At 72.7% G+C, this 56,916-nt stretch carries 49 protein-coding genes and 2 tRNA genes (2 of these 51 cut by a window edge); 17 read left to right on the top strand and 34 right to left on the bottom strand.

Annotated elements, in window-relative coordinates; all coding sequences use genetic code 11:
• Window positions 1–39, top strand: a tRNA-His gene (locus AB0K34_RS03325) (it extends 37 nt beyond the left edge of the window).
• Between the two features lie 64 nt (window positions 40–103).
• Here the strand turns inward: AB0K34_RS03325 and AB0K34_RS03320 are convergent.
• On the bottom strand, window positions 104–451 hold the full coding sequence (locus AB0K34_RS03320; protein ID WP_138637880.1) for a hypothetical protein: 348 nt from the start codon (window positions 449–451) through the stop codon (window positions 104–106).
• The gene (locus tag AB0K34_RS03315; RefSeq protein ID WP_138637879.1) at window positions 448–792 is read right to left on the bottom strand and encodes a PadR family transcriptional regulator; all 345 of its coding nucleotides are present in this window, start codon (window positions 790–792) and stop codon (window positions 448–450) included. The genes AB0K34_RS03320 and AB0K34_RS03315 overlap by 4 nt, the downstream gene beginning before the upstream one ends.
• Window positions 793–921: 129 nt before the next feature.
• Between AB0K34_RS03315 and AB0K34_RS03310 the strand changes: the two genes are divergently transcribed.
• The gene (locus AB0K34_RS03310) at window positions 922–1,488 is read left to right on the top strand and encodes a response regulator transcription factor (RefSeq protein ID WP_138637878.1); all 567 of its coding nucleotides are present in this window, start codon (window positions 922–924) and stop codon (window positions 1,486–1,488) included.
• An 82-nt stretch (window positions 1,489–1,570) separates the two neighbouring features.
• Window positions 1,571–1,643: transfer RNA gene (locus AB0K34_RS03305), tRNA-Lys, on the top strand.
• A 74-nt stretch (window positions 1,644–1,717) separates the two neighbouring features.
• Here AB0K34_RS03305 and AB0K34_RS03300 read toward each other — a convergent pair.
• Together AB0K34_RS03300 and AB0K34_RS03295 are read right to left on the bottom strand one after the other, a co-directional pair.
• Window positions 1,718–2,434 (bottom strand): sigma factor, encoded by a 717-nt coding sequence (locus tag AB0K34_RS03300; protein WP_364544984.1) that lies wholly within the window; start codon window positions 2,432–2,434, stop codon window positions 1,718–1,720.
• A gap of 148 nt (window positions 2,435–2,582) precedes the next feature.
• Window positions 2,583–5,384: a LuxR family transcriptional regulator gene (locus AB0K34_RS03295; protein WP_301174460.1), complete on the bottom strand. Its 2,802-nt coding sequence runs from the start codon at window positions 5,382–5,384 to the stop codon at window positions 2,583–2,585.
• Window positions 5,385–5,989: 605 nt separating this feature from the next.
• Between AB0K34_RS03295 and AB0K34_RS03290 the strand changes: the two genes are divergently transcribed.
• Complete coding sequence (locus AB0K34_RS03290) at window positions 5,990–7,720, top strand: FAD-binding protein (protein ID WP_138637875.1); 1,731 nt, start codon at window positions 5,990–5,992, stop codon at window positions 7,718–7,720.
• 59 nt (window positions 7,721–7,779) lie between these two features.
• On the opposite strand, the gene AB0K34_RS03285 is transcribed toward AB0K34_RS03290, so the two are convergent.
• The 16 genes from AB0K34_RS03285 to AB0K34_RS03210 form a co-directional block, all read right to left on the bottom strand.
• Entirely contained in the window at window positions 7,780–8,580 is an 801-nt protein-coding gene (locus AB0K34_RS03285) for an SDR family NAD(P)-dependent oxidoreductase (RefSeq protein WP_138637874.1), read from the bottom strand.
• Window positions 8,581–8,607: 27 nt separating this feature from the next.
• Complete coding sequence (locus AB0K34_RS03280) at window positions 8,608–10,500, bottom strand: FAD-dependent oxidoreductase (RefSeq protein ID WP_138637873.1); 1,893 nt, start codon at window positions 10,498–10,500, stop codon at window positions 8,608–8,610.
• Between the two features lie 18 nt (window positions 10,501–10,518).
• Window positions 10,519–11,352: a VOC family protein gene (locus AB0K34_RS03275; protein ID WP_138637872.1), complete on the bottom strand. Its 834-nt coding sequence runs from the start codon at window positions 11,350–11,352 to the stop codon at window positions 10,519–10,521.
• A 12-nt stretch (window positions 11,353–11,364) separates the two neighbouring features.
• Window positions 11,365–12,972, bottom strand: a complete 1,608-nt coding sequence (locus AB0K34_RS03270; RefSeq protein ID WP_138637871.1) for a permease — start codon at window positions 12,970–12,972, stop codon at window positions 11,365–11,367.
• A gap of 122 nt (window positions 12,973–13,094) precedes the next feature.
• Window positions 13,095–13,832 carry an aspartate/glutamate racemase family protein gene (locus AB0K34_RS03265; RefSeq protein WP_138640528.1) on the bottom strand — a complete coding sequence of 246 codons (738 nt, stop codon included), beginning with the start codon at window positions 13,830–13,832 and terminating at the stop codon, window positions 13,095–13,097.
• Window positions 13,833–13,834: 2 nt separating this feature from the next.
• The gene (locus AB0K34_RS03260; protein WP_138640527.1) at window positions 13,835–14,653 is read right to left on the bottom strand and encodes a GntR family transcriptional regulator; all 819 of its coding nucleotides are present in this window, start codon (window positions 14,651–14,653) and stop codon (window positions 13,835–13,837) included.
• Window positions 14,650–14,964: a hypothetical protein gene (locus AB0K34_RS03255; RefSeq protein ID WP_205719579.1), complete on the bottom strand. Its 315-nt coding sequence runs from the start codon at window positions 14,962–14,964 to the stop codon at window positions 14,650–14,652. Before AB0K34_RS03255 ends, AB0K34_RS03260 begins: the two co-directional genes overlap by 4 nt.
• A 64-nt stretch (window positions 14,965–15,028) precedes the next feature.
• Window positions 15,029–15,877: a nitrilase-related carbon-nitrogen hydrolase gene (locus AB0K34_RS03250; RefSeq protein ID WP_138640526.1), complete on the bottom strand. Its 849-nt coding sequence runs from the start codon at window positions 15,875–15,877 to the stop codon at window positions 15,029–15,031.
• A complete protein-coding gene (locus tag AB0K34_RS03245) occupies window positions 15,870–17,006 on the bottom strand; it encodes a protocatechuate 3,4-dioxygenase (RefSeq protein WP_138640525.1) in 1,137 nt (378 codons plus the stop codon). The genes AB0K34_RS03250 and AB0K34_RS03245 overlap by 8 nt, the downstream gene beginning before the upstream one ends.
• Window position 17,007: 1 nt before the next feature.
• Window positions 17,008–18,027 (bottom strand): hypothetical protein, encoded by a 1,020-nt coding sequence (locus AB0K34_RS03240; RefSeq protein WP_138640524.1) that lies wholly within the window; start codon window positions 18,025–18,027, stop codon window positions 17,008–17,010.
• 48 nt (window positions 18,028–18,075) lie between these two features.
• Complete coding sequence (locus AB0K34_RS03235) at window positions 18,076–18,831, bottom strand: SDR family oxidoreductase (RefSeq protein WP_138640523.1); 756 nt, start codon at window positions 18,829–18,831, stop codon at window positions 18,076–18,078.
• 3 nt (window positions 18,832–18,834) lie between these two features.
• Window positions 18,835–19,023: a ferredoxin gene (locus AB0K34_RS03230; protein WP_138640522.1), complete on the bottom strand. Its 189-nt coding sequence runs from the start codon at window positions 19,021–19,023 to the stop codon at window positions 18,835–18,837.
• Window position 19,024: 1 nt separating this feature from the next.
• Entirely contained in the window at window positions 19,025–20,224 is a 1,200-nt protein-coding gene (locus tag AB0K34_RS03225; protein ID WP_138640521.1) for an NADH-ubiquinone oxidoreductase-F iron-sulfur binding region domain-containing protein, read from the bottom strand.
• Entirely contained in the window at window positions 20,218–20,838 is a 621-nt protein-coding gene (locus AB0K34_RS03220; protein ID WP_138640520.1) for an isochorismatase family protein, read from the bottom strand. Before AB0K34_RS03220 ends, AB0K34_RS03225 begins: the two co-directional genes overlap by 7 nt.
• Window positions 20,835–22,193 carry a Rieske 2Fe-2S domain-containing protein gene (locus tag AB0K34_RS03215; RefSeq protein WP_138640519.1) on the bottom strand — a complete coding sequence of 453 codons (1,359 nt, stop codon included), beginning with the start codon at window positions 22,191–22,193 and terminating at the stop codon, window positions 20,835–20,837. The genes AB0K34_RS03220 and AB0K34_RS03215 overlap by 4 nt, the downstream gene beginning before the upstream one ends.
• A gap of 10 nt (window positions 22,194–22,203) precedes the next feature.
• Window positions 22,204–22,731, bottom strand: coding sequence for an aromatic-ring-hydroxylating dioxygenase subunit beta (locus AB0K34_RS03210; RefSeq protein ID WP_205719578.1), 528 nt, complete (start codon window positions 22,729–22,731; stop codon window positions 22,204–22,206).
• A 159-nt stretch (window positions 22,732–22,890) separates the two neighbouring features.
• Between AB0K34_RS03210 and AB0K34_RS03205 the strand changes: the two genes are divergently transcribed.
• Window positions 22,891–23,346 carry a MarR family transcriptional regulator gene (locus AB0K34_RS03205; protein ID WP_301175722.1) on the top strand — a complete coding sequence of 152 codons (456 nt, stop codon included), beginning with the start codon at window positions 22,891–22,893 and terminating at the stop codon, window positions 23,344–23,346.
• Between the two features lie 10 nt (window positions 23,347–23,356).
• Here AB0K34_RS03205 and AB0K34_RS03200 read toward each other — a convergent pair whose 3' ends face one another.
• The gene (locus AB0K34_RS03200; RefSeq protein WP_356948753.1) at window positions 23,357–24,220 is read right to left on the bottom strand and encodes an LLM class flavin-dependent oxidoreductase; all 864 of its coding nucleotides are present in this window, start codon (window positions 24,218–24,220) and stop codon (window positions 23,357–23,359) included.
• Window positions 24,221–24,482: 262 nt separating this feature from the next.
• Here AB0K34_RS03200 and AB0K34_RS03195 point away from each other — a divergent pair, with 262 nt between their 5' ends.
• From AB0K34_RS03195 to AB0K34_RS03185, 3 genes are all read left to right on the top strand, one after another.
• Window positions 24,483–25,979, top strand: coding sequence for an SAM-dependent methyltransferase (locus AB0K34_RS03195; protein ID WP_301175721.1), 1,497 nt, complete (start codon window positions 24,483–24,485; stop codon window positions 25,977–25,979).
• Between the two features lie 212 nt (window positions 25,980–26,191).
• Complete coding sequence (locus tag AB0K34_RS03190; protein WP_138635773.1) at window positions 26,192–27,253, top strand: LLM class flavin-dependent oxidoreductase; 1,062 nt, start codon at window positions 26,192–26,194, stop codon at window positions 27,251–27,253.
• Window positions 27,250–27,864 carry an NAD(P)H-dependent oxidoreductase gene (locus AB0K34_RS03185; protein WP_138635772.1) on the top strand — a complete coding sequence of 205 codons (615 nt, stop codon included), beginning with the start codon at window positions 27,250–27,252 and terminating at the stop codon, window positions 27,862–27,864. Before AB0K34_RS03190 ends, AB0K34_RS03185 begins: the two co-directional genes overlap by 4 nt.
• A 13-nt stretch (window positions 27,865–27,877) precedes the next feature.
• Here the strand turns inward: AB0K34_RS03185 and AB0K34_RS03180 are convergent, their stop codons facing one another.
• The 8 genes from AB0K34_RS03180 to AB0K34_RS03145 all read right to left on the bottom strand — a co-directional run bounded on the left by AB0K34_RS03180 (window position 27,878) and on the right by AB0K34_RS03145 (window position 36,136).
• Window positions 27,878–29,089, bottom strand: a complete 1,212-nt coding sequence (locus AB0K34_RS03180; protein ID WP_138635771.1) for a sulfurtransferase TusA family protein — start codon at window positions 29,087–29,089, stop codon at window positions 27,878–27,880.
• Window positions 29,086–29,928, bottom strand: a complete 843-nt coding sequence (locus AB0K34_RS03175) for a PhnD/SsuA/transferrin family substrate-binding protein (protein ID WP_138635770.1) — start codon at window positions 29,926–29,928, stop codon at window positions 29,086–29,088. Before AB0K34_RS03175 ends, AB0K34_RS03180 begins: the two co-directional genes overlap by 4 nt.
• A 27-nt stretch (window positions 29,929–29,955) precedes the next feature.
• Window positions 29,956–31,080, bottom strand: a complete 1,125-nt coding sequence (locus AB0K34_RS03170; protein ID WP_138635769.1) for an acyl-CoA dehydrogenase family protein — start codon at window positions 31,078–31,080, stop codon at window positions 29,956–29,958.
• Between the two features lie 161 nt (window positions 31,081–31,241).
• On the bottom strand, window positions 31,242–32,219 hold the full coding sequence (senB, locus tag AB0K34_RS03165; RefSeq protein ID WP_138635768.1) for a selenoneine biosynthesis selenosugar synthase SenB: 978 nt from the start codon (window positions 32,217–32,219) through the stop codon (window positions 31,242–31,244).
• Window positions 32,216–33,508 carry a selenoneine synthase SenA gene (senA, locus tag AB0K34_RS03160; protein WP_171068927.1) on the bottom strand — a complete coding sequence of 431 codons (1,293 nt, stop codon included), beginning with the start codon at window positions 33,506–33,508 and terminating at the stop codon, window positions 32,216–32,218. Before senA ends, senB begins: the two co-directional genes overlap by 4 nt.
• Before the next feature lie 229 nt (window positions 33,509–33,737).
• Window positions 33,738–34,586 carry a M23 family metallopeptidase gene (locus AB0K34_RS03155; RefSeq protein ID WP_138635767.1) on the bottom strand — a complete coding sequence of 283 codons (849 nt, stop codon included), beginning with the start codon at window positions 34,584–34,586 and terminating at the stop codon, window positions 33,738–33,740.
• A gap of 20 nt (window positions 34,587–34,606) precedes the next feature.
• A complete protein-coding gene (locus AB0K34_RS03150; RefSeq protein ID WP_138635766.1) occupies window positions 34,607–35,113 on the bottom strand; it encodes a helix-turn-helix domain-containing protein in 507 nt (168 codons plus the stop codon).
• Between the two features lie 18 nt (window positions 35,114–35,131).
• Entirely contained in the window at window positions 35,132–36,136 is a 1,005-nt protein-coding gene (locus tag AB0K34_RS03145) for a patatin-like phospholipase family protein (protein WP_138635765.1), read from the bottom strand.
• A gap of 327 nt (window positions 36,137–36,463) precedes the next feature.
• Between AB0K34_RS03145 and AB0K34_RS03140 the strand changes: the two genes are divergently transcribed.
• The 5 genes from AB0K34_RS03140 to AB0K34_RS03120 all read left to right on the top strand — a co-directional run bounded on the left by AB0K34_RS03140 (window position 36,464) and on the right by AB0K34_RS03120 (window position 45,128).
• Window positions 36,464–39,661, top strand: coding sequence for a glycosyl hydrolase 115 family protein (locus tag AB0K34_RS03140; RefSeq protein ID WP_138635764.1), 3,198 nt, complete (start codon window positions 36,464–36,466; stop codon window positions 39,659–39,661).
• Window positions 39,658–41,028, top strand: a complete 1,371-nt coding sequence (locus AB0K34_RS03135) for an endo-1,4-beta-xylanase (RefSeq protein ID WP_138635763.1) — start codon at window positions 39,658–39,660, stop codon at window positions 41,026–41,028. Before AB0K34_RS03140 ends, AB0K34_RS03135 begins: the two co-directional genes overlap by 4 nt.
• Before the next feature lie 159 nt (window positions 41,029–41,187).
• The gene (locus tag AB0K34_RS03130) at window positions 41,188–42,972 is read left to right on the top strand and encodes a glycoside hydrolase family 15 protein (protein ID WP_138635762.1); all 1,785 of its coding nucleotides are present in this window, start codon (window positions 41,188–41,190) and stop codon (window positions 42,970–42,972) included.
• Between the two features lie 28 nt (window positions 42,973–43,000).
• Window positions 43,001–44,053: a glucose 1-dehydrogenase gene (locus AB0K34_RS03125; RefSeq protein WP_138635761.1), complete on the top strand. Its 1,053-nt coding sequence runs from the start codon at window positions 43,001–43,003 to the stop codon at window positions 44,051–44,053.
• 118 nt (window positions 44,054–44,171) lie between these two features.
• Window positions 44,172–45,128, top strand: coding sequence for a DUF5954 family protein (locus AB0K34_RS03120; RefSeq protein WP_138635760.1), 957 nt, complete (start codon window positions 44,172–44,174; stop codon window positions 45,126–45,128).
• 24 nt (window positions 45,129–45,152) lie between these two features.
• On the opposite strand, the gene AB0K34_RS03115 is transcribed toward AB0K34_RS03120, so the two are convergent.
• Window positions 45,153–45,518, bottom strand: a complete 366-nt coding sequence (locus tag AB0K34_RS03115) for a hypothetical protein (protein WP_301175719.1) — start codon at window positions 45,516–45,518, stop codon at window positions 45,153–45,155.
• Window positions 45,519–45,708: 190 nt separating this feature from the next.
• On the opposite strand from AB0K34_RS03115, the gene AB0K34_RS03110 reads away from it, so the two are divergent.
• A complete protein-coding gene (locus AB0K34_RS03110) occupies window positions 45,709–47,835 on the top strand; it encodes a tetratricopeptide repeat protein (protein WP_138635758.1) in 2,127 nt (708 codons plus the stop codon).
• Here the strand turns inward: AB0K34_RS03110 and AB0K34_RS03105 are convergent.
• From AB0K34_RS03105 to AB0K34_RS03095, 3 genes are read right to left on the bottom strand one after another with little or no spacing between them, the layout of a single operon-like run.
• On the bottom strand, window positions 47,780–48,274 hold the full coding sequence (locus tag AB0K34_RS03105) for a hypothetical protein (protein WP_171068926.1): 495 nt from the start codon (window positions 48,272–48,274) through the stop codon (window positions 47,780–47,782). The genes AB0K34_RS03110 and AB0K34_RS03105 overlap by 56 nt on opposite strands.
• On the bottom strand, window positions 48,274–49,509 hold the full coding sequence (locus AB0K34_RS03100) for a hypothetical protein (protein WP_138635756.1): 1,236 nt from the start codon (window positions 49,507–49,509) through the stop codon (window positions 48,274–48,276). Before AB0K34_RS03100 ends, AB0K34_RS03105 begins: the two co-directional genes overlap by 1 nt.
• Window positions 49,506–50,648, bottom strand: coding sequence for a hypothetical protein (locus AB0K34_RS03095; RefSeq protein ID WP_364544961.1), 1,143 nt, complete (start codon window positions 50,646–50,648; stop codon window positions 49,506–49,508). Before AB0K34_RS03095 ends, AB0K34_RS03100 begins: the two co-directional genes overlap by 4 nt.
• Window positions 50,649–50,879: 231 nt before the next feature.
• Between AB0K34_RS03095 and AB0K34_RS03090 the strand changes: the two genes are divergently transcribed.
• Both AB0K34_RS03090 and AB0K34_RS03085 read left to right on the top strand, forming a co-directional pair.
• Window positions 50,880–54,017 carry a tetratricopeptide repeat protein gene (locus AB0K34_RS03090; RefSeq protein ID WP_364544958.1) on the top strand — a complete coding sequence of 1,046 codons (3,138 nt, stop codon included), beginning with the start codon at window positions 50,880–50,882 and terminating at the stop codon, window positions 54,015–54,017.
• 1,083 nt (window positions 54,018–55,100) lie between these two features.
• Window positions 55,101–55,634 carry a hypothetical protein gene (locus tag AB0K34_RS03085; protein WP_364544956.1) on the top strand — a complete coding sequence of 178 codons (534 nt, stop codon included), beginning with the start codon at window positions 55,101–55,103 and terminating at the stop codon, window positions 55,632–55,634.
• Window positions 55,635–55,841: 207 nt separating this feature from the next.
• On the opposite strand, the gene AB0K34_RS03080 is transcribed toward AB0K34_RS03085, so the two are convergent.
• Window positions 55,842–56,306, bottom strand: a complete 465-nt coding sequence (locus tag AB0K34_RS03080; protein ID WP_364544953.1) for an ATP-binding protein — start codon at window positions 56,304–56,306, stop codon at window positions 55,842–55,844.
• A gap of 138 nt (window positions 56,307–56,444) precedes the next feature.
• On the opposite strand from AB0K34_RS03080, the gene AB0K34_RS03075 reads away from it, so the two are divergent.
• Window positions 56,445–56,916 carry the 5' portion of a helix-turn-helix transcriptional regulator gene (locus AB0K34_RS03075; protein WP_364544950.1) on the top strand. It continues 341 nt past the right edge of the window, so 472 of the gene's 813 nt are visible here — the first part of the coding sequence; the start codon lies at window positions 56,445–56,447; its stop codon lies beyond the right edge, outside the window.

Below are 56,916 nucleotides of genomic sequence, written 5' to 3'. Positions count from 1 at the left end.
TCCAAGATGTCGGGGGTTCAAGTCCCCTCACTCACCCCAGGCAAGAGAGAAGCCCTGGTCATCGCGAAGATGACCGGGGCTTCTCCGCGTCCGGCCCCCGGGATCAGCGGCGGCCGTGCCGGGCGGGGAGGGGCTCAGGGCGCCAGACCGCCCGGCCGCGAGGACCACGGCGCCGATCGCGAGCACGCCGTACGGGGCCAGCGAGACCCAGTTGTGGTACGCCGGGCCGAGAAAGGAGGCCGTCCGCCCACCACGGGACGGTGGTGGCCGCGCGGACCCGGGCGGCGAAGCCCGCCATGAGGAGCCCGGCCGTCTCCCGGGGCGAGGGGACCCGGCGCACGGTGCCGGTCAGCAGCGTGCCGACGATCTCGTCGCCGTATTGGGTTCGGTGTGCGCGCGGGAACGCCCGCAGGAACAGCCGGTACCAGTGCTCCGCGAACCTGCCGCTCACGCGCCGGCCTCCCCTGTCGCCAGGGTCGTGCGGCCCGTGACCACCCGCGCGGCCTGCTCCAAGCGCAGCGCCTCCCTGGTGACAGCCTGGTGCCCGTCCTCGGTCAGCCGGTAGTAGCGGCGCGGACGGCCCTGGACGGTCTCCTCGCGGTCCGCGGCGATCAGCCCGTCGCCGGCCAGCCGGTCCAGTGCGCCGTAGAGGGTGCCGACGGCCAGCCGGACCCGCCCGTCCGACTGCTCCTGGGCCTTCTTGATGATCCCGTAGCCGTGCAGCGGCCCGTCCAGCAGCGCGGCCAGCACGAAGTACGTGGGCTCGCTCATCACCTTGGTTCGCTTGACCATACGGCGGACGATATATCACCTGCCGAAGTATTAGAAGGCGGTAACCGCAGGCCGCGGTCCATCGACTCTTGTAGAACGTCCCGTTATGCTCCGTCCCTATACATGTCAACGACACGCCAAGGGCAACGGATGAGTGTCGATGAGACGGCCCCCTTGCGCGTCCTCGTGGTGGACGCCGACCCACGGGCCCGCACGGACGTGATCTCCCTTCTGGACGCCAGCGACGAACTCCAGGTCGTGGCCGACGCCCCCGATCCCCAGACCGCCCTCACCCTGGCGCGGCGCCTGCGCCCGGACATCGTCCTCCTGGACGCGGCCTCCGCCGCCCACGCGCACCCCCTCAGCGGCGCGTCCCGCGTGTTCCTGCTCTCCGACGACCCGGCCGCCATCGAGGCCGCCCTCCGCGCCGGCGCCTGCGGCCACCTCGCGCCCGGCTCCTTCACCGTCCACGACCTGATCCGCGGCGTCCGCGACGCCTCCCGCACCACCCTGGGCCTGTCCGCGCGCGAGTCCGAGGTCATGGACCTCATCGCCACCGGCCGCTCCAACGGGGAGATCGCCCGCCAGCTCTTCCTCAGCGAGAAGACGGTGAAGAACCACGTCAACCGCATCTACGCCAAGCTCGGCGTGAGCTCCCGCGCCACCGCCATCGCCCTCTGGCGGGGCATGGTCAGCGTCCTGCCCGCCCAGGACTAACCGATTCGCACTGCTCCGCAGCCCCTGGTACTGTTCTTCCTGTCGCAAGGGCCCCGGCCACGGCCAAGGCCCCACACGACGGGCGCCGTTAGCTCAATTGGCAGAGCAGCGGACTCTTAATCCGCGGGTTCGGGGTTCAAGTCCCTGACGGCGCACCCGTAACCTCTCAGGGCATTCGCGTAGTCGTCGCGAATGCCCTTTGCATTTCCCCCGAATGGTTCGCCTGGCGTCAGGCGGCGGTTCGGGCTGGGCGGGCGGAGCGGGGGGTCGCTGAAAGGCGGCGGTGGACGTGGCCTTCGGGCGCGAGCAACCGGGCCAGGGCTTCCAGGTCGCCGGTGGCCACCGCGGCCTGGAAGGCGGCGACGAGGCGGCGGTGCGATTCCGCGGGGACCGGGCGCTCGCGGTCGCCTTCGAGGCGCGCCTGGCCGCGGCGGACGAGCTGGCGCGCGTTCGAGACGCTCGTGCGCAGCAGTTCCGCCAGGTCGGCGTAGGCGTAGTCGAAGCCCTTCCGCAGGACGTAGGCGGCCAGCTCGTCCGGGGTCAGCCTCGCCATGAGCAGCGCCAGCGCCTCCCCGATGGCCATGGTCTGCTCGACGCGCTGGACGGGGTCCTGGGCGCGGTCGGCGAGGTCGACCGGCTGGAACTCCGTGGGGGTCTCGTGGCGGTGGCGCGCGGACTGGACGACGTTGATCGCCAGCCGGTTCACCGCCGTGGTCAGGAACGCGGCCGGGTTCTCGATCCTCCTGCGGGGGGTGAGCTGCCAGCGCAGCCACAGCTCCTGGAGCACGTCCTCCGCGCCCGGGACGTCGCCGAGGACCCGGTAGGCGATGCGGAACAGGCGGGTCCGGTGGGCCATGAAGGTGTCGAGGGCGACGTCCAGATCGTCCTCGGCCGGCCGGGCGGCCGAGGGTTCGGCCGGCGTCGTCTCCAGGCTGAGCACGGACATCGGGGGCTCCTCTTCGTGGGCATCTGAACGATGGCTCCACTCTGGTTCCGCGGTGCCCTCCACCGCGCCCTCGAAGTCCGTGGTCGAGTCCGTGGGGCACCCCGGGGGCACCCCCATGGGTGCCGCCCCGGGGCCTACGCAGCCTGCATCAGGCGGGTGCGGCCGTGCCCCCCGTATCCGTGGCCGGGGTGATCCCGAGCACGTTCGGCAGCTCGCGGCGGGAGCTGATGCCGAGCTTGGAGAACACCTTCCGCAGGTGCCACTCCACGGTGTGCGGGCTGATGAACAGCTCCGCGCCGATCTTGGGGTTGGTCATGCCGCCGGCGGCGAGGGTCGCGATCTGCGACTCCTGCGGGGTCAGGGCGCTCGCCGGGTCGGCCTCCCGCACCCGGACGTGCTCGCCGCTGACGAGCAGCTCGCGGCGGGCCCGCTCGGCGAACGCGTGCGCCCGCATCCCGTCGAACATGTCGTAGGCCGTGCGGAGGTGCTCGCGGGCCTGCGAGCGGCGGCGGCTGCGGCGCAGCCACTCGCCGTAGAGGAGGTGGGTGCGCGCCACCTCCACCGCGACGCGGTCGCGGGCGAGCTCCTCGATCGCGGTCCGGTACAGGCGGTCGGCCTCGTCGCCGTCGGTGAGCAGGGCCCGGCTGCGGGCGCTGACGCCGCGGGCCCAGCCGGAGTCGGCGGCGCCGGTGAGTTCGACGAGCCGGTCGAGGGACGCGCGGGCCTGGTCCAGCTCGCCGCAGCGGGTCGCGGCCTCGACGTGCTCGACCAGGGACAGGCCGGTGAAGTTGAACCCGTCGTGGTCTATGCCCGAACGGGCGGCGGCCAGCGCCTCGTCGTAGCGTGCGAGGCCGTTGAACAGCACGCCCTGGACGTAGCCGCTGACGCCGAGGAGGGACACCTCGCCGCGCGCGGCGCTGGCCCTGGCGTCCTCGATGTAGCCGATCGCGCTGTCCTCGTCGCCGCGCCACGCGGCGAGGACGAGCGCCGCGTACTGGTGCGGGGCGTGGCCGGTCGCGGCGGCGATCGCGTCGGCCTCGTCGATCATCCGGGCCGCCTCGGCGAAGTCGCCGTAGTGGATGTGCACGCCGCCGGCGTAGATCAGCGCCGGCGGCAGCACGCCGAGCGCGCCGATGTCGCGGGCCAGGCGCACCGCGCGGGTCGCCAGCAGGTCCCAGGCGGGCAGGTCCCAGGCGTAGTGGATGAACGACTCCAGCGCGACCGGGGCCAGCAGCAGCCACCGCATCGTCGCCTCCCGGGTGGGGAGCTCCTCGTGGACGAGCGGCTCCAGCGCGCGGCGCAGCACCGGGCCGCTCGTCTCGGGGCCGTCGGCGAGGAGCGCGGCGACCCCGTCCAGGAGGAGGTCGGCGGCCCTGGAGCCGGACGGGGGCGCGCCGGACTCGCGGGCCGCGGTCGCGGCGGCGCGGGCGCCCGTCGGGCCATGCACCCGGCCCGCGAAGATGGTGGCGCTGATCGCCTCCAGGTAGGTCTCCCGCGCCAGCGGCGACTCGGCGGCGGCGAACCGCGCGGCGGCGTCGAGGAGCAGCGGCGCCGCCTCGTCGGTGCGGTCGCGGGCGAACAGGATCGTGGCGCGCAGCCGTGCCAGGCGGGCGCGGTCCAGGGGGCTGAGGGGGCACAGCTCGGCCAGCGTCGCCAGCTCCGTGGCGCGGTCGGGCGAGGCGGCGGAGAAGTGCGCCTCGGCGGCGGCGAGGGCGCGGCGGCCCCGCGCCCAGCGGTCCGGCGTCACCTCGGCGGCGCGTTCCAGCAGCACGGCCTCGGCGGCCATGCCGCCGCGCTGCCGCGCCCGGCCGGCGGCGCGCTCCAGTTCGGCGGCGACCTCCTCGTCCGGCCCCTCGGCGGCCTGCGCGGCATGCCAGGCGCGCCGGTCGGGGTCGAGGACGGGGTCGGTGGCCGCCGCCAGCGCCCGGTGCACCGCGCGGCGCTCGCCGGGGTCGGCCTGGTCGTAGACGGCGGAGCGGACCAGCGGGTGCCGGAACCGGACGGACTCGCCGAACTCGATCAGCCCGGCCGCCTTGGCGGGCGCGGCGTCCGGCGTGATCTCCAGGGCGGCGGCCGCGCGGGCCAGCACGCGCGCGTCGCCGACCGGTTCGGCGGCGGCGATCAGCAGCAGCGTCCGGGTCGGCGCCGGCAGCGCGGCGAGCCGGCGCGCGAAGTCGTGTTCGACCTGGCTCGACACCGGCCCCTGGACGCGCGGCCGGTTCGCGTCGAGGCCGTAGGCCAGCTCGGCGGCGCTGCGGCCGCGGGAGAACTCCAGGAGGGCGAGCGGGTTGCCGTGCGTCTCGGCGACGAACCGCTCCCGGACGCGCTTCTCCAGCCGTCCGCCGACGGCGTTCTCGAGGAGCTCCCCGGCCGCGGCGGCGTCGAGGCCGGTGATCCCCATCGCGGGCAGGCCGGCGAGTGCGGCCTGCCCCTCGGGGTCGCGCACGGCGAACACCATCGCGACCGCCTCAGCGAGCAGCCGCCGGGCCACGAACTCCAGCGTCTGCAGGGACACCTGGTCGAGCCACTGGGCGTCGTCGACCACGACCAGCACCGGCCGGGTCTCGGACGCGCGGGTGAGCAGCGACAGGACGGCGAGGCCGACGAGGAAGCGGTCGGGCGGATCTCCGGCGGCCATGCCGAACGCCACGTGCAGGGCGTCGCGCTGCGGCTCCGGCAGTTCCTCGATCTCCGCCAGGAACGGCGCGCACAGCTGGTGGAGGCTCGCGTAGGGCAGCTCCATGTCGGCCTCGATGCCCCGCGCCCGGGTCACCGTGACCCCGGACGCCTGGGCGTCCGCGTACTCCAGCAGGACCGACTTCCCGATGCCCGCCTCGCCGCGGACCACCCAGACCCGGGCCGCGCCTTCGCGCAGGCCCGCGAGCAGCTCGTCGAGCGCCGCGCACTCGCGCTCCCGGCCGACCAGGACAGGAGGCGGGCTCGCGGTCATGGAAGCGGCTCCCCAAAGGACTCCCGGGAGAAGGCCCAGGACGCTCGTCAGTAAGAACATTGAAACGATACATGAATCCACTCCCCCTTTGTCACCCTTCACCAAAAGGCGGTGAATTCATTCATCTAATGCAAGCGCGCGGCCGCGGCGCCGATGCCCGCGCGGCCATGCCGGCATGGCGACGCGACGTGACGGCCGAGTGACCGACGAGCAGATCGCACGCACCGCCCGACCAGCGGACAGAGCAGGCCGGGGCGAGTCGCAGCACGCCGCTCAGGGCCTTCCGACGCCTATCGAACGAAGCCGGGCCGCATAATTGCAAAGCATTTTTTGGACGGCAGTCACATGATCAAAGAAGCTCTCCCCGAAAAGCGGTCCGATGCGCGGCGAGGCGCAGGCCGACAAAGCCTTCCGATCTTAGAATCCACGCCATTCTTCGACACCCCCTCCAGCGCCTCGAACGGCGCCGGCTCCGAGCCTGGGGGCGCGAGGGCCACGAGCATGTGACGCACGCCACACTCGAAGCTCGCTCCGGGTTTGTCACAAACGATGCCGCTGTCCGGTCGAGCACTGTCTATCGTTCGTCCGCCCTCGCAGGAGGTCCCTTGTCATCGCTCGAACACCAGCTCTCCACCTCCGTCCTGGTGGTGGGGACGGGTGGGTCCGGGCTTCGAGCGGCCATCGAAGTCGCCGAGGCCGGTGTCGCGGTCGTCGCGGTGGGCAAGCGCGCCGCCGATGACGCCCACACCGTCATGGCGGCGGGCGGTATCAACGCGGCGCTGGCCACCGCCAACCCCGCCGACACGTGGGAGCAGCACGCGGCGGACACGTTGCAGGAGAGCGGCCTGCTGGCCGACCCGCGCACCGTCCTGCTCGTGACGCGGAACGCCGCGCAGGGCATCAACGACCTGCTGCGCTTCGGGATGAGCTTCGACCGCCGGGAGGACGGGCGGATCGCCCAGCGGTACTTCGGCGCCCACTCCCACCCGCGCACCGCCTTCGTCGGCGACCACACCGGGCTGGAGGTGCAGCGCGTCCTGCGCGCCCGCGCGAGCCAGCTCGCCGTGCCCGTCCTGTCGAGCCTGTACGTGACCCGGCTGCTGGTCGACGACGGGACGGTGTTCGGCGCCTACGGGTTCGACCTCGACGACGGCTCCCGCTACCTCGTGCACGCCGACGCCGTGATCCTCGCGACGGGCGGGCACACGCGCATCTGGCGGCACACGTCCTCGCGCCGGGACGAGAACACCGGCGACTCGCTGCGCCTCGCCGCCGAGGCCGGCGCCCGGCTGCGCGACCCCGAGCTGGTGCAGTTCCACCCGCTGGGGCTGATCAAGCCGGAGAACGCGCCCGGCACGATCGTCGGCGAGGTCGCGCGCGGCGCGGGCGGGGTCCTGCTCAACAACCTCGGTGAGCGGTTCATGGCGCGCTACGACCCCGAGCGGATGGAGCTGTCCGGCAGGGACCGGGTCGCGCTGGCGTCCTACACCGAGATCAAGCAGGGGCGGGGCAGCCAGTCCGGCGGCGTGTGGTTCGACCTGTCCCACCTCCCGAGCGAGACGGTCCTGACCCGGCTGCCACGGGTGCACCGGACGCTGCTGGACCTGCAGATGCTCGACGTCACCCGCGATCCGTTCGAGGTCGCGCCGGCCGCCCACTACTCCATGGGCGGCGTCCGGGTGCGGCCCGAGGACCAGGGCACCGACGTCGTCGGGCTCTTCGCGATCGGGGAGGCCGCGAGCGGCCTGCACGGCGCGAACCGGCTGGGCGGCAACTCGCTGATCGAGCTGCTCGTCTCGGGCCGGCTCGCCGGCCGGGCCGCGGTGGAGTACTCGTCCCGGCTCACCGGCCAGCGCCGGTCGCTCGGCGCGATCCGCGCCGCGGAGGCGGAGGTGAACCGGCTGCTGACCGCCGACGGCGACCAGAACGTGCGCGCCCTGCAGCGGTCGGTGCGCCACCTGATGACCGAGCACGCGGGCGTGGTGCGGGACGAGTCCGGGCTCACCGCGGGCCTGACCGGGCTCGACGAGATCGAGGCGCGCCTGGCTGACCTGGGCGTCCACATCGACATCAGCGGCTTCCAAGACCTCGCGCACGCCTTCAACCTCAAGGCCACCGTCCTCGCCGCCCGCGCGACGCTGGAGTGCGCACTGGAGCGGCGGGAGACGCGGGGCTCCCACCAGCGGTCCGACTACCCCGATCCCGATCCGGACCTGCGAGTCAACCTCGTGTGGTCGCCGAATACCGGAGTGCGCCGTGAACCCGTCCCCCCGATCCCCACCGACATCGCCGAGTTGATGCACGACGTTTCCGCGGACGGCAAGCTACTGGAATAGCGCCTTCCGTTCCTTCAGGACATTCGCAGATATTCGCGAATGCCCCCTTCGGCGTCGGATTATCGATTGACGCGGCCGCCGGGGGCGGCCAGGCCGCGGATGGACAGGCCGCTGTCGGCGTTTATCACCGTGCCGGTGAGATGTCCCGAGTCGGCGGGGTTGGCCAGCAGCGTGTAGAGGCCGCCGTAGGACTCGGTGGAGGGCACCTCCTGCAGGGGCAGGACGGCGGCCGTACCGTCCAGGACGGAGTCGGAGCGGTCCTGGCCGAGGGCGTCGATGCCGCGCAGGCGCGTCGGGGCGATACCAGGCGCGACCCCGTTGACCCGAACGTCCGGCGCCAACTCGTAGGCGAGCTGCCGGACGACGCCGAGCAGCGCGTGCTTGGACGCGGTGTAGAGGACGCCGCCCCCGGACGCGTGGAAGCTCGCGTACGACCCGGTCATGATGACGCAGCCCCGGCTGCGGATGAGCGCGTCGGCGGCGGCGCGCACGGCCAGCAGGGCGGCGAGGACGTTGACGGCCATGAGCTCCTGGAACGCGGCCGTCAGGTCCTCGCCGGGGATGTCGAGGAGGGGCCGGGCCCCGTCGGTGATGCCCGCGTTGGCGACCAGGACGTCCAGGCCGCCGAACTCGGCCACGGCGGTCCGCACCGCCGTGACGTTGCCCTCCCACGAACGGACGTCCGCGACCAGCGGGACGACCGCGCCGCCCGTCTCGGCGGCCAGGCTCGCGAGCCCGTCTCCGTCGATGTCCATGGCGACCACGCGGGCGCCTTCGGCGACGTAGCGCCGCACGACCGCCCGCCCGATGCCCGAGCCCGCGCCGGTGAATACCACCGACTTCCCCTCCAGGACGCCCATGGCGCCTCCTTTCTCTCGTGCCGGATCTCAGGCGTTGCGCGCCGCGAAGAACGCGTCGTGGAGGGCGTCCATGACGCGTCCCGGGCGGCGGGCGCCGCCGAGGACGACGACCTCCGCGCCGGTCGCGCGGGCCGCCTCGGCGAGGTCCGGGGCGGCGTCGTACCCGGTGGCCGCGAGGACCGTGGCCGCCGGGATCGTCCGGCCGTCGGCGGTCCGGGCGCCCGCCCCGTCCGCGCCGGTGATCTCGGTGCCGGTCACGACGGTGACCCCGGCCTCGGCGAGCAGGCCGGGCAGCGCCGCGGCGTCGGTGAACACCTCCCCGTTGCCGAGCGGGGCCGGGCCCGCCTCGACGAGCGTGACCCGATGGCCCGCGTCCGCGAGCCACAGGGCGGTGTCCGCGCCGGTCATGCCGCCGCCCGCCACGACGACGGGCGAGACGACCTCGGACGGGTCGCCGACGTCGCGGGCGTGCCGCGTCCCCGGAAGGGGGCGGCCCGTCCCGCCGGTCGCCACCATGATGATGTCGTACCCGGTCAGCGCCGCCGCGTCGGCCCGCTCGGCGACGACGGTCACCTTCCGCGTCTCCACCTGGTGGACGAGGTGGTCGCGGAGCGCGGCGAGGTCGCCCTTGCGGGACGAGCGGGTCGCGGCGCGCAGCGTCCCGCCGAGCGGGCCCGGCTCGAACAGCGTCACCGCGTGGCCGCGGTCGGCGAGGACCGCCGCGGCGCGCAGCCCGGCGGGGCCGCCGCCGACGACCGCGGCGCGCCGGGGGGCCGGCGCGGGCTCGACCGGGTAGCGGTACTCCGCGCCCATGCTCGGGTTCACCGCGCAGCCGGTGCTGCGGCCGGCGTTGAGGCCGCGGTGCAGGCAGCCGTCGTTGCAGCGGATGCAGGGCACGATGTCGAGCAGGCGCCCGGCCGCGGCCTTGCGGGTCCAGTCGGGGTCGGCGAGCATCGCGCGGCCGAGCGACACGAAGTCGGCGCTCCCGGACGCGACGATCTCCCCGGCGACCTCGGGGCTGACGAGCGACCCCGACCCGATCACCGGGACCGACACCGCCGCCTTGATCCGCTCCCAGCCCCGGCGGTGCGGGGCGCGGGGCATGAACCAGGGGCTGACCTCGTACTCCATCAGGGCGTGGTGGCCGCCGGAGGCGTGGATGACGTCCACGCCCGCCGCTTCGAGCCGCCGCGCCAGCTCCACCGTCTCCTCGACCGGGATGCCGTCGGCCTCGTAGTCGGTGACCGACACCCGGAAGCTCAGCGGGAAGTCGCGCGGCACCCGGGCGCGGATCGCCCCGGCGACCTCCAGGGTGAGCCGCGCCCGGTTCTCGAACGAGCCGCCGTAGCGGTCGGTGCGCTTGTTGGTGTGCGGGGACAGGAAGTTGGTGAGCAGGTAGCCGTGCCCGGCGTGCACCTCCACCAGGTCGAAGCGGGCCAGGTGGGCGCGCTCGGCGGCGTCGGCGAACGCGGCGACGACTCCCGCGATCTCCGCCTCGGTCATCGGCACCGGGCGCTCCCCGTACTGCGCCTCGACGTAGTCCCAGGACACGTCGGACGCCGACTTGATCGGCGCGGTGCCGAGGAACTTCTGCCGGCCGCAGTGCTCCAGCTGGATGCCGATCTTCGCGCCGGCGGCGTGCACCTCGTCCACGAGCCAGCCGAGGCCCGGTACGTGCTCGCGCCGCGCGATCCCGACCTGCGCCTGGATCGACTTGCTGGCGTCGTCGTCCACGTAGCTGTACTCGACCATGACGAGGCCGACCCCGCCCTCGGCGAGCCGCTTGTAGTGGTCGACGAGCCGCTGGGTGACGGTGCCGTCCTGGTTGGACAGCGCGGTGGTCTGCGGCGACTTCACGACGCGGTTCTTCAGTTCCAGCGAGCCGATGCGGCCTGGCCGGAACAGCGCTTCAACGCTCATGTGCGATCTCCGGTGGAGTCAGCGGGGCAGCAGGCGGCGGGCGGCCTCCCGGACGCGGCGCTCCTCGTCCGGGAGGGTGAAGAGGGTGAGCTGCTCGTCGCCGGGGAGGCCGACGCGCAGGCAGCGCTGCTCCCACGGTGTGTCGACGGCCTCACCCTGGACGGCGGCGCCCGCTGCGGCGAGCCGGGACGCGAGGGCGCGCAACTCGGCCTCGTCACGGACCTCGACGCGCAGGGCGTGGTCGCGGCCGTGCCGGGCGCCGGTCTCGGCGTCGTCGACGAGGTCCCACTGGGCCTCGTCGAACAGCTCGATCGCGGCGGGCGCGACGGCGAACAGCACGCCGCGCTGGCCGCCCGGGTGCGTCCACTCGTCCACGACCGGGAGGCCGAGGCCGTCGCGGTAGGTGCGGACGGCGGCGTCGAGGTCGCGGACGCGCAGGCAGATCCGCAGCTCGTCGAACGCGCGGCGGCTGCCGCCCGGGTGGGCCGCCGGCCGGCTGACCAGCACGTAGACGTGCCCGTCGGGGGCGCGGAAGTGCGACCATTCGGTGGCCCAGGACGTCGCGACGCCCACGTGGACGTCGCCGATGAACGCGATGCCGTGGGCCTCCAGTTCCGCGCGGGCGGCCCGGACGTCGTCCACCAGCAGGCCGGCGACCGGGTGGTCGAAGAAGGAGTGCTCGGTGTCGGTGGGCTTGAACACCTCGAAGGCGTCGCCGTCGGGCAGGTCGAACACGACCGCGTCCGGCTGGTCGAGGCCGACGGGCAGGCCGACGACGTCGGAGAGGAAGCGGCGCATGGACTCGAACCGCGGTGTCCGCGACCCGACCCAGGCCATTCCGTGTACGCGCAAGATCTCCTCCGGTCAGGCGTTGGCGGCGGGGACGGGCGCGTCCCCGGCCGGTTCGGTGCGGACGGCCTTCGTGAAGGCGGCGTCGGTCTCGCCGCAGGCGGCGCAGATCGGCGCGCCGCCGGCGGCGGGGTCCCGGTCCATCTCGACGGCCGTGTACGAGCGGTCGCACACGTGGCAGGCGAGGCGGGCGGCCCAGGCGTCGCCGACCTCGTCGCGGACGTCGCCGTCGCGGCGCAGCAGGCTCGACGGCGCGAACCGCAGCACGGCCGCGTAGAGGACGACGCTGACGGCGAGCGCGGCCACCGGCGCGAGTTGCGACCCGACCGGGAACCGCGCGGCGTTCTGCGCCAGGTAGATCCCGACCGCGGCCGACACGACCCACACGCCGAGGCCGGGGGTGACGCCGCGCAGCCGCCCGGGGCGGAACTCCGGCCCGGCGCGCCGGTCGGCGGGGGTGAGGACGAAGTGGGTGACGACGATCCCGACCCAGCTCACGAGGAACACGCCCTGCCAGGCGAGGACCTTCTGGAGCGTGGCGAAGACGTCGGTGAGCATCAGCAGGTACGCGGCCGCGGCGACGACGAGCACCCAGGCGGTGCGCGGCAGCCGCAGCCCGAACAGCCGGGCGGTGAGCCGCCCCCAGTTGATCGACGACAGGTAGTAGTTCAGGGTGTTGACGCGGATCTGCGTGACGACGATCAGCAGCACGCCCCACACGCCGAGGGTCTGCACGATCGCCTTGACGACGCCGACCTCGGCGGTGGGCTCGGCGGGCAGGACCGTCCGGACGAGGTAGATGCCGGCGAGCCCGTTGAGCAGGAACAGCCAGCCGTAGAACACCCAGCCGAAGTTGACGTGCCGGTGGAAGCGCAGGTCCTGCGGCCTGCCCATCCGGGAAAACTCGATGGACGTCGCCATGAGCAGCCAGAGGCCCATGTAGGTGCAGAAGGTCATGAGCCATCCCGGGAGGGGCCGGGCGTCCGGGGGGATGGCGCCCTCGAAGCAGAGCCAGTCGGAGTGCCCGCCGCTCTGCACGGCGGCCGCGATGACGGCGGCGGCCACGCCGGCGATGTAGACCGGCAGCAGGTAGCCGTTGATGCGGTCCATCCAGGTCTGGACGCTGCCCATCATCAGCGGCAGCACCGCGACGACGACGATGAGGTACCACCAGCGGATGCCGGGCCCGCCGAAGTGGAGGTGGAACGCCTCGGCGAGCACGCTGCTCTCGAAGACGGCGTAGTAGGTGGTGCTGGCCGCCAGGAGGAAGGCGGTCAGGGCCGCCCCGTAGGTGCCGAACATGCGGCGGGACAGCAGGGTCGGGTTCAGCCCGGTCCGGACGGCCCAGCCCGTGATGAACCAGCTCAGCAGGGAGTAGACGACGACGGACAGGACGAGGCCGATGAGGGCCTGGCGGGTGCCGACGAGGCCGGCGACCAGCGCCCCGTAGAAGAGCCAGACCATGGCGCTGAGCAGCGACCAGTTGGCCATCAGCAGCTTGAGCCGGGGCACCCGGGCGGTGAGCGGCACCGCGTGCTGGGCGTAGTCCTCGGCGCGTTGTTCCCGGACGACGCGGGGATCGTCGTCGTAGGTGACGGGCAGTTCCAGGTTCCGACCGGACATGTCGATGTCCCTTCTCCTGGTCGGCGAGCGCGCACGCTCAAGGGGGTGGGGGTGGGGGTGGGGGTGGGGGTGGGGTGGGATGTATTCAAAACTGCATGCAGAAAGGGAGCCGAGAAAAGGGGTCAGCTCCGGTCCGCGAGCAGCCACCCGGCGCCCGGGACGACCGGCTCCAGGCCGAGCTCGCGGAGCGTCCGCCACACGGTGGCGACCGACGCGGTCACCACCGGGATGCCGAACGAGTCCTGGATCCGCTGCACGACCGGCAGCGAGGGCATCTGCACGCACGCGCTGAGCACCAGCGCGTCGGCGCCGGAGGTGTCGATCCGCGCGGCGATGCCGACGAGGTCCGCCGGGTCGAGCCGGCCGACCGCGAGGTTGTCGGAGACCTCCAGGCTGACGGCGTCCTGGACCTCGACGCCCTCCGCCTCGATGTACTCGCAGACCGTCCCGGTCAGCGGCTTCATGTACGGGGTGATGACGGAGACCTTCTTCGCGCCGAGGTGCTGGAGCCCCTCGACCAGCGCGCCCGCCGAGGTCAGCACCGGTGCCCGGCCGGCGACCGCCGACAACCGCTGCCGGCTGACCCGGTGGTAGCCCGGCGAGTGCGCCATGATCGCGACGAGGCAGGCGTAGGCCATCACGTCCACGTCGGCGTCGGCGAGCTGCTCCGCGCACACCAGGGACTGGTCGTCCATCGCGCGGAGCTGCTCGGGATCGACGTGCTGCATCCGCATCCGCGCGGAGTGGAACGTGAACCGCTCCGGCGCGACGGCCTCGCGGGCCCGCAGCATCGCGGGGATCTCGGTCTCCATGGTGGTGTTCGAACTGGGCACGATCATGCCGAAGCGGATCGCGGTCATCGTCAGGTCTTCCTCTCCTCGCGGACGTGCCGCAGGTTGGCGGTGGACAGGTTCAGCTCGCCGCGCACTCCGGGCCGCAGCCAGCGCAGCGTCCCCGGGCGCTCGATCCGGCCGTCCGGCGCGGTGCCGAGCTCGATGCCGAGCCCGCGCGCGGCGAGCGCCAGCGGGCCGAAGACGTGGTCGGGGTCCTGGTCGAGGACGAGCCCGAGCGCGGCGTCGATCAGGTGGAACTCCAGGACCTGCCGGGCGAACTGGGCGTCGCGGTCGCGCATCGCCTCCAGCAGCAGCCGGTCCAGCCGGGTGAAGTCCTCGGGCGCCTCGGGGTGGGAAAGGTAGAGCCGCTGGTGCCGGTAGATCTTCAGGTGCAGCGACTCGGTCAGCTCCGCCCACGCCTTCGGGTACCGGCCGAGCGCGGTCTGGTGGAAGCGGAGGTGCGCCTCCTGGAAGTCGCGGATGCGGCGGCCGTCGCCCTCCATCCGCGCCAGGTCGGCGTCCATCCGCTCCAGGTCGCCGTCGGTGAGCTCGGCGACGATCCCGGCGATCGTCGGCGGCTCCACCAGCAGCCGGAGGCCGTAGTACTGCTCGACGTGCGCGGCGCTGGTCGGCGCGACCTCCATGCCGCGGTTGGCCTCCGCGACCACCAGGCCGTCGGCCTCCAGCCGGTGCAGCGCCTCGCGCAGCGGCGTCCGCGACACCTCCAGCTCGGTGGCGAGCCCGCCCTGCGAGAGGCGGAGCCCCGGCGCGTAGACGCCGTCGATGATCCGCTCGCGCAGGGTGTGGTAGATCGCGTCGACCGTGTTGCCCGGCCTGGACTCGGTCATCGGCGCTCCGTCCCCTCCGCGCCGGGGGTGCCGCCGGCGGCGCCCGGGGCCTGGCCGGCGCCGGGCGCGTCCTCGGAGCCGAGGGCCACCGCGAACAGCTCGGTGAACCGCTCCGGGTCCTGCCGGGCGACGATCTCCAGTTGCATGGCGTCCAGCAGGATGCGGTGGCCGTGCTTCGGGACGAGGATCTCCAGCCGCTCGCCCTGCCGCGTCCACACCTTGCGGACCAGGACGCCGGTGAACTCGTTCCCGATGCCGATGGCCTCTCCCGCGCGGACGACCCCCTCGGGCAGTTCAGGTTCCGCGGTCATGTCCCGTCCCCCTCGATGTGTGCGGCTCGGTCCGGTGCGGCCGGTGCGGCGCAGCCGGTCTGGTTCAGTCGATCTCGATGATCTGTGCGGGGACACCGTAGGCCGCCGGGCGCACCCCGCGCAGCACCGGAAGCGTCTCCCTGCGCCGCGCCACCGCCCCGAGATCGAGCTCCAGGACGCGGGACGCGGCGGGCGCCGTGCCGAGGTCGGCCAGCACCTCGCCCCACGGCCCCGCGGCGAGCGCGTGGCCGTGGGTCGGGAACGCGTCGTCGGCGCCGTCGCCCCCGTGGACCGTCGCCGACGCGACCACGTAGGCGGAGTTCTCCACGGCGCGGGCCCGCAGCAGCAGTTCCCAGTGCGCCTCCCCGGTCCGCCGCGTGAACGCCGACGGGACGAGCAGCACCTCGGCACCGGCCAGCGCCAGCGCCCGGTACAGCTCGGGGAAGCGCACGTCGTAGCAGATCGTCAGCCCGACGGCGGCGCCCGCGACCCGCAGCAGCGCGGGGCGGTCGCCGGCCGTCTCGACGCCGGACGCCTCGAACGAGCGCCCGTCGATCCGCGCGTCGAACAGGTGGATCTTGTCGTAGCCGCCGGCGATCTCGCCGTCCGCGCGGATGGCGAGGGCGGTGTTGCGGACCCCGCCGGACGACCTGCGCTTGAACCCGCCGAGGACGACCGCCGACCCCGCCGCCTTCGCGGCCCGCCGCAGCGCCCCGATCTCCGGGTCGTCGACGGACAGCGCCGCGTCCCGCATCTCGGTGTTGGTGCCGAGCATCAGCCCGTTCTCCGGCAGCAGGACCAGGTCGGCGCCCGCGCACTCGCGGATCATCGCGCAGGCCGTCTCGACGTTGGCCGCGACGTCGCGGGTGGCGTGCCACTGGGTGAGGCCGACGGTGAGCGTCCGGTCAGGCATGGGCGTGCTCCTCGCGGCCGGCCCGCGCGGGACGCTCCGGCAGCGGCAGGTCGACGACCGTCCAGCCGCCGCCGGACGCCTCCATCGGCTCGTACGCGAGCACCTCGGCGGGCACTCCGGGCCCGACCAGCCCGAGCATGATCAGCCAGTTGAGGAACTCGTACTGGCCGTGGTCCAGCAGCGGGTACGGCTCCAGGTTGCCGAGGTCGTTGCCGCGCCCCGCCTGGAGCATCTCCAGGATGTAGGTGTCGAACTCGACGTCCACGCCGCCGAACTTCCCGGGGTCGAGCCAGTGCGAGAGCCCGCCGGTCGCGAGCATCGCCACCCGCTCGCCGCGCGTCTCCAGGACCGTGCGCAGCACCTCCCCGAACGCCCGCGCGCCGAACGGCGAGAACGTCCGCGCCGGCTGCGTGATGATCGGGACGACGGGCAGGCCGGGCCGCGGCAGCACCTGCCGCAGCGGGACGATCAGCCCGTGGTCCAGGTCGACGCGGTCGGCCTCCTCGACCTCCATGCCCTCGGCGCGGACCGCGTCCACGATCGCGCGCGCGAAGGCGGGCGCGCCGGTGAGGGCGAGGTCCAGGTCGGGGCGCTTGAAGAACTCCATCGACCCGGTGTGCGACGCCGCCGTGCCGACGACGAACGCGCCCGTCCGGAAGCTCTGGAAATGGCAGTCGGCCGTCACGAGCAGCACGTCGGGGTCGGCCGCCGCGATCCGCTCGCCGAGCCGCCGGTACGCCCCGGTGAGCCGGGCGACGCCGTCGGCCGGGTCGATCTCGGGGCGGGCCAGCAGGTCGGGGACGTGCGAGCAGCCGCCCGCGAACACCAGGTTCGCCGGCACGTCCGGGTCGGGCGGCGGCGCCGCGTGCTCCACGTGGAAGCGGCTCGCGCTGGTGGAGTCGCCGAGGTCGTCGGCGAACCACCGGCTGACGAGGATCGTGATGCCGTCGACGACGCCGGCGGAGCGGAGCCGGTCGCGCCGCCCGTCGGCGATGACGCCGGCCCATTCGGCGTCCAGCCCCAGCCCGGCGCCGACGCCGGCCGGGTCGGCGCGGAACCGGGCGAGCAGCGCGGTGTCGCGGCCGAGCGCCAGGATCGCCTGCTCCAGGACCTTCGCGGTCACCGCCATCTCATGCCTCCTCGCCCGTCAGCACCCCGTCGCGGACGACCGCGTGCCCGTCGATCTCGACGGTGCAGCCGCGCATCGGGATGTCCAGGTGCGCCGGGGTGTCGCGGCCCGCGAACCGGTTCGGGCCCGTCGACCACATGAAGTTCCCGGCGGTGGAGCGCAGCTCCTGCCCGTACAGCGAGCGCGGCTCGTAGACCTCGAACGCCGACCAGCGGGCGACCGGGTGGACGCCCCAGCCCATGTGGGAGACGGCGTACACGTTCTCGTCGTCCCACGCCTCGAAGTAGTCGCGCAGAACGAACGCGTCGTTCCCGGCGCCCTCGACCTTCGTGATGAAGCCCTTCTCGATCGTCAGCGTCACCGTGTCGCGGACCGCGCGCTGCCACGGGATCAGCACGTCGCCGGGCTGCAGGACGATCGTGCCCGCCGCGGTCAGGTCGTGCGGGAAGCAGGCGACGAAGCCGCTCGGCCAGTGGTCCCAGCGGCCCGGCTCGTCGACGTAGCCCCACTGGTGGGTGATCGGAAGGTCCTCGCCGGAGATGTCGGCGGTGAGGTCGGTGCCGGCGGCGGACGTCACGCGCAGCGTGCTGCCCGCCTTCAGCCGCCGGCCGCCCGCCTCGACGACCGCGCGGAGCCGCTCGTCGCCCATCAGCCGCTCCAGCACGTTCGCGGGCTCGGCGACGAACAGCATCCGCTTGCCGTTGCCGGTGATCCGCGTCCGGACGTCGGAGTGGATCAGGCCCTCCACCGTCACGTCGATGACGAGGTCGCACTCGGCGGCGGCGGCGAGCAGCGCCGCGACCTCCCGGCCGTCGGCCTCGTAGGGCGGCAGCAGCGGGTTGGACAGGCTGGACGCGGTCAGCACCAGCGCGCCCGCGCCGATGTCGCGGGCCGCGGCGACGGCCGCCTCGGCGTAGTCGGTCTTCTTGCCCAGCTCGGAGATCACCGCGACGGTCTCCGACGGCTTCAGCGCGCACAGCCGGTACTGGTCGACGAACAGTTCCCGCAGGGTCTTCGGCATTCCGGTGTCTCTCTTTCTTTCTGGGAGCGGGTTCTCGGGAGGGGCCGGTCAGAGGGTGGAGCGCACCGCGCCGCCGTCCACCGCGAACGCCTCGCCGGTGACGAACCCGGCCGCGGGGGACAGCAGGAAGGCGGCGGCCCGCGCGATCTCCTCCGGCTCGGCCCACCGGCCGAGCGGGATGGCGGACACGACCTTCGCCTGCTCCTCGTCCCCGGTCGTCCCGTTCGCCGCGGACTTCGCGGCGACGATCCGCCGCATCCGGTCGGTGCCGGTCGCGCCGGGCATCAGCTGGTTCACGCGCACGCCGTGCGGCGCCAGCTCCATGGACATCTGCTTGGCCAGCGCCGACAGCAGCGACCGCATGGAGGCCGACAGCACGCCGCCGGGCGCGGGCTGCTTCACCCAGGTGGAGGTGATGAACAGGATCGAGCCGCCGCCCTGCTCGACCATCTGCCGCGCCCCCGCCGAGGCGAGCTGCACGGCGGGCCGGACGAGCTGGTCGTAGGCGAGCGCCCAGTCGTCCTGGACGGTCTCCAGGAACGGCACGATCTTGGGGCCCGGGGTGTTGATTACGAGGAGGTCGAGCCTGCCGTGCGCGGCGACCACGTCGGGGACGAGCCGGTCGACGGCCGCCGCGTCCACCTGGTCCACCGGGTACGGCGTCCGTCCCGGCGCGGCCTGCGGCGCACGGGCGCTGACGGCGACGTCCGCGCCCTCCGCGGCGAGCAGCCCGGCGATCGCCGCGCCGATGCCGCGGCTCGCGGCGGTGACGAGCGCGACCTTGCCGTCCAGTCCGAGGTCCACGGGTCAGTCCTCGATCGTGATGGCGGACTCGGGGCACTGCGCGGCGGCGCGGCGCGCGGCCTCCGGGTCGGCGGGGACGCCGTCGCCGGTGACCGCCGCGTAGCCCCAGTCGTCCAGCTGGAACAGGTCCGGGGCGATCTCCGCGCACGTGCCGTAGCCGCTGCACTTGGTCGCGTCGACGAACACCTTCATGTCAGCTCTCCTCTCGTTCGAGGTCTCGTTCGGTGGCCCGGTCGAAGTCGGCCGGGAACTCGGCGCGGACGGTCCGCGCCCATCCGGCCGCGCCGTCCAGGAACGCGCACGCGCCCCGGCCGGGCAGCGTCTCGCCCCAGCGCCGCAGGTTGTCGCGGTCCCGCCGGTTCGCCGTGCCGTCCTTCAGCGCCGCGAACACGTCGCGGATCGCGGCGGTGCCCTTGGCGCACACGCCGCACTGCCGCGCCGACTCGCGGGCGTACCAGGCGGTGATCTCGGCGGCGACGGCGAGCGGGTCCGTCCCGGCCGGCAGCGCGGTGATCGCGCCGCAGCCCAGCCCGGAGCCGGCCGCGCGCACCGCCTCGTAGGTGCAGGGGGTCGCGGCGTGCGACGGGCCGAGGAGCCCGCCGAACCAGCCGCCCATCACGAACCCGGCGGGCTCACTGGTGAAGCCGCCCGCACGGGCGAACAGCTCCTCGACGGACAGCCCGAACGGGACCTCGTACACGCCGGGCTCCGCGCACGCGCCGGTCAGGGTGACGAGCGTCGTGCCGGGCGACTCCGCCGTGCCGTTCTCGCGGTACGCGGCGGCGCCGTGCCGGGAGATCCACGCGGCGTGCGCGAGCGTCTCCACGTTCGACACGAGCGTCGGGCGGCCGTCCACGCCGGAGTCGCAGACGCGCGGCGGGCGGGCCAGCGGCAGCGCGGGGCCGCCGCCGATCGACCGGCAGGCGGCCGTCTCCTCCCCCGCCACGTACGTCGGCTCGACGACGTGGACCTCCGGGACGGGGCCGCCGACCGCCGGCATCTCGGCGATGGCGGCGCGCACCGCCGTGACCGTATCCGGGTGGGAGAGGTAGACGACGGCGCGGTCCGCGCCGACCGTGCGGGCGGCGAGCAGCAGGCCGTCCAGCACCAGGTGGGGGCGGTTCACCAGCAGCCACCGGTCCTTGTGCGAGCTGGGCTCGCCCTCCTCGCCGTTGGCCACGACCACGCGGGGGCCGGGCCCGTCCGCGACCGCCCGCCACTTGACGTGCGCGGGGAACCCGGCGCCGCCCCGGCCGCGCAGCCCGGCGGCGGCCAGCTCGGCGAGCACGTCGCCGCACGCGGCGGGCGCGTACGTGCCGCGCTCGCGCTCGGCGGCGAGGCCGAGCGGTCCCGGCGTCAGCAGCCGAGGCTCGGTCAGCACCCGGGTCACCATCGGGCCAGCACCTCCTCCACGCCCACGACGTCGCCGTACTTCGCGTCGATGTCCAGCAGGTTCGCCTCGTGCGGGCCGGGCTCGCGGTCGCCGACGCACTCGCGCGGGACGAACACCGCGAGGTCCAGCGCGCAGGCGTCGACGGCGGTCGCCCGGACGCAGCCGGACGTGGTCGCGCCGCAGACGACGAGCGTGTCCACCCGCTCGGCGGCGAGCCGGGCGGCGAGGTCCGTGCCGGCGAACGCGGAGGCCGCCTTCTTGGCGATCACCGGTTCGCGGACGGGCAGCCGCTCGTCCACCTCGACCCACCGCGAACCCTCGGTGAGGGCGCGGAGCGCGGGCATCTTGCGGAGCCAGACGAGGCCGTCGAGGTCCGCGGGCGCGTAGGCGATGGTCGTCAGGAAGACCGGGACGCCCGCCGCCGCGGCGCGCTCCAGCAGGGTGCCGGTGTGCGCCACGACGTCGTCCAGGTCCGAGCCGGGCGGGCACGCGGGGTCGGTGAACCCGGCGATCAGGTCCACCACGACCACCGCCGGGCGGTCGCCCCAGGCCAGCCGGCCGCCGAGGCCGCCGCGCCCGTACCGCTCGCGCGTCGCCGCGATCCAGTCGCTCATTCGAACGTCAGCTTCGGCCAGGTGCCGGGCTCGGCGCGCATCATGTCCGCGTAGAACCGGTACAGGTTGCGCTGGACGCCCTCCTCGTACCGCGTCCAGTACGCGATGCCGGGCCCCGGCCAGTCGGGGACCTCCTTGGCGATCCCGATGCCGGGCATCCCCATCTGGTAGTTCAGCTTGAAGTCGAGCAGGTCCGCCGCCGTGGACCGGCCGGTGCGGCTCACCGTGATCCACGGCTCGGTGTCGTCCATCTCGAAGGCGCCGCCCATGGAGAAGGTGCCGAGGCCCGCCCGGTACGCCCGGTCCTTCTGCTCGGGCGTCATGTTCTTGTAGACGCAGAACCAGTTCCAGATCTCGACCTGGCCGACGCCGTGCGGCTGCCACGTCCGGATCGTCATCACGCCCGTCGGCGGGTGGTTCGCGCCGTCCTCGGTCATGGGCAGCGCGAGGATCGAGAAGTTCGGGAAGACGTTCGCCACCATCACGCGGGAGCGGCGGGCGATGTCGAGCTGGTGCTCGCTGATCCGGGACGTGTCGAACGTCGCGGCGACGTCGTCGGGGAAGCCGAAGAACTTCGGGCCCGGCTCGTCCTCGGACGGCGCCATCGAGAACGACAGCGAGTGCCCCGGCGACGCCTGGATGTGGTACCCCATCATGTTCTCCCGGAAGGGGACGGGGAACGCGCCGATCTCCCACACCGACCGGTGCAGCGTGCCGAGGTGGTAGTCGTCGCCCGCGAAGTTGTCGCTGCCCGACTTCCAGTTCGCGTCGATCACGAACCGCTGCGGCGCGCCGATGATCTCGATGCCGTGCTCGTTCAGCCCGAACAGCAGGTCGAGGTACCAGGCCATGCCGCCGAGGTAGTCCTCCAGCTCCGGCGCCGTCGGGTCGAGCGTCGCGAACACGAGCCCGTGGTAGGAGCGGACGCGGGCGACCTTCGCCAGGCCGTTGCCCTCCTTCGGCATGCCGCCGAACGCGTTCCGCCAGAGCGGGGCGCCGACCAGGTCGCCCTTCGTGTTGTACGTCCACCCGTGGTACGGGCAGCGGAAGTGGGAGGTGTTGCCCGAGTCGGACCGGCACACCTGGACGCCCCGGTGTCGGCAGGCGTCGAACAGCACGTGGATCTCGCCCTGCTCGTCCCGGACGACGATGAAGCTGTCCTCGCCGATCTTGCGCAGGACGTAGTCGCCCTTCGCCTCGATCTCCGACTCGTGCGCCAGGTAGACCCAGCACCGGCCGAAGACCGACCGCAGCTCCCGGTCGTAGATCTCCTGGTCGCCGAAGATGGCGGCCGGGACCTCGCCGCGCCCGACGCCGTCGGCCAGCTCGTCGAGGATCCGCTCGCTCCGTGCCATCGAGTCCCCCTCAGAAGAAGATGGAAAGGTTGTGGGTGCCGATCACGGTGAGGTCCAGCCGGACCTCGCGGCGCAGCAGGCGCAGGGCGCCGTCCTCGCGGCGCAGCACGTCCCTGCGCTCGCCGGACAGCAGCTGCGGCCGCGTCTGCTCCTGCCGGGTGCGGAAGATCAGCAGGTTGCTGCGCACCGCCGCCTCGTCCCCGCCCAGGTCGGTGACCTTGATGTTGGTGACGAAGTGCCGGATCCGGGACGGCGGGTCCTCGGCCCAGGCGTACGCGGTCTCGTTCCGCGCGACCCGGCTCTCCAGCGAGCCGTACGTCTCGTCGAGATGGAACGTTCCCGGCAGGAAGCCGGTCCCGCGCGCCCGCTCGACCGTCTGCCTCAGCGGCACCTGGTAGACGACGTCGCGGCTGACCATGCCCTCCAGCCACTCGCGTTCCCGGTAGTCGTCCAGCAGCTCGGCCTCGACGTCCATCCAGTCGACGACCTCGTTGTAGAGCGCGCTGCCCGCCCGCACTCGCACGCCGGTTCGCACCACGGCGACCTCCCTTCCGAAGGTGCCCACACTTTTGCATACACTTTGTGGATGCGGCAAGGGTCACATGGAACGTCCGGGTAAAAATCCGGCATGACCGGCGCTGACCTGGGTGGAGCGCCGGGTCGGTGGGTGGGGGGCGGGGGCCGGTACGGTGCCGTCATGGTGACGGACGGGCTGCGGCCCCTGGAGGACGAGGCGTGGCGCGGGTTCCTGCTCGCCCATGACCGGATCTGGCGTTCGATCCAGGAGGGGCTCGCCCCGCTGAACGTGAGCATGGCCGAGTACAGCGTGCTCGCGCTGCTCGGCGAGGCCGCGCCGGAGCCGATGCGGATGTCCGAGCTGGCCGAGCGCCGGCTGATGTCCACCGGCGGGTTCACCCGCCTCGCCGACCGGCTGGAGGGGCGGGGGCTCATCGAGCGGCGGCGGTCGGCCGCCGACGGCCGCGGGTTCGAGGTGACGCTGACCGGCGCGGGCCGGGCCCTGCTGCGCAAGGCGTGGCGGCAGCAGCAGCGCGACATCCGCAGGCTCTTCCTCGACCGGCTCGGCGAGGACGACCTGCGCACCCTCGCCGACATCTGGCGGCGCCTCGCCGCCGAACCGGAGAGACCGGAGTGACCCCGTCAGGTCACCGGTTCCGGGCGACGATCTCGCGGACCGCCGGGGCCACCTCCCGGCCGAAGACCTGGAGCTCCGCCGGGTCGTCACCGGCCAGGATGAAGGTGCCGAACCCGTGCCGCAGCGCCAGTTCGGCGAGCCGCTCCGCCCAGCGGGCGTCGTCGGCGTCCAGCCGGCCGACGTTCAGCAGGCGGCGGATGTCGCGCGGGTCGCGGCCCGCCTCGCGGGCGGCCTCGTCGATGACCGCGTTGCTCTTCGGGATCTCGGCCTCGTCCCGGAGGTAGGCCAGGGTGGGCAGCCAGCCGTCGGCCTTCGCGCCGGTGAGGCGGAGCATCTTCGGCTTGTAGGCGCCGAGCCAGATGCCGATGTCGTGCGCCGGGGCGGGGCCGCGCTTGGCGCCGTCCACCCGGTAGTAGGTGCCGTCGAGCTTGAAGCGAGTCCGGTCGCCCGCGTCCCAGACGCCGCGGATGACGTCGATCGCCTCGCTCAGCGCGTCCACGGCCTGGCCGGGTGACAGCCTGCGGCCGCCCATCGCCTCGATGGCGTCCCAGAAGCCGCCGGCACCGAGACCCAGCTCGAACCGGCCGCCGGACAGCAGGTCCAGGCTCGCCGCCGCCCGCGCCAGCACCGCCGGCGGGCGCAGCGGCAGGTTCAGCACGTTGCCCGACAGGCGGATGCGCTCGGTCCGCGCGGCCGCGTAGGACAGCAGCGTCCAGGTGTCGAGGAAGCGCGGCTGGTAGGGGTGGTCCTGGAAGGTGGCCAGGTCGAGCCCCGCGTCCTCGGCGGCGCGCACCAGCCCGACCACCTGTTCCGGCTCGGCGTTGGACGGCGTGATGAACGCCCCGAACTCCAGCTCGTGCCCGTAGTCGGCCATGCCGCACTCCCCCCGGTCGCCCGATCAAGGTGCCTTCGGCCGCGACAACGCCGCGCGCCGACCCGGCATTCCTCGCCGCGCCGCGGGCGTGACCGGAGACGGCCACCGCCGGGTCAAGCGCATGGTCATCTCGATTAACGTGCTGAGTCATCCCGAACTAGGACAACACGGAAGGGTCACCCCGGTGGAGTTCCGCATCCTTGGCAGTCGGGTCAGAGTCCGGGGCGCGCGAGGCGAATCCATCGGCGTCTTCCGGCCGCAGGTGCGCCGGCTGCTGGCGGTGCTGCTGGCCGAGGAGGGCCGGCCGGTCCCGGCGGGCGTGCTCGCGAGACGGCTGTGGGACCCGGCCGACGGCACGGACCCCGCCGCCGAGCTGGAGCGGGCGGTCGCCACCGCGCGGCGGGTCCTGCCGGACGGCCTCCTGGCCGCCGGGGACGGCGGGCTCCGGCTCCGGCTGGACGAGGGCGACCGGCTGGACCTGCGCGACTTCCGGGACCTGGCCGCGGACGTCCGGCGGACGCGCGGCTCCGACGCCGACTCGGCCGCCGCGAGCTGCCGGCGGGCGCTGGGGCTGTGGGCGGACCAGCCGCTGGGCGACCTTCCGTCCACCGCCGCGATGGAGCCGGTCCGGCGGGCGCTGCTCGGCGAGCGGAGCCAGGTCCGCGAGGAGCTGGCCGAGATCCTGCTCGCGCAGGGCGGGCACCGCGAGTTCATCGTCTCCGGACGGTCGTGGGCGGCGCAGGAGCCGGTGAACGAGCACCTGATCCGCCTGCTGATGCTCGCGCTGTACCGGGACGGCCGCGCCGCCGAGGCGCTGCGCCTCTACGAGAGGACGGCCGCGCTGCTGGAGCCCGCCGGGCCCGGCCCCGGGCTGCGGCGGATGGCCGCGCTGATCGGCCGCCGCGATCCGAAACTGGACTTCAGGCCCCGCCCGGCCCTGACCCCGCTGGCCCCCGACAAGGCGGCCGATCTGCGCATCGATCCCAGTACGGCATCGCCCGCCCGGATCTACGACTACTACCTCGGCGGCAAGGACAACTACGAGGTCGACCGGGCGGCGGCCGAGGCGATCATGAAGACCGTGCCGGAGGCGCCGGCCGCGGCCCGCGCCAACCGGGCGTTCCTGGCGAGGGCGGTCCGGTACCTGGCGGCGCAGGCCGGGATCCGGCAGTTCGTCGACGTCGGTGCGGGGCTGCCCACGCAGGGCAACGTGCACGAGATCGTCCACGATGTGTCGCCGGACGGGCACGTGGTCTACGTCGACAACGACCCGACGGTGCTCGTCCACGGCAGGGCCCTGCTGGAGGGCAGCCCCAACGTCGCGGTCATCCGCGGCGACCTGCGCCGCCCGGAGGAGATCATGGCCGACCCCCGGCTGGCCGAGCTGATCGACTTCACCGAGCCCGTGGGCCTGCTGCTGGTGGCGGTCCTGCACTTCATCCCGGACGGCGACGACCCGGCGGCGCTCGTCGCGCGCCTGGTCGAGCCGCTGCCGTCCGGCAGCCACGTGGTGGTCTCCCACGGTTACGAGGGAGGCATGGACCCCTCCGACGTCGAGCACGCCCTCGGCGTCCGGCGCCGGACGGCCGCGCCGATCTGCTCGCGCGGCCCCGAGCAGGTGGCCGCGCTCCTGACCGGGCTCGACATCCTGGACCCCGGCATCGTCTGGATCCCCGAATGGGGCCTGCCGCACCCGCCCGCGCCCACCGACGACCCGCAGCTCAGCCACTTCGTCGGCGGCGTCGCCCGCAAGCCCTGACGGTCAGGCGGCGCGGCGCTCCACCGTCGTCGGCAGGACGGTGAAGCCGCGCACGTCCCACGGGCGGCTCCTCACTCCCCCATGAGCCCAGCACATCCGGGTGGTCGTCGCGGTGACCGCTTGCGGCCAGCGTACGGCCGGGAATATCTGCCTGCGCAGATAACTTTCTACCGGACGCGCCGGGGACGCCCCGGCGGAGAGGAGACCGGACGATGGCTTTCGAGATCGGGATCATGACCTTCGGCGAGGTGACGGAGGACCCCGTCACCGGCGCCCCGCCGTCGCCGCGCGAGCGGGTGCGGGAGACGATCGAGCAGGCGAGGGTCGCCGACGAGGTCGGCCTGGACGTGTTCGGCGTCGGCGAGCACCACCGCTCCGACTTCGTCGGCTCGGCCCCGGCGATCCTGCTGGCGGCCGCCGCCGAGGCGACCGAGCGCATCCGGCTGACCAGCTCGGTCACCGTGCTCGGCTCGGAGGACCCGGTGCGCGTCTGGGAGCAGTTCGCGACGATCGACCTGCTCTCGGCCGGCCGCGCCGAGATCATCGCGGGCCGCGGCTCCTACACCGAGTCGTTCCCGCTGTTCGGCTACGACCTGCGCGACTACGGCGAGCTGTTCCGCGAGAAGCTCGACCTGCTGCTCCAGATCCGCGAGCGGAACCCGCTCACCTGGTCGGGGCGCTTCCGCGCCGCGCTGACCGACGCCGACATCGCGCCGCGCGCGGACGGCGGGACGCTCCCGATCTGGGTGGGCGTCGGCGGCTCGCCGGCGTCCGCGATCAGCACCGGGCGGCTCGGCCTGCCGATGGCGCTGGCCCTGCTGCTCGGGCCGATGACCTTCCACGAGCAGACCGTCGAGCTGTACCGCGCGTCCGCCGCCGAGGCGGGGCACGACGCCGCCGCGCTCCCGGTCAGCATCAACGTCCACGGCTACGTCGGACGGACGAGCCAGGAGGCCAGGGACACCATGTACCCCTACTTCGCCAAGGGGATGATGGACAACAACCACCAGCGGGGCCAGGGCATGCTGCTTCCGCGAGTGGCGTTCGATGCGCAGTCGTCGCCGCGCGCCGGCCTGCTGGTCGGCAGCCCGCAGGAGGTCATCGACAAGCTGCTCGGCTACCACGAGCTGTACGGCCTGAACCGCGCCATCATCCAGATGGGCTTCGGCGGGATGCCGCAGAGGGAGCACCTGGCGGCGATCGAGCGGCTCGGCACCGAGGTCGCGCCCGTCGTGCGGCGCGAGGTCGCCGCCAAGCGGAAGGAGGCGGCATGACCACCCCGACCATCGACGCGCGGCCGGACGCACCGGCGGCGGGAGGCACCGCGCTGCGGGTCGTCGTCGTCAACGGGAGCCCGAGCCGGTCATCGAAGACGCTGGGCCTCGTCGACGCCGTCCTCGGCACGCTGAAAGGGATGCTTCCCGTCGAGACGTCCCGGATCGACGTGTACCGCCTGGGTCCCGGGTTCACCGGGGCCGTCGAGCGGGACGACGTGACGCCCGAGGTCGAGGCCGCGCTCAAGCTCGCCGAGGACGCCGACTTCCTCATCACGGCGGTGCCGGTGTACCGGGGCTCCTACCCCGGCATGTTCAAGCACTTCTTCGACCTCGTCGACCAGTACGCGCTCGCCAACAAGCCCGTCCTGCTGGCGGCGACGGGCGGGGGCGACCACCACGCGCTCGTCCTGGACCATGCGCTCCGGCCGCTGTTCGCGTTCTTCCAGGCGCTGACGGTGCCGGTCGCGGTGTTCGCGTCCGCCGGTGACTTCGACGGGACCACGCTGCTCAACCCCCGCGTCTACGGCCGCATCGAGACGGGCCTCGCCGACGTCGCGGACCTGCTCCGATCCCGCGCGACCGGCGCGCGAGCCGCCCCGGCCGGCTGATCCCCCAGCGGGGTCACATGAAGTTGCGGGTGTGCAGGGCCGACAGGTCGGCGGCCTCGTCGGCGGGGAAGCCGAGGCGGACGAGGCGGTGCCGCCGCCCCTCGTCCATCTCGGTCTTCAGCTTCTGGACCTCGTCGTGGCCCCGGCCGACGTCCTCCGGCGCCCAGCCCCCGGCGGCGAGCAGGACCAGGGAGTCGAAGACGTCCTGGTTCAGCCCGGACGTCTCGACGAGGGCGTCGTGGCGGCGCTCGACGGCCGTCCGGAGCCTCGACCGGAGGGACGGGTCCAGCTCGGACTGGTGGTGCAGGTGCGCCACCCCGAAGGCGACGTGCCGGGCCTCGTCCTGCCGGGCCAGCCGCGTGACCTGGCGGGTGACCGGGTCGGGGGCGTGCCGGTCGAGGAACGTCAGCAGGTTGAGGAAGCTGCCCTCGCCCAGCACCGAGAGGAGGAACGACGCCAGGGAGAAGTCGGGCTCGGTGAGCAGGGTCGCGAGCGACTCGCGCCCGCTCGCCGACGAGGTGCCCATCTCGCCGCCGCGCAGCAGCGCGCGCCGGGTGAACACCTCCATGTGCCGGGCCTCGTCGGCGGCCTGCACCGCGAGGAGCTGGAGGACCTCGCGGAAGTGCGGGTGGATGCGGCCGAGCAGCCGCGCCGGGACGACCAGCGCCGCCTGCTCGTTCTCCACCAGGAACGTCATGACCTGGACGACCGCGCGCTCGATGTCGGCGGGCAGCTCGAAGGCGGCGCCCCAGTCGACGGCCTCCTCCGGGTCCCACTGGGACGACGCGGCGTGCGCGTAGAGGGACGGCGCCACGTCCGCCCAGACCAGGTCGCGGTCGGCCAGGTCGAAGCCGGGTTCGGGGCCGCCCGGCTCCACCAGGGCGCCGCGCGCCGCGAGGCCCCAGTGGGCCTTCGGCTCCTTCCGCACGCCGCCGGGGCGCGGGTCGCCGGCCCGCTCGGCGCCCGCCCAGCGGTCCAGGTCCGTCCGGCCGCGGACGACGTAGGCCCGGACGGGGTCGTCGCGGTCGCCGGGCCGGCGGACGCGGTGGCCCTGCGACCGGCACCAGCTCTCCAGGTGGACGGTCAGCGCCGGGTCGTGCCCGGTGACGGCGAGTTCCGCGCCCGGCGGCAGGTCGCGCAGGGCGCGCTGCACGAGCAGGTGCGCGCCCCGTTCGAAGCCGAGCCCGTCGAGCCGGACGACGGGCGCCCCGGCGTGCGGGTTCACGGCCGGTAGCCGGCGGCCGTGACCGCGCCTTCGGCGTCGTAGAAGCCGGCCTCGTCGACCGCCCGTTCGAGCGGCGGGTAGCCGGTCGTCCGGCCCGGCCGCCAGGCGGTCAGGCCCTCCAGGTCGAACAGGGGCCGGACCTTGGGGTCGGCGTACGACATCGAGAGCAGCAGCTCGCCGAACCGGTCGGCCTCCGGGCCGTCGCCGACCGTGAGGTTGCAGTGGTCGAACGGCGGCGTCTGCGCGATGACGCGGGTGCCGCCGGGCGGCAGCGTGCCCTCCCGTCCGAACAGCAGGTGGTTGCCGTCGATCATGCAGGCCGCCGCGACACGCCCGGCCATCAGCGCGCGGGCGGCGTCGCGCTCGCCGCCGATGTGGTCGCCGTGCAGCCCCACGCCGACGTCGAACCGGGTGACGGCCACGTCGTCGCCCGGCCGGACGCCGGACGCGCGCAGGAACGACAGCGGGATGAGGGTCGCCTGCGGCGAGTCGACCGCGCCGACCGCGATGGTCTCGCCCTTGAGGTCGGCCACGTCCTTGTAGGACGAGTCGCCGCGGACCACGACGACCGAGGTGAGGTCCTGGTCGGTGTCGCGCATGACCAGGGGCCGCAGGCGGCGGCCGCGCGCGGCGGCCGTCCGGTCGGCGCGGACCCAGGCGAGCGGCGAGTTCCACGCGCCGTCGATGCGCCCGGCGACGAGGTCCTCCACCTGCCGCTCGTAGTTGGAGTAGAGGACGAAGTCGAAGTCGAAGTCCTGGTCCCTCAACCAGGAGCGGAAACCGCCCCAGATGGTGACCACCTTGGGGTCGTAGGCGACGGCGCCCAGTACGAACGTCATCAGTTCCCTCCTCAGCGCGGTCTCGGCTCAGAGCAGGGCCATGCCGAGCCCTATCCGGCCGACGAAATCGTGGAGCGCCTCGGTGGTGGGCGCCATGACGCGGGCGGCCAGCGAATCGCGGAAGAGGCGCTCGACGCCGAAGTCCTTGCGGAACGCCGACCCGCCGCACAGCCGCATGACGCCGTCGGCGACGTCCGACGCGGCCTCCGCCGCCACCGCCTTCACCTGCAGCACGCGGAGCGTCGCGTCCTCGCGTCCCGTCTCGATGGCGGTGAGGGTGTCGTCGAGGAAGGCGCGGACCTGGTCGGCGCGGGTGCGCAGGCTCGCGTACCGGGCCCGGTGCATCGGCTGCTCGGCGAGCGTCTGGCCGAGGTGGTCGAGGCGGGTGCGGCCGAGGTGGTCGGCGGCCCGCGCGACGAGCGCGTCCATGAGGCCGAGCGAGAAGGCGGCGTTGAGCACCAGGAAGAACGGCAGTCCGGTCTGGAGCGCGATGTCGAGCCCGGCGCCGTCCGCGCCGAGCATGGCCTCGCGCGGGACGGGCACCGACTCGGCCGTCACCGGGTTGGAGCCGTTGCCGCGCAGCCCGAGCCCGTCGAACGGGCCGGAGACCGTGACGCCCGGCGCGCCGGCGGGCACCAGCCACAGGGTCATCGGGCCGTCCGCCTCCAGCGGGCGGCTCGACCAGACGTAGACGTCGGCCTCGCCGGACGAGGTCACCCAGCTCTTCCGCGCGTCCAGCCGGACCATGCCGTCGCCGTCCGCACTGGCCGAGCTCATCGGCGCCCAGAAGTGGCTGCGGGACCCGGCCTCGGAGAAGGCGAGCGTGCAGAGGCGCTCGTCGCGGGCGATGGCGCGGCGCGCCTCCGCGGGCCCGTGCGCCTCGATGATCGCCGTCGCGGCGTAGTGCATGAGCAGGACCATCGCGGTCGAGCCGCAGGTGCCGCCGAGCCGTTCGATCACGTGCGCCGCGGCGCGCAGCCCGGCGCCCCGGCCGCCCGTCTCGGCCGCGCTGACGAGCCCGAGGAGGCCGGCCTTGGCCAGCGCGTCCACGTTCGCGCGCGGGAACGTCCCGGTGCGGTCGACGTCGGCGGCCTGCGGGGCGATGGTGGCGTCGATGACTCCGCTCACGGCGCTCGCGTGGTCGTACGGCATCGAACCCGTCCTCTCTCTCGCGGCATTTCGCGTCGGTCACCGGCAGGCCGTCGAGCTCCCCGCCCCATGTCCGCCGAAAGTGTTACACGGCACCTTCCTGCCAAGGAGGTGACATTTTTAGTCCGGTGAATAGCGGCATATCTCGCTGGACCTCCTTATTGTCATTTGGTGAGCTGGTCAGGTCGGACGCCGAGTTCGGCGAGCAGCGCGGCGAACGCCCGCCGCTCCCTTGCCGGATCGACCAGCGGACGCAGCGCGGCGCAGTGCTCGCGGAGCCGGTCGTAGTAGCCGCCGAGGTTCCTCTCCGCCGCGTACAGGGCCGCCGCCAGCGCCTGCGCGTCCCCGGCCGGGAAGTAGCCGGGGTAGTCCTCGCCGAGCAGCCCGATCGAGCCGGGCACGGCCGAGGCGATGACCGGCACTCCCGCCGCGATCGCTTCGGACACCACGTTCGCGCCGCCCTCGTGCAGGGACGGCAGGACGAGCAGCCGCGCGCGCGCCAGGATCGCGAGGGCCTCGTCCCGGGGCACCGGCCCGAGCCAGTCGTAGCGGGGGTTGGCCGCGGACTCGGCGGCGAGGCGCTCGGCGAGCCGCCGGTCCCGGGCCTCACCGGCGTGCGTGACGAGGACGCGGGAGTCCGCCGGGAGCAGCCGCATCGCGGCGGCGGGACGCAGCGGGTCCTTCACCGGCCGGACGTGCGCCAGGAACGCCGCCTCGAAGCAGCCGGCGCGCGGCGGCCGGGGCGGGATCTCCGGGACGGACTGCACGATCACCCGGGCGCGTGCGGCGAGGTCCGGGCCGAGCCGATCGGGGCCGAGCCGCTGCAGGACGATCAGCCGCGCGGCCAGCGCGAGCACCTCGGGGTCCGTCCCGGCGGCGCGCGGATCGGGGTAGAGGTCCGTCCCGGTCAGCGCGATGATGATCGGGACGCCGGGGTGGTCGGCGTGGAACGCCCGGACGGCGGCGGCGCTCTTGCGGGCGTGCAGCGCGAAGAGGGCGGCGTACTCCCCGGCCGGCGAACCGTAGTCGGCGCGGGCCTCCACCCGGTGGCCGAGCCCGCGCAGGATCGCGGCCCAGCGCGCGGCCGACACGCCGTTGCCGGACGTGCTGCCCGGCGCGTGCGGCGTGACGAGCAGGATCACCCGGCGGCCGCGCAGGTGCGGAAGCCGCCGAGCACGTCCCGGCGGTCCGGCGGGAAGTAGTTCCGCATGGTGGTGCGCACGTACCGGCCGCGCGTGGCCCAGGAGCCGCCGCGCAGCACCTTGCGGCTGCCGAAGAACTGCTCGGAGTTCTCGAAGTAGGCGTCCCGCTCGAAGTTCGGGTAGCCGGTGAAGTCGCTCGCCGTCCACTCCCAAACGTTGCCGATCATGTGCCGGCACCCGGACGGGCTGTCCCCCGCCGCGCAGGACGCGACCTCGGCCGGGCCGAGCCCGCGCCAGTCCGTCGCGGCGGTCTCGGCGTCCGGCTCGCCGTCGCCCCACGGGTAGGCGCCGGTGCGCGAGCCGCCGGTGGCGGCGTACTCCCACTCCGCCTCGGTCGGCAGCCGCCGCCCCGCCCAGCGGCAGTAGGCGTCCGCCTCCCACCAGCAGACATGGGTGACGGGCAGGTGCGGCTCCAGGTCGAGCCAGGTGTCGAAGTGGCGGCGCCGCCAGCCCTCGGCGGCCGAGCCGCGCCAGTAGAGCGGGTGGGTCGCGCCGGTGGAGTCGAGCCAGGCGCCGCCGTCCGACCACCACCGGGCGTCGGCGTATCCGCCCGCTTCCACGAACTCGGCGAACTCCGCCTGTGTGACCGGCGCGCGCGCCATCGCGAACGGCGCCACCTCGACGCGGTGCGCCCACTTCTCGTTGTCGTACACGAACGGGTCGGACTGGAGGGCGCCCAGGATGAACGTCCCGCCGTCCACCTCGGCGTCGCCCGGCAGCGGACCGCCCGCGCCTTCCGGCGCCGGCGCGTCGGTGAGGCCGGGCAGGTGCGGCGCGGAGTACCCGAGGCCCTGCCGCGTGTACGTGAACGCCTCGGTGTGGGTGTCGTAGTGGTGGACGGTGTAGCGGGCGAAGTGCCGCACCACGTCGGTCGCGTCCGCGCGCATGACCTCCTCGGCCACCCGTCCGGCGACGGTGCGCATGTAGGACGCGGTCTCCTTGCGGGACGGCAGGACGAGCCGCCACCGGGTGTCGTGCGGGATCGCGCCGGAGTCGTAGAGGGCGTCCCCGAACGGCAGGATCGGGTCGTGCCCGCACGCGTCGCGGAGGACGAACTTCTCCTGGAACCAGGCGAGGTGGCCGATCTCCCAGAGCAGCGGGTTCACGGTCGGGAGCAGCGGCCCGATCAGCTGCTCGTCGTCGAGGTCCGCGACCAGCTGGAGGGCCCGTTCGCAGCCGTCGGCGACCCAGCCGGCCAGTTCCGCCTCGTCCGGGGGATGTGGCCGCACGCCGTTCTCCCATCGTGGAGGGATCGAGCCGAGAGCGATGTCCGGAATTCCAGTGAACTGAGGAGGATTATCCGGCGGGCCTATAGCGCCGTCAACAGCCGTTCACCCGCTGTGGACGGCCACGGAATGAGCTGATCGCCACAGGTCAGATAATTCTCACTACTGCGCTATTTGCAAGCTTTATTGGTGAGGGCCGAGCCGCGGACGGCCGCCTCCCTGCGCCCCCGGCTCAGCGGGCGGGCTCGGGGTCCCGCGCGGGAACGGTGAACGGCGCCCGGCCGCCGGGCACACCGGTCACCGTCCGGCCGCCGCCGCTCTCGTAGCGGAACGCGAACGGGATGCCGGCGGCGGCGAGGGGCCTCGGACGGTCCATCAGATGGAAGTGCAGGTGCGGCTCGGACGAGTTGCCGGAGTTGCCCACCTCGCCGAGGACGTCGCCCGCCCGGACCCGGTCGCCCTTGGAGACGCGCACGGACCCGCGCCGCAGGTGCGCGAACACCGCGTACACCCCGTCGCCGAGATCGAGGGTGACGGAGTTGCCGATGACGAACCGTCCGGCCGACAGGGTCAGCAGGGAGAGCACCTGCCGGAACACCACGCCCTCGACCATCAGGTAGACGAAGCCGGGCCAGGAGTTGCGGCTCCAGTGGTCGCGCTGCCGGCCGCCCGCCTGGACGACGACGCCGTCCGCCGGCGCGCGGACGTCCTGCCCGAACGCCGGGAACGTCTCCGGACGGGACGCGAGCGGCCGGTTCCGGAGCGGGCGCCATGGCTCCGCCGGGTCCGGGACGTGCACGAGGTCGATCGCGTACGTCTGGCCCAGCTCGTGCGTCCCGTGGCTCGGCACCTTGTCGGCCGGGCTGTTGACCGGCACCCAGCGGCCCCGGACCGGGGCGTCCACGACGACCGGCTCCCGGCCGGCGCGCCCGCCGGGCACGAAGACCAGCACGATCCCGGCCCCGATCAGGACGTACCCCGCGACGGCGAGCCGGTCGTCGCCGTGCAGGGACTCGGTGAAGGTGAGCAGCAGCCCGAGCAGGACCATCAGGGTGCGGAAGCGGGCGATCGTCCTGAGCATTGTCTTCTCCGTTCGGTCGGTCAGCGGCGCGCCGCGGCGAGCACGGCGAGCAGCGGCACCACCCGCTCGCCGGGGACGCTGTACTGCCCGCGCGCGGTGGTGCGCAGCCAGCCGGCCGCGACCAGCCGGCGCAGGTGGTGGTAGAGCTGGCCGGTCGTGCCGAGGCCCTCGTGGGCGGCGAGCTCGGCGGTGGTGCGGGCGCCGTGCAGGACCTCGCGGACCAGCAGCAGCCGCACCGGGTGCGCCAGCGCGCCCAGCGTGTCGGCGGCCTGCGCCCAGTCGTCGGCGAGCAGGTCGCCCGCCGGGTGTCCCTGCTGCCACTCGTAGTGCTCGCCGGACGGCAGCGTCACCGAGCCGGTGAACAGCACGGCGCCGGGGTCGGCGGCGCGCTCCTTCAGGCCGCGCAGCGCCCAGAAGGCGTCGTCGGCGTCCGGCGGTTCGGCGGCCTCCGGAGGACGGCCCTCCATGCGGGACACGCGCTCCTCCAGGCGGGCGACGCGGTCCGCCAGGCTCTCCTCCTCGGCCATGCCTCCAATACTACGTAATTACGTAACTTCCACAAATCCGCTGGACGACGCCGGGCGGGGGCGGTGCCGCGCCAGGTAGCCGGCGTGGTCCCAGTGGTCGAGGAAGCGGGCGGCGGCGTCCCGGCCGGCGGCGTACAGCTCCTCGCGGGCCCGCGCGTCCAGATCGAAGTCGGTCGCGAGGACGCCGTCGGTGCGGGCGAACATCGTGCGCGCGACGATGGCCGGCTCGTCCATCTGCACGCGGTCGTGCGCCTCCGCCATCGTCGAGATCAGCGCCCGCCCGTAGCCGACGGGGCCGCGGACGCGGTGCCACTGCCGGTACAGGCCGCCGGACGAGCGCGGCGCCGACAGCTTCACGCCGAACGTGGGCCAGCGGGGCTCGCGGTCGTCCCGGTCGAAGATGGTGATCGGGTAGTTGGACAGCATGCCGCCGTCCACCTGCACGCTCCTGCGGCCGTCCGCGCGGCGGACGCGGCACGGCCGGAAGAACACCGGGATGGACGCCGAGGCGCGCACGGCGTCGGCCACCGGCTGCTCGTCGGCGTCGAGGCCGTAGCGGTCGTAGTCCCACGGCAGCCGCACCATCCGGCCGCTGCTGACGTCCGACACCACGACGACCAGCTTGTAGGCGCGCTCGGGCGGCAGCGCCGAGCCGGGGTCGTGCAGCTTGAGCTGCCCGAACGTCTCCACGCCGCACTCGCGCAGCCGGGCGGCGATCCAGCTGTGCAGCGCGTCGCCCCGGTGCAGGCCGAGGGACGCGAGCAGCGACACGCCCCGGACGACGGCGAACCGCGAGCCGTCCTGGAAGGACCGGTAGTCGACCTCGCGCATGACCCGGACCATGTCCGGGACGGGCATCCCCGCGGCCAGCAGCGACCCGACGATCGCGCCGGCGGACGTCCCGGCGACGCGGGCGGGCGCGCCGAACCGGTAGCCCCGGTCCTGCATCTCCGCGATCGCGCCGACCAGCGCGATCCCCTTCACTCCACCGCCCTCGAGAACGAGGTCCGCGCAGCCGTTCATGGCGACTCTCCCTCCGCCGCGAAGAACGCGGCGACATGCGGCAGGGAACGAGAAGACCCCCCGATCCGGGTTCCACTTGCCCGACTCCTTAGTGATGCCCGCGGCGGACGCGCGGCAAGCCCGCCGCGACACGCGCCGAGACGGTCGGCGCCCGGTCCGAAAGATTTCGAAGGAACGATCACGGAAAGTCGTCGGCGTGCGGGCCCGCTGACCTTTGAAAGCCTGTGCAAGTGGTTGACGCTAGGTGCGCTTGGGGTTATTTTCCTGACTGATCTCGAAAAGCCAGCGAAAAGTTTCGAGAGCGCTCCCCCACTGAGGAGACCGCCGATGGGCAGATCCCCGCGGACGTGGAAAGTCCTCCTGACCCTGCTCCCCACCGTCGTCGCCTTCACCGCCGTGTCCGCGGCGGGGCGGCCCGCCGGTGCCGCCCCGGCGGGCCACGGCCGGACCGGCCCGGCCGATCCGGCGTCCTACATCTCCTTCCGCGACGGGCGCGGGCACTTCCCGCTCGTCGAGCGCGGCAGGGCCGCCCCGCTGCTGGTCAGCGGCGCCGACTTCCCCGGCGTGGTGCGGGTCGTCGGCGACCTGCAGTCCGACGTCGAGCGGGTGACCGGCGTGAAGCCGGAGGTCACGACGGTCACCGGCGGGGCGCCGTCCGGCCGGGACGTCGTCATCGTCGGCACGATCGGCAGGAGCCCGCTCATCGACGGCCTCGTCTCGTCCGGCAAGCTCGACGTGCGGGGCATCGCGGGCAAGTGGGAGACCTCGCTCGAACAGGTGGTGGAGAACCCGCTGCCGGGCGTCCGCCGCGCCTTCGTGATCGCCGGCAGCGACCAGCGCGGGACGATCTACGGCGCCTACGACGTGTCGCGGAGCATCGGCGTCTCGCCCTGGTACTTCTGGAACGACGTCCCGTCCGAGCACCGCCGCGCGCTGTACGTGAAGCCGGGCCGGCACTCGCAGGGCACGCCCGCGGTGAAGTACCGGGGCTTCTTCATCAACGACGAGAACCCGGCGCTGAACCGGTGGGCGCCGAAGTTCTTCGGGCCGGGCAAGGCGCCCGGCTTCCCCAACGGCTTCAACCACGCGTTCTACGCCAAGATCTTCGAGACCATGCTGCGGCTGAAGGCCAACTACCTGTGGCCGGCGGTGTGGGGGCGGGCGTTCGCCGAGGACGACCCGCTGAACCACGCGACCGCGAAGCAGTACGGCGTGGTGATGGGCACCTCCCACGAGGCGCCGATGATGCGCGGCATCGAGGAGTGGAACCGGCACGCCGTCCCGGCGCAGCGCGACCCTGACGGCACCATCGTCAAGCCGGGCCACGACCCGTACGGGGGCACCGGCGAGTGGAGCTACCGCCGCAACGCCGCCGCCATCGAGAAGTACTGGAAAGACGGCGTCCAGCGGATGGTCGACGAGGACTTCGAGGGCGTCGTCACCCTCGGCATGCGCGGGAACGGCGACGTCAGCCTGCCCGACGGGGACGGCATCGAGCTGATGCGCGGCATCATCGCCAAGGAGCGCGAGATCCTCGGTGACGTCACCGGGAAGGACCCGACAGCCACCCCGCAGGTGTGGACGCTTTACAAGGAGGTCCAGCGCTACTGGGACCGGGGCCTGCGCGTGCCCGACGACGTCACGGTGGTCTTCACCGACGACAACTGGGGCAACATGCGCAAGATGCCCGACCGGAGCCTGCCGGACCGCGCGGGCGGATACGGGCTCTACTACCACTTCGACTACGTCGGCGGCGGCCGCAACTACAAGTGGGTCGACACCGCGCAGCTCGGGAACACGTGGGAGCAGCTCCACCAGTCGTACCAGTACGGCATCCGCAATCTGTGGGTGGCGAACGTCGGCGACATGAAGGGCAACGAGCTGCCGCTCCAGTTCTTCCTCGACTACGCCTGGAACCCCGACAAGTGGCCGATGGAGAACCTCAAGGAATGGGAGCGGCAGTACGCCGCGCAGAACTTCGGCCCCGAGCACGCCGGCGAGATCGCCGAGGTCCTCGACACGTACGGAAACCTGCAAGCACTGCGGAAGCCGGAACTGCTCAACCGCCGCATCACCCTCGACCCGGACAAAGACCTGCCCACCGATTCCAGCGCGGTCGTCTACGACGACCAGCAGACGCCCTTCTACCTGAACCAGTACCGGGAGATGGCGACGCTCACCGCACGCTGGAAGCGGCTGGCGGCGCAGGCGGAACGGATACGCGAATGGCTGCCGAAGGAATACCAGGACGCCTACTACCAGCTCGTCCACTACCAGGTGAAGGCCACCGCGAACCTGTACGAGCTGCGCGAGGCGGAGTTCACCAACATCCTGTACGCGAAGCAGGGGCGGGCGGCCACCAACGACTACGCCGACCTCGCCGAGGCCCGCTTCGCCGACGACCAGGCGATGGCGAACCACTACAACACCGGGATCGCCGACGGGAAATGGGACGGCTTCCAGAGCCAGCCGCACATCGGCTACGGCGACGTCGAGCGGTACGGCCCGAACGCGCCCTGGCAGCAGCCCGAGCGCGACAACGTGGCACTGCCGGACGAGATCTTCCCGAAGCTGAAGCGCATCGAGGTCCCGGACGGCGCCGACATGGGCGTGGCCGTCGACGGCTCCGACGACTGGTGGCCGGCGGCGAAGTCCGCGGCCGTCCTGCCGGAGTTCAGCCCCTACCAGAGCGGCCCCGCGCAGTACATCGAGGTGTTCAACCGCGGGTCCGCCCCCTTCCCGTACAAGATCACACCCGCTGAGCCCTGGGTGCGGGTCACCCACGACCGGGGGCGGGTCGACAAGCAGGTCCGCGCCACCGTGTGGATCGACTGGTCGCGCGCACCGAAGGGGACCAGCCGCGTGCCCATCGAGGTCTCCGGGCCGGACGGGCGGAAGGTGACCGTCCAGGCCGTGGTCAAGAAGCCGTCGTCGTACCGCGCGCACGGGTTCGTCGAGGCCGGCGGCTACGTCTCGATGAACGCGGGCCATTACACCCGCGCGACCGACACGGCGGCGGCGCAGTGGAAGCGCGTCCCCGGAATCGGCCGTACGGACGCCGGAATGGAACCGTTCCCCGTCACCGCGCCCAGCCAGGAGCCCGGCAAGGGCCCGCGCCTCGAATACGACATGACGCTGACGACGACCGGCCCGGTGAAGGTCTGGGCCTACCTGTCGCCGCGCAACAGCGTCCTTTCCACCGAGGGCCTGAAATACGCCGTCTCGATCGACGACGAGCAACCGCAGATCGTGAACGTCACGACGCAGACCGGCGCCGACGACACCACCATGAACAAGCAGTGGGAGCGGAACACCTCCGACAACGTGAACCGCACGGTCACCACCCACACCATCACCGAATCGGGGACGCACACCCTGAAGTTCTGGATGGTCGACCCGACCGTCGTCCTGCAGAAGGTCGTGGTCGACACCGGAGGACTCAGGACCTCTTATCTCGGGCCCCCGGAAAGCCGTCGGGCCGGGTTTCGCTCAACCCCCGTCCTTCAAGGAGGAACGAAACCATGAGAAGAGCACTCAGCGCGGTGCTGGGAGCAGTGCCGCTGCTCCTCGCGATGCTGGTGGCCGTCGCGCTCCCCGCGTCGGCGGCCCCCGGCACGCTCGGGGAGGCGGCCGCGGCGAAGGGCCGCGTCTTCGGCACCGCCGCCGCCCAAGGCCACATGGGCGAGTCCGCCTACGTCACCACGCTCGACCGTGAGTTCAACCAGCTCACGCCCGAGAACGAGATGAAGTGGGAGACGACTGAGCCGTCCCGCGACTCGTTCAACTTCAGCGCGGCCGACCAGCTCGTCAGCCACGCGCAGGCGCAGGGCATGGCGATCCGCGGGCACACGCTCGTGTGGCACAGCCAGCTGCCGGGCTGGGTCAGCAACATCTCCAGCCGCGACGACCTGCTGAGCGTCATGCGGAACCACATCGCGAAGGAGGCCGGCCACTTCGCCGGGAAGGTCGACTACTGGGACGTCGTGAACGAAGCGTTCCAGGACGGTTCCGGCGCGCGCCGCGACTCGGTCTTCCAGCGGGTCATCGGCGACGGCTACATCGAGGAGGCGTTCCGGGCCGCACGGCAGGCCGACCCCAACGCCAAGCTCTGCTACAACGACTACAACATCGACGGCCAGAACGCGAAGAGCAATGCCGTCTACAACATGGTGCAGGACTTCAAGGCGCGTGGCGTTCCGATCGACTGCGTCGGGCTCCAGGCGCACCTGACGCTGGGCAACGTCCCGTCCGACATGCAGGCCAACATGCAGCGGTTCGCCGCCCTGGGCGTGGACGTCCACATCACCGAGCTGGACATCCGCATGAACACCCCGGCGGACAGCTCCAAGCTCGCCACCCAGGCGAACGACTACAAGAAGGTCGTCTCGGCCTGCCTCGCCGTGTCGCGGTGCAACGTCATCACCGTGTGGGGCATCACCGACAAGTACTCGTGGGTGCCCGACACGTTCCCCGGTGAGGGCGCGGCCCTGCTCTTCGACGACAACTACAACAAGAAGCCCGCCTACACCGCAGCCCTCGAAGCCCTCGGCGGCAGCGGGGACGACGGAGGCGGCGATGACGGAGGCGACGGCACCGTCACGTGCGCCTACACCCGCACCGCGCAGTGGAACAACGGCTTCAATGGCCAGGTCACCATCACCGCCGGCAGCAGCTCCGTCAGCTCCTGGACGGTCGTCATGACGATGAACTCCGGCCAGACCATCTCGGCCCTGTGGAACGGCACGCCGACGACGAGCGGCAACGTCGTGACCGTCAAGCCGGTGGCCTGGAACTCCACTCTGGCGGCGGGCACGTCCGCGTCGTTCGGCTTCACCGCCAGCGCGCCGAGCGGGAACGTCGCGAACCCGTCCATCACCTGCAGCGCTCCCTGATATCCCCCGCAACTCCCGGCACGGCGGCCGCTCCCATGCCGCCGTGCCGGCCCGTTTCCGGACAAGGGTCTTACCTGGGAACCTCTGCCGCTCCGGACATACATCCACTATCACGGGTAGGTCCGAGTAGGCGGTGAGGCGAAGGCAGGGGTGCGCGTTTTGGCACTGAGAATCGAGGACTACGGACTGCTGGGCGACACCCAGACGGCGGCTCTCGTCGGCAAGGACGGCTCGATCGACTGGCTGTGCCTGCCCCGGTTCGACTCCCCGGCCTGCTTCGCCGCCCTGCTGGGCGACGAGCGGGCCGGGTTCTGGCGGCTCGCGCCCGCGTCCGGCGGCCTGTGCACGCGGCGCCGCTACCGGGGCGACACGCTGATCCTGGAGAGCGAGTGGGACACCCCGGACGGCACCGTCCGGGTCATCGACTTCATGCCGCCGCGCGGCGAGGCCGCCGACATCGTCCGGATCGTGGAGGGCGTGAGCGGGCGGGTCCCGATGCGCACCGAACTGCGGCTGCGCTTCGACTACGGGCGGATCGTCCCGTGGGTGCGGCACCGCGAGGGCGAGCGCAACGCGATCGCGGGCCCGGACGCGGCCTGGCTGAACACGCCCGTCCGGATGGAGGGGCGCAACCTCGCGACCTACGCCGACTTCGCCGTGCCGGCGGGCGAGCGGGTGCCGTTCGTCCTGACGTACAAGCCGTCGCACCTGCCGCGCCCGAAGGCCGTCGAAGCCGAGCGGGCGCTCACCGACACGGAGCTGTTCTGGTCGGACTGGATGGGCGAGTACTCCTACGAGGGCCGCTGGGACGCGGCGGTCCGCCGGTCGCTGATCACGCTGAAGGCGCTCACCTACGCGCCGACCGGCGGCATCGTCGCCGCCGCGACCACGTCCCTGCCGGAGCAGCTCGGCGGGCCGCGCAACTGGGACTACCGGTTCTGCTGGCTGCGGGACGCGACGTTCACGCTGCAGGCGCTGCTCGGCACCGGGTTCGTCGCGGAGGCCAAGGCGTGGCGGGAGTGGCTGCTGCGCGCGGTCGCCGGCGACCCCGCCGACCTGCAGATCATGTACGGCATCGACGGGACGCGGCGGCTCCCCGAGTTCGAGCTGGACTGGCTGGCGGGCTACGAGGGGTCGTCGCCGGTCCGGGTCGGCAACGCCGCGTCCGACCAGTTCCAGCTCGACACCTGGGGCGAGGTGCTGGAGGGCCTGCACCTCGCCCGGACCACGCGCATCGAGACGGACCACAACGCCTGGGACATGCAGCTCGCCCTGATGGACTTCCTCGAAGGGCACTGGAGCGACCCCGACAACAGCCTGTGGGAGGTGCGCGGCGAGCGGCGCCACTTCGTCCACTCCAAGGTGCTCGCGTGGGCCGGCGTCGACCGCATGGTGCAGGGCGTCGAGCGGTACGGCATGGAAGGGCCGGTCGACAGGTGGCGGGCGCTGCGCGAGGAGATCCACGCCGACGTGTGCGCCAAGGGCTTCGACGCCGACCGGGGCACGTTCACCCAGTTCTACGGGTCGCGCGGGCTGGACGCGGCGCTGCTGCTGATCCCGCAGGTCGGTTTCCTGCCGTGGGACGACCCGCGGGTGATCGGCACGGTCGACGAGGTGATGCGCGAGCTGTACCGGGACGGGTTCGTCCTCCGCTACGACACGGCCGCCGACGGCGGCGGCGTGGACGGGCTGCCCGGCGACGAGGGCGCGTTCCTGGCGTGCACGTTCTGGCTGGCGGACACGCTGCACGGCATCGGCCGCACCGAGCAGGCGACGGAGCTGTTCGAGCGGCTGCTCGGCCTGCGCAACGACCTCGGGCTGCTGAGCGAGGAGTACGACACCCGCGCCGGGCGGCAGGTCGGCAACACCCCGCAGGCGTACTCGCACGTCGGGCTCGTCAACACGGCGCGGCGGCTGAGCGGCACCGAAAGGCGCCCGTCGTGACCCTGGAACTCGCGGAAGGAGAAGCGCCATGCGCGCCTTGACCGTCGTGCCGGAGAAGTCCGGCTCGCTGGCCGTCACCGACGTCCCCGACCCCGAGCCCGGGGAGGGCGACCTGCTGGTCGACGGGCTCGCGGTGGGGGTGTGCGGCACCGACCGGGAGATCGCCGCCGGGGACTACGGCGCGGCGCCGCCCGGCCGCGAGCGGCTGGTGCTCGGGCACGAGTCGCTCGGCCGGGTGCGGGAGGCCCCGTCCGGCGGCGGCTTCTCCCCCGGCGACCTGGTCGTCGGCGTGGTCCGGCGCCCCGACCCGGAACCGTGCGGGGCGTGCGCGCACGGCGAGTTCGACATGTGCCGCAACGGCCGGTACACCGAGCGCGGCATCAAGGAGCTCGACGGGTTCGCGAGCCGCGCGTGGCGGATCGAAGCCGACTACGCCGTCCGGCTGGACCCGCGGCTCGCCGAGGTCGGCGTGCTGATGGAGCCGACCACGATCGTCGCGAAGGCGTGGGACCAGATCGAGAAGGTCGGCGGGCGGGCCTGGTTCGAGCCGCGCCGGGTGCTGGTGACGGGCGCCGGGCCGATCGGGCTGCTCGCCGCGCTGCTGGGCGTGCAGCGCGGGCTGGACGTGCACGTCCTGGACCGGGTGGCGGACGGCCCGAAGCCGCGGCTCGTCGCCGACCTCGGCGCTACCTACCACCACGAGGGCCTGGCGGAGGCGGTGCGCGGCGGCCCGCCGGACGTGGTGATCGAGGCGACCGGGGTGTCCCAGCTGGTGCTCGGCGCGATGGCGAACAACGCCGCGTACGGGATCGTGTGCCTGACCGGGGTGTCGCCGTCCGGGCGGGCGCTGGAGGTCGACGCGGGCGCGCTCAACCGCGAGATCGTGCTGGAGAACGACGCGATCTTCGGGTCGGTGAACGCGAACCTGCGCCACTACGCGGCGGCGGCGCGGGCCCTCGCCGAGGCCGACCTCGGCTGGCTGGGCCGGCTGATCTCCCGGCGCGTCCCGCTGGAGGAGTACGAGGCGGCCTTCACCTCCCATCCCGACGATGTGAAGGTCGTCATCGACCTGGAAGAGTGATCGCCGGAAAAAACTGCGGGCAGAAAGGCGGTCAATTCCGTGCAAGGTCGGCGGCGCCCGTCCGGCAATGCGGGAAAAGCCGTGCGGGGGCGGCGGCCGTCCGGTCAGGATGCGGGTCATGGCCTTCGCGTTGATGCGCGGGTACGACCACATCAACGTGGTGGCCCGCCTCGATCCGGTCGCGGCGGTGCGCGACCGGGAACTCGGCGAGCGGATTCTGCGCTATCCGAAGATCTTTCCCGCCGGCGCCCCCGACTTCGGGCACGCGGTGCAGCGCGGGGACGCGTGGCGCATCGGCGCGCTCGGCTGCGACGACCCGGCCGCGGCCCGCTACGGCCTCGCCATGGACCTGCGGACGGCGGCCGGCGCCGAACCGGACCGGGCGACCGCGGCGGCCATGCGCGCGGCGGCCGACCGGCTCGACCCGGAGGAGGGCGAGCAGCTCGCCAAGGACGAGTGGGAGATCGGCGACCGCCGCTACCGGATCGTCCGGGTCGAGAAGTTCATCCAGTTCGGTGACCGGGTGCTGGAGCCGCCCCGGTCCACCGACGCCGACCTCGCCGCCGACGGCCTGCTGCGCGACCACCCGATCGACCCGGCGGCGCCGTGCGGGCAGTGGGAGGCGCAGCTGCGGCTGAACCTCGTCGCGTTCATGCCGGTCATCGGGTCGGTCCCGGACATCGTCCGGACGGAGGCGCGGCACGCGATCCAGGCGCATCCGGGGGTGGTGGTGCTGCCGCCCACGTTCATCGTGGTGGAGCTCGACGGCGACTCCTGGGCGCCGCTCACCGGCGGCGACGACCCCGACGAGGCGCGCGAGCGGCTGGCCGGGCACTTCACCGGCCTGCTGCCGCGGCTCCGCGAGTTCAGCGGCGACCCGCCGTCGGCCGCGGAGCTCGCCGAGTGGGAGGCGATGGCGGCCGACATCCGGGCCACGCCCGGCCACGCGTTCAGCGTCCGCGGCCGGGAGTTCCGCACGGTCCGGGTGGCCCGCATGCTCCGCCTCGGCCGCGACGGCCCCGAGTCGCCGCGCCCGTCCGACCAGGAGCGCTACGGCCTCACAGCCGACGCCTGACCACACCGCAAGGGCGGCGCCGCGTCACCCGATGTTCAGATCACCGTGCACATCACGAAGCTGAACCACCCTCCCCGCCTGACCGTTGAGGACGTTGACCACGCCGTCGCCCGTCGCGGCGGCGTTCGTCTGCGCCTGGTTCCACAGGTTCCGCGCCTCCGCCTCGAACCCGGCGTCACCGGCCATGAGGGCGGCGACGGCGGACGTGAGGGCCGCGACCCGCTCCGGCGTCGGGTCGTCGGCGGCCCGCGCCAGGACCGCCTCGTCGGACGGGCGGCCCCGGAAGCGCTCGCGGACCCGGCGGGACAGCTCGGCGACGGCGGCCCGGACCGGCTCCCCGGCCACCTCGACGGCCTTGCCCGCCATGGCGGTGGCGATGGCGACGGTCATCGGATCTGTCACCCCCACAGTTCACCACGCCCGGACGACACCGACAATCGCCATTCTGACCAGCTCTCGATAAAAGGCATGACCAAAATAGCAAATACTGTCCGTTGTTATTTATAAACAGGGCATCCAGGTACGTTAACCATAAAGCGGGGCGATCGACGCACCACTGAGGCAATGGGATGGATCGAACGTGCAGTCTCCCGACGAACGGGACCGGTGGACCAACGAACTGACGGGGAGGATAGCGGGTTCCAGCGTCCAGGCCGGATCCATCGCGGGCGGTGTGCACATCACCGCGCCCGGTGCGGCGCCGCTGCCCGCCCCCGCCCAGCTGCCACCGCCCGGGCTGTTCGCCAACCGGCGCGCCGAGCTGCGCCGCCTCGCGGCGCTCGCGGAACGGCCGGGGTCGGGGCCCGTGGTCCTCACCGGCCCCGGCGGCGTCGGCAAGACCACGCTGGCGCTGCACTGGCTGCACGAGATCAAGGACGACTACGACGGGCAGCTCTTCATCGACCTGCGCGGCTTCTCCGGCGGCGAGCCGCTGCCGCCCGACGAACCGCTGGAACGCTTCCTGCGCGCCCTCGGCGCGGCGCCCGAGCACATCCCGGCGGGCGCCGACGAGCAGTCCGCGCTGTTCCGCTCCATGACCACGGGCCGCCGCCTGGTCATCATGCTCGACAACGCCGTCTCGGCGGCGCAGGTCCGCCCGCTGCTGCCCGGGGCCGGGCCCGCGCTCGTCGTCGTCACCTCCCGCCACCGGCTGACCGGGCTCGTGGTGGACGGCGCCCGGTTCCTGGACGTCGACCCGCTCGGCGAGCCGGGGGCGCTGGAACTGCTGGAGCGGCTGATCGGCGCGGAACGGATCGGCGCGGAACGCGAGCACGCCCGCTCGCTGGTCACGCTGTGCGGCACGCTGCCGCTGGCGGTCTGCGCGTCCGGGGCCCGGCTCGCGGCACGGCGCCGCTGGCCGATCGCCCGCGCCGTGGCCGAACTGGGCGACGAGGCGCGGCGGCTCGCGGCGCTGCGCACCGGGGAGGGGGACATCTCGGTGGGCGCGGTCTTCAACACCTCCTACCAGGCGCTCGACGAGGAGCACGCCGCCGCCTACCGGCTGCTCGGCGTCCATCCGGGCCCCGATCTCGGCACCGCCGCCGCGGCCGCCCTCATCGGCACGGACGAGGAGCACGCGGCGCGGCTCCTGGACGGCCTGGTCGACGCCAGCCTGCTGCAGGAGCGCCCGGACGACCGGTACGGCTTCCACGACCTCGTCCGCCTGCACGCGCGGGACCCGTCCCTCGCGCCGGCGGCGGACCGCGCGGCCGGCTTCGCCCGCCTCGCCGACTGGTACCTGGCGGCCGCCGTCGCCGCCGACCGCACCCTGATGCCGGGGCGCTGGCACCTCGGCGAGCGGTACACGGCGCCGCCGGACGACCGGTTCGCGTCCCGCGCGGAGGCCCTGGACTGGCTCGACCTGGAGCGCCCGAACCTGGCGGCGGTCGCGCAGGAGGCGCACGACACCGGGCTGCACGCCGTCGCCTGGCAGCTCGCCGAGGCGATGTGGCCGCTGTTCCTGCAGCGCAGGAACTACCCGTCCTGGATCCGGATGTACGAGCTGGGGCACGCCGCCGCCGAGTCCTGCGGAGACGTCAAGGCCCAGGCGCGGATGCTGGAAGGGCTCGGGGTCGTCCGCCTCAACTTGCAGGACTTCGACACGGCGACGGGCCACTACGAGGCCGCTCTCGCCTTGGAGCGGCAAGCCGGTCACCGGCTCGGCGAGGGATCGGCGCTCGAAGGGCTCGGCGTCGCGGCACTCGCCACCGGCGACCCGTCCCGCGCGATCGAACTGTTCACCCAGGCTCGGAACGTGCACGTCGACCAGGCGCGTCCCCGCGGGATCGCGCTGATGGACCGGCACATCGGCGAGGCGCTCAGCATCGCCGGCCGGCACGACGAGGCGGAGGCGACGCTGACCGGCGTCCTGGAGAGGTTCGACCGGCACGACGAGCCGTACCACCACGCGCGGACGCTCACCTGCCTCGGCCAGGCCCGGCTGCGGGCCGACCGCCCGGCCGAGGCCGCCGCCGCCCTCCGCGAGTCGCACGAGGTCGCGCGGGAGATGGACGCCCCGCACGTCGAGGCGGGCGCGCTGCGCGAGCTCGCCCGGATCGCCGAGCACCTGGACGACCCGGCGGCCGAGCGCCTGCTGCTGGAACAGGCGCTCGGCATCTACACCGCGCTGGGCTCGCCGCACGCGGCGGAGGTCAGCGAGCGGCTCGCCGATCTCCCCACCGCGCCGACCGGCGATGCCGCACCCTGACCACCGTGACCGTGTTCTCGCGGACGAGGGTGAGCCGGTCGAGCGCGGCCGGCGCCCCGCCCGTCACGAGCCAGGCGTGCAGGGCGGACGCGAAGGCGGCCGCGTCGTCCACCGTGCACGTCCCGCCCAGCATCGGGTCGAGCCGTGCCTGCACTTCGTTGGCCGCCAGCAGACAACCCCGCTCGGTGACGGTCACCGCGACCAGGCATCCCGGATGGGCCGCCAGGAGCTGGGCGGGATCCCCCGCCGCAGCGACGATCACGTCCGCAGCGGCCAGCCAGGCGCGTGACCTCTCCTCCGGCCCGGCCACAAGGTGCTCGTCGCAGGGCGGCGGCTCGGCGGCGTCGGCGAGCGCGGGCCGCAGGGTCAGCGTGCGCCCGCCGATGAGGACGCGCTCCGGCCCTGGCAGGCCGTCCCAGACTCGTACCACGGTGGCCATCACGCCGCCCGCAGGGTGCAGGAGACCGGCAGCGGGACCGGCTCGACGTCCGGCGGGCGGTCGCGGTCCGGCAGCCGCAGCAGCCGGTACATCTCCCCGCGGATGAGCCGGGCCGCCTCCCCCGGGCGGGAGCTGATGTCGCTCCTGATCGCGGCGTGGACCCGTCCGGTGAACGCGTGCGCCGCCTCCTCCACCTGGGGCGCCAGCGGACGGCTCCAGTCGACGCGCGGCGCGAGCGCGCCGAGTCGGGCGACATGGGTTCCCGGCGCCACGGCGTCCTCCGGGAAGGCGCCCAGCAGCACCGGTACCCCGATCGCGGCGCCGTAGCAGGTGACGGACCCGTGGTCGCCCACCACCACGTCGGCCGCGACCAGTCCGGCGCGCCACCCCTCCTCGGGTGGGAACAGCCGCACGCCGAGCCGCAGGCAGTCCGCGTGCCAGGCGAGCACCTGGCGTCTGCCGTGGTACGCCCAGACGTGCGGGTGCAGCGCCGCCACGATCTGGTACCGGTCGCGCGGCAGCTCGGCCGCGAGGCGCAGCAACGGGTCGGGTCGGCTGCCGAGAAGGGAGTCCTCGTTCCAGGTGGAGCTCACGAAGACGAGCCGGCGGCCGGGTCGCACCCCGAGCGCGCGGCGGTACACCCTGCGGTAGGGCAGGCTCGCCACCAGCCGGTCCAGGCAGGGGTCTCCGGCGGCGAACGCCACCGGGCACGCCTCGGGACACTCGCGTTCGAGCATCTCCAGGTGCCGGTCGTGCGCAAGGACGATCGAGGACGGCACGACCCGTCCCGCGACGACGAGCCGCTCCCTGATCAGCCCGGTGACCGGACGTGCGGCGGCCGGTCCCGCGCCGCGGAGGCGGGCGAGCAACTTGCCGGGGCCTGCGCCGTGCAACACGGTCATGACCGGGCCGTGCAGGTTCTCCAGCATCCCGTTGCTCGCCGCCACGACGAGGTCCCACCTGGTCGAGACGGCCTGCCGCCACGGCAGGACGAGCCCGCCGAGGTCCCGCAGGTGCCCGTCCAGGCCACCGGTGAAGACCGACGCCGGCGAGGCCGTGTACGCGACGGCGACGCGCCGGTCGGACTCCAGCAGCGGCATGACGTCGGCGAGGCGTGTCGCCGCGGTCAGATGGTGCGCGACGGCGAGCACCGCCCGCGCCGCCGGGACTGTCGCTCCCCTGAGCGCGTCGAGCCCGAACGGGCCCGGCACCCATCCGTCCACCGGGAGGTTCATCGCACCCCTCCTTGGCACGCTTGGTCGGCCGGGCAGCCGATGCGGAACGGCGGCGAGACCGGGTCCGCCACGGGGATCGTGGCGGGCTGCGGCAGCCGGAGCAGGCCGTACATAAGGCTGCGCATGTTGCGGTCGAACCGTCCGGGCTCGGAGGTGATCCGGCCGAGGACGGGCCGGACCCGCTCGGGCCGCCACCGCGCCGCCGCCTCGGTCAGCTGCGGACGGATCGGCCGGTGCGCGGCCAGCCGGACGGCGAGGAGGCGCAGCGCGTCCCCCGGCGGCGGCCCGGTGATGAGCACCGGGACGCCGATGACCGTCCCGTAGCGGGTGACGGGGCCCGGTGGCCCGAGGATCCAGTCGGCGGCGACGAGAGCGGCCCGCCAGTCCGCCTCGGGCGGCATGAGGCTCAGCCCCGCGCTCAGGTGACCGGCGAGGCCCGGCGGCCCGTTCAGGCACCGGTCGCCGCGCGGCTCCGGAACGCCGAGGACGTGGTAGCGGTCGGGCGACAGTTCGGTGAGCAGCCGATGCAGGATGTCCGGCGACCGGCGGCACGCGCACGGACCGGCGCCCCCGGTCGCGGGCAGGGCCACCACGACGAGGCCGCGCCGCCCGCCGACGCCGAGGGCGCGGCGGTAGAAGTCGCGCAGCGGCAGGCTCGCCACCAGGCGGTCGTGGTCGGAGTCCCCCACCACGACGGCGCGGCCGGGCGCGGCGTCCGGAGGGCGGTCCAGGTGGTGAGCGTAGGTGAACACGGTCGGTGCGGGCCGGTGTGCGACCTCCGCCGGGATGGTGCCCGGCAGTGCGATGAGCGGCGCACCCGGTGGGCGCGCGGGCACGCGGTGCGCGGTGACGACCAGGCCGACGTCGCCGTCCGCGAGTTCAGACCAGGGCAGCGGTGCGGCGCCCGCGTCTTTGAGCATCACCTCCACGGCGGTCGAGGACGGCCCGGGGGCCGCCGCGAAGAGCACGCGCAGCCGCGGGTCGGTCCCCGCGAGCCGCGCCACGTCCAGTGCGGGCTGCCCCGGTACGGGCGAGCCCACCACAACCAGCACGGTGCGCCGGTCCCCCAGCCGTCCCCACCAGCCGGGGTCGAACCCGGTCAGGGCCCGACGCCATTCGAAGCCGGTCATTGCGGTCAACGAACCCCCTTTGACCTCGGATGCGATCATCCGTCCCTCCGTCGCAGATCGAATTGACCTGCTCTCCGGAATCGAGTGTCGATCGGGGAGCTTGACGAAAACTTGCAATCGTCCTGACTCGGTGAGTAGTGAGACCGCCGTCAAGCCACGGGAAACACGCCGCCGCTCTGGCCATTCGGTACACGCGGTGCCAAAATCGGCTCAGGAGGAGATTTCCACAAAGGGGAACCGGTGGAGTTCCGCGTCATAGGGCCCGTCGAGCTGTGGGTGAACGGCCGGCGGCGCGACCTTGGGACCCCCAAGGAACGCTGCGTGCTGGCCGTCCTGCTCCTCAGCCTCCGGAAGCCGGTGCCCACCGAGACCATCATCCGCCGGGTGTGGGACCGCGATCCGCCCGCCAAGGCCCGGCAGGGACTGCAGGTCTACATGACGCGGCTGCGCCACCGGCTGGAGGACGCGGAAGGCGTCACGCTGATCTCCCGGCAGGGGTCTTATCTGCTCGACATGGACGATGAATCGGTCGACCTCTACCGGTTCCGGCGGCTGCGCGACCAGGCCCGGGCGATCGCCGAGAGCGGCGACGACGAATACGCCCTCGACCACCACCGCCAAGCCGCGGAGTTGTGCCGGGCCGAACCGCTCACCGACCTGTCCGGGGGCTGGGCCGAACGCACCCGGCACAATCTGGAGCAGGAACTGCTGTCCGCCGCCTTCGCGCGCATCGACCTGGAGTTGAAGCACGGCAACCACGCCGACGTCCTCCGCGAGTTATCAGATCTCACCGAACGCCATCCGCTGGACGAGCGGCCCGTCGAACGGCTCATGAAAGCGCTCTACCGGTGCGGGCGGCAGGCCGAGGCACTGGAGGTCTACCGGCGCACGCACAGCCTCTTCGCGGCGGAACTCGGAACCGACCCGGGGCCCGGCCTGCGGCGGCTCCAGCAGCAGATACTGCAAGGCGACCCGGACCTGCTGCGCGTCCCCGGCACCCAGTTGAGCGTGGACCGGCGCCCGCACACCCTCCCGCACCAGGCGCGGGTGTTCGTCGGACGCGACGAGGAGATGCGGCTGCTCATGGACACGGTCCCGGGCATCACCGGCCCACCTGCAGGTTCCGCGATGACGGTCATAGCGATCGACGGCATGGCCGGCGTAGGGAAGTCGGCGCTCGCCGTCCACCTGGCGCACCAACTGGCCGGGCACTACCCCGACGGCGCCATGTACCTGGAGCTGCACGCCCATGACGCCCGGCAGAAGCCCGTCGACCCGGCGGACGCGCTCGACATGCTGCTCCGGACGATCGGCGTCCCGGTGACGCGGGTGCCGCGCGCGCTGGACGAGCGCGCCGCGCTGTGGCGGTCCGAGCTGGCGGGCAGCCGCGCGATCCTCGTATTGGACGACGCCGCCGGGCACGACCAGGTCCGGCCACTGCTCCCGGCGTCCGCCGGCTGCCTGGTGATCGTGACGAGCCGCCGCCGGCTGACCGGGCTGCACGACGCGTGGCCACTGTCGCTGGAGACTCTGCCCGTCCGGGACGCGATGGTGCTGTTCACCGGCATCGCGGGCCCAGGCCGCACGGAGCCCGACGCCGACGTCGCAGCCGTCGTGGAGCGCTGCGGACGGCTGCCGCTCGCGGTGAGCATGGTGGCAAGCCGGTTGCGGCACCGGCGCGCCTGGGACACCAGAGACCTACTGGCCCGGTTGTCCTCCGACGACCGGCGGCTGGACGAGTTACGCGACGAGGACCGCGAGATCACCACCGTGTTCGAGCTCTCCTACCGCGGCCTACCACCGCCGCTACGGGACGCGTTCCGCGCATTCGGCCTGCATCCCGGCCCCGATCTGACGGCCGACGCGGCAGCCGCAGCACTGGGATGCGCGGTCCGAGAGGCCGAGCGGATCTTAGAGGAGTTGCTCGACCGCCACCTGATCACCGAGCCCGCCCGAGGCCGCTACCGCTTCCACGACCTCGTCCAGGACTACGCCCGCCGCCTGGCACGCGAGACCGACACCGACGAGGACCGCCGCCGGACCGTCCACCGGATCCTCGACTTCTACCTTGCGGCAGCCGACCACGCGAACCACCTGCTGTCCCCGCACCACACAAGCGGCACCGGTGCCGACCGGCCGCCGGGCACGCCGCCTCTGGCGAACGAGGCCGAGGCCGCCGAATGGTTCACCAACGAGCACGCCTGCCTCATGAACGCCGCCGCCGAAGCCGACCGCATCGGCTCAGCAGTACATGTCGCCCGCTTCTCCCGCGTACTCGCCGGCCACCTGGAGTCGCGCGGCCGCTGGGACGCCGCTGCACACCTCCACACCAAGGCGGTCGAGGCACTCCAAGGCTTGGACGACCGTCCGGGAACCGCTCGCGCCCTTGCCGACCTGAGCCACATCCGTTTCCGCGTCGGCGACTACGACACCGCGATGAAAGATGCGGAAAAGGCGCTGGAAATCTACCGTTCGGTCGGTGACCGCCACGGAGAAGCTCATATTCTCGGCCGCATAAGCCTCATCCACTGGCACCAGTCCCGCTTTCCCGAGGCATTGGCCCGCTGCCGGGAGGCGGTGGAAATCCACCGCTCACTCGGCGACCGGCGCGGAGAGGCAGAGAACCTCGACCGCACCGCGATCGTCCTGGAGTTCACCGGCGACTACCGCGAGGCCGAACGGCTCCGCTTGGAAGCACTCGCGATCCTCACCGAGATCGACGCCCCGGGCCTCCTGACGATGGCGCTCAACAACATGGGCGACCTGATGATCCGCATGGGCGACGTCGACCGAGCCGCCGAGTACTACGCACAGACCGCCGGCGCCGCCGAGCTGAGCCGCCAGCACGAGGCCATCGTGCTCATCAACGCAGCCCACGTTTACCGCCGCACCGGAGCTTACGAAACAGCCCTGGCCAACTACCGCGCTGCACTAGCAATAGCGATGGAGTTAGGCGACCGGCGAACCCAGATCGAGACTCTGATCGGCATCGGCGCCACTTTTCACAACACCGGCCGCTACGGCGAGGCCCTCATTCACCACGAACGTGCCCTGGCTATTTCACGCTCCATCAACGAGCGTTATGAGGAAACACTGGCTCTCCGCCATCTAGGTGAAACATTAACCGCTTCCGGCCGCTATCCGGCGGCCGTGGACCACCTCCAGCAGGCTTACGCCTTATCTAAGGAGATAGGCGTCCCCGACGAAACGGCGAGGGCCCTGGAAAGCCTGGGCACGGCCCTCCTCCACACCCAAGGTAGCGAAGCCGCCCGCCAGCCTTGGCAGGAAGCGTTGCACCTCTTCACCACGCTGAAGCTCTCAGAGGCACGTCACCTGCGAACTCGCCTTCAGTCCTTGGAGCAAGCCGCAGGCACCTGACCCTGCGTTAGAAACGCATTCCGTTTCCCAGTCGGACGCATCCCTCGAACGCCTTGGCACACAGCGCCGAACATCATGCGAGGTCCGGTTCCATATCGAAACGCCCATAGCGTATACACGCCCCGTCGAACCGAGACCTCATCCGGACACTTCGAGGGCCAGGCATCGTAACGTGAGACTTCTTCACGAGAGCGACGCTACCCTGATCCTCCCACGCAAAGCGACACCTCATCCTGTCGGGTACAAGAGTCGCAAAGGTTGCCACGCAGAACCATCTGGATGAGTAAGATCTTTCCCCAGAAACTCGGGCAGACCGAGTTATCTCAGTCCAAGTCAAAGAGGTTTCCATGCCCCTACGCCTATTGCAGGGCCTCCTCGGCACTGCCCTGCTGCTCACTGCGGCACCGTCCGTCCTGTGGCCGCTTGTGCACATGACTGGTTAAGTTCACCGAGCCCGAGATGTCGTGACCGAGGGACCGGGAAGCCCACTCGACCTGCTGCTCACAGAGGCGCCGCATGTGCGGCGCCTCTGTTGCGTTGTCCAGCGGGAACCACAGGGCGGCAAGCCTGGGGAACGGCCGGGGCACGAACTCCGCGGCCGTCCAACGTCAAGCAGGTGCGGGCTGGGCGTCGACCAGCGCAGCCTGCCGGGCTTGCCCGTGCAGGTGTCATGGAAGACCACGTCTGGATGCCGTAGGGTCCGGGCGCTCGGCAGTACTGCACTTGGCCGGCGCGCATGGCTGCGGTCACCGGGGCCGCACGGCCCGACGAAAAACTGCGCTGGGCGCGGTCGTACGGGCGTGTTAATGTAGCGCTACATGGGTAGTGCTATCGCTACATGCCGGGAAAGCATACGCGGGCGGCCATCAAGGAGTTAGAGGACGCCGGATGGAAGGTCACCTACACGAGCGGACGGGCTCACGCCTATGCGAGAGCATCCTGCCCTGGCGGCCCTGGCTGCTGCTCACCTCCGTTCTCCATCAACGGAACCCCCGACGTTGACGAGCACGAAGCGCAGAAGATCCGGAGGCGGATGCGGCAGCACAACGCCAAGGTGACCGAAGGACAGGACGGAGAGGACTGATGAGCACCTACTGGTTCGAGCTCGAGGTCGGCCCGGTAAGCGACCTTGATGAGGCCGCGGAGCGGCTGTACTCGCGTTGTGGTGACGGTCAACTCTCCGGCGACGAGCGGGGTGGCACCATCCTGTTCTCACGCGAGGCGCGCAACGCGATCGGGGCGATCCTGTCGGCCATCGATGACAGCGAGAGCAGCGGGCTGTCGGTGACCGGTGTCATGGAAGACCTGGTGACCATCGACGACATCGCCGAGAGGACCAGCAGGTCCGCCCCGGCGGTTGGGCACTGGACGACCGGTCAGCGCGGGCCTGGAGGTTTTCCTGCGCCGGTCATCCATCGCGGCAGTCGCGTCAAGCTGTACTCCTGGGCACAGGTGTCTCGCTGGCTTGCCGACGCCGGGCTCGGGAAGATCGACTCGGTTGCCGCGGAGGTCGCAGCAGCCGCCGCCGATGTGGACGCCCTTCTGCGTGCTCGACAGGTGCTGCGCGACGCCCCTTCCGGCAAGCGGGACGCTCTGATGAAGCTGGTTGAGGCTTAGGTCTCTGGAGCCGCTGCGGCCAGCGATGACATCGAGCGTGGACGGGTGTTGCCCGGGGCTTCACGTGATCTGAGTCCCGGCGCCGGATACGCGGTGGTCAAACTCTGGACGGCCTTGAAGTGTGGTCGCCGCCCGCCCTGCGGGCTGCGGGGGAAGCCCACCGAGCTGGGGGAACTGGTGGGACGCGCTCCGCAGGGCGGGGGCAGTCTATGAGTGCAGCGGCGTGCACGGCCTGTCGACGTGGCGAAGTGGTCCGACGATCGGGCGGCCCGCCCTGCGCGCGGCATTGAGCATGTATCCGTGGTCGATGGCGATCCGCGCCCACACGGCCTTGCCCTCGCCGAGCGCGAACCATCCGCAGCCGCCGGACGCGAACGCCTGAACGAGGACGAGTCCGCGTCCGGACGTGTCGAAGAGGTGGGGCTGCTGGATCACGGGCCGGCCGGGGTGGTCGTCCCACACGCACATTTCGACACCTTGGTCGATCCGGCTGGTCCATACGCGGATGTTCCTGCCCTTGCAGAGCCGGGCCGCGTTGGACGCGAGCTCGGTCGTGATCTGGCAGGCGTCGCCCTCGAAGGCACTGAGCCCCCACGAGGCGAGTGCGCTGCGCACGAGCTCGCGCGCGAGATAGACGGTCTCCGGATAAGCCCGGAACGTCTCACTGAGCATGTTTTGTGGATCTACGTCCATTATGGATATCGCGGACATCGGTCGCCCCCTCACTGTCTGCGTTTCTACTCACAGACTGGCGTCAGGCAGTTATGCTTGTCTTCTTTCGTTCAGGAATATCAACATTAAGGATCTTGAATGGGGAAGGCCGACCGACTCGATCCGGACCACAACCCATGGCACTGGCTAGCCGTTGACCTGCGAATATGGCGCATCGAGCGCAACCTGTCACAGGCCCAGCTCGCCGAGATCCTTGGGGTCGACGATTCCACGGTTTCGAACTACGAATCGGGCACATCAAAAGTCCCCGAACGCAAGGCCGAAATTCTGGACCAACTTTGGCATACTCGCGGCCATTTTGCCCGAATCCGCCGACATGCGGAGACTGTTCATGATCCGAACTGGTTCGACCAGTACACGCGGTACGAGCAGAGGGCCGAGGCGATCAGCGCCTACTCCGCGCTCGTCATCCACGCGCTTTTCCAGACCGAGGAGTACGCGCGGGCTCTGATCGAAGGGGCGCAGGTCGTCGACAACGTCGAGGAGACCGTCGCGGCTCGGATGGAGCGGCGACAGGTCTTGGACGCCGCCCATGCCCCCGAGTTCCGTC

It is taken from the genome of Actinomadura sp. NPDC049382 (genome assembly GCF_040677125.1).
Classification (GTDB): Bacteria; Actinomycetota; Actinomycetes; order Streptosporangiales; family Streptosporangiaceae; genus Spirillospora; species Spirillospora geliboluensis.
The sequence above is the reverse complement of the archived record's forward strand: the minus strand, read 5'-3'. Positions and strand labels throughout refer to the sequence as shown.

Bases quoted from the DNA above. Each gene is read 5' to 3' on its own strand.
- AB0K34_RS03315 (WP_138637879.1), bottom strand. From the start codon at position 792: ATGGTCAAGCGAACCAAGGTGATGAGCGAGCCCACGTACTTCGTGCTG.
- AB0K34_RS03310 (WP_138637878.1), top strand. From the start codon at position 922: ATGAGTGTCGATGAGACGGCCCCCTTGCGCGTCCTCGTGGTGGACGCC.
- AB0K34_RS03300 (WP_364544984.1), bottom strand. From the start codon at position 2,434: ATGTCCGTGCTCAGCCTGGAGACGACGCCGGCCGAACCCTCGGCCGCC.
- AB0K34_RS03295 (WP_301174460.1), bottom strand. From the start codon at position 5,384: ATGACCGCGAGCCCGCCTCCTGTCCTGGTCGGCCGGGAGCGCGAGTGC.
- AB0K34_RS03285 (WP_138637874.1), bottom strand. From the start codon at position 8,580: ATGGGCGTCCTGGAGGGGAAGTCGGTGGTATTCACCGGCGCGGGCTCG.
- AB0K34_RS03280 (WP_138637873.1), bottom strand. From the start codon at position 10,500: ATGAGCGTTGAAGCGCTGTTCCGGCCAGGCCGCATCGGCTCGCTGGAA.
- AB0K34_RS03270 (WP_138637871.1), bottom strand. From the start codon at position 12,972: ATGTCCGGTCGGAACCTGGAACTGCCCGTCACCTACGACGACGATCCC.
- AB0K34_RS03265 (WP_138640528.1), bottom strand. From the start codon at position 13,832: ATGACCGCGATCCGCTTCGGCATGATCGTGCCCAGTTCGAACACCACC.
- AB0K34_RS03260 (WP_138640527.1), bottom strand. From the start codon at position 14,653: ATGACCGAGTCCAGGCCGGGCAACACGGTCGACGCGATCTACCACACC.
- AB0K34_RS03255 (WP_205719579.1), bottom strand. From the start codon at position 14,964: ATGACCGCGGAACCTGAACTGCCCGAGGGGGTCGTCCGCGCGGGAGAG.
- AB0K34_RS03250 (WP_138640526.1), bottom strand. From the start codon at position 15,877: ATGCCTGACCGGACGCTCACCGTCGGCCTCACCCAGTGGCACGCCACC.
- AB0K34_RS03245 (WP_138640525.1), bottom strand. From the start codon at position 17,006: ATGGCGGTGACCGCGAAGGTCCTGGAGCAGGCGATCCTGGCGCTCGGC.
- AB0K34_RS03240 (WP_138640524.1), bottom strand. From the start codon at position 18,027: ATGCCGAAGACCCTGCGGGAACTGTTCGTCGACCAGTACCGGCTGTGC.
- AB0K34_RS03230 (WP_138640522.1), bottom strand. From the start codon at position 19,023: ATGAAGGTGTTCGTCGACGCGACCAAGTGCAGCGGCTACGGCACGTGC.
- AB0K34_RS03225 (WP_138640521.1), bottom strand. From the start codon at position 20,224: ATGGTGACCCGGGTGCTGACCGAGCCTCGGCTGCTGACGCCGGGACCG.
- AB0K34_RS03220 (WP_138640520.1), bottom strand. From the start codon at position 20,838: ATGAGCGACTGGATCGCGGCGACGCGCGAGCGGTACGGGCGCGGCGGC.
- AB0K34_RS03215 (WP_138640519.1), bottom strand. From the start codon at position 22,193: ATGGCACGGAGCGAGCGGATCCTCGACGAGCTGGCCGACGGCGTCGGG.
- AB0K34_RS03205 (WP_301175722.1), top strand. From the start codon at position 22,891: ATGGTGACGGACGGGCTGCGGCCCCTGGAGGACGAGGCGTGGCGCGGG.
- AB0K34_RS03200 (WP_356948753.1), bottom strand. From the start codon at position 24,220: ATGGCCGACTACGGGCACGAGCTGGAGTTCGGGGCGTTCATCACGCCG.
- AB0K34_RS03190 (WP_138635773.1), top strand. From the start codon at position 26,192: ATGGCTTTCGAGATCGGGATCATGACCTTCGGCGAGGTGACGGAGGAC.
- AB0K34_RS03185 (WP_138635772.1), top strand. From the start codon at position 27,250: ATGACCACCCCGACCATCGACGCGCGGCCGGACGCACCGGCGGCGGGA.
- AB0K34_RS03175 (WP_138635770.1), bottom strand. From the start codon at position 29,928: ATGACGTTCGTACTGGGCGCCGTCGCCTACGACCCCAAGGTGGTCACC.
- AB0K34_RS03170 (WP_138635769.1), bottom strand. From the start codon at position 31,080: ATGCCGTACGACCACGCGAGCGCCGTGAGCGGAGTCATCGACGCCACC.
- AB0K34_RS03155 (WP_138635767.1), bottom strand. From the start codon at position 34,586: ATGCTCAGGACGATCGCCCGCTTCCGCACCCTGATGGTCCTGCTCGGG.
- AB0K34_RS03150 (WP_138635766.1), bottom strand. From the start codon at position 35,113: ATGGCCGAGGAGGAGAGCCTGGCGGACCGCGTCGCCCGCCTGGAGGAG.
- AB0K34_RS03145 (WP_138635765.1), bottom strand. From the start codon at position 36,136: ATGAACGGCTGCGCGGACCTCGTTCTCGAGGGCGGTGGAGTGAAGGGG.
- AB0K34_RS03140 (WP_138635764.1), top strand. From the start codon at position 36,464: ATGGGCAGATCCCCGCGGACGTGGAAAGTCCTCCTGACCCTGCTCCCC.
- AB0K34_RS03135 (WP_138635763.1), top strand. From the start codon at position 39,658: ATGAGAAGAGCACTCAGCGCGGTGCTGGGAGCAGTGCCGCTGCTCCTC.
- AB0K34_RS03125 (WP_138635761.1), top strand. From the start codon at position 43,001: ATGCGCGCCTTGACCGTCGTGCCGGAGAAGTCCGGCTCGCTGGCCGTC.
- AB0K34_RS03120 (WP_138635760.1), top strand. From the start codon at position 44,172: ATGGCCTTCGCGTTGATGCGCGGGTACGACCACATCAACGTGGTGGCC.
- AB0K34_RS03115 (WP_301175719.1), bottom strand. From the start codon at position 45,518: ATGACCGTCGCCATCGCCACCGCCATGGCGGGCAAGGCCGTCGAGGTG.
- AB0K34_RS03105 (WP_171068926.1), bottom strand. From the start codon at position 48,274: ATGGCCACCGTGGTACGAGTCTGGGACGGCCTGCCAGGGCCGGAGCGC.
- AB0K34_RS03100 (WP_138635756.1), bottom strand. From the start codon at position 49,509: ATGAACCTCCCGGTGGACGGATGGGTGCCGGGCCCGTTCGGGCTCGAC.
- AB0K34_RS03085 (WP_364544956.1), top strand. From the start codon at position 55,101: ATGAGCACCTACTGGTTCGAGCTCGAGGTCGGCCCGGTAAGCGACCTT.
- AB0K34_RS03080 (WP_364544953.1), bottom strand. From the start codon at position 56,306: ATGCTCAGTGAGACGTTCCGGGCTTATCCGGAGACCGTCTATCTCGCG.